This is a genomic window from Cryobacterium sp. SO2 (assembly GCF_026151165.2).
In the GTDB taxonomy this organism is placed as follows: domain Bacteria; phylum Actinomycetota; class Actinomycetes; order Actinomycetales; family Microbacteriaceae; genus Cryobacterium.
In genome coordinates, this window is sequence record NZ_CP117849.1 from 1823125 (window position 1) to 1880795 (window position 57671).

The following is a 57671-nucleotide window of genomic DNA, read 5'->3' on the forward strand; positions in this document are numbered from 1 at the left end:
CATCGGCATCGTGCTGAAGGTCGGGCTCGCCCACGCCGGCGGCTTCGGCGGCATCGAAGCCACCGTGCGCACCAAGTCCGAGATGGTCACCGACCTGGGCCCGGACGACGTCGCCATCCTGAACGTCGACGACGACCGCGTGGCCGGTATGGCCGCCGTCACCGCCGCCCGGGTGGTCTGGTTCGGTGAAGGTGACCGGGCGATGGTCCGCGCCTCCGACATCCACGGCAGCCGCACCGGCACGACGTTCACCCTGCACCTGCCCGGCGGCGAGAGCCGGCCCGTATCCTTCCGCGTACTCGGCGAGCACCACGTGATGAACGCCCTGGCCGCCGCGGCCGCCGCGGCCGAACTCGGCGTGTCGATCGACGCCATCGTCACGGGCCTGGAATCCGTCTCCATCGCCGAACGCTGGCGCATGGAGGTGATGGGCGGACGCGACGACATCACCGTGATCAACGATGCCTACAACGCCAGCCCGGACTCCATGACCGCAGCCCTCAAGACCCTCGCCCAGATTCGCAAACCCGACGGCCGCAGCATCGCCGTTCTGGGTGAGATGAGCGAACTGGGGGAGTTGGCCGGCGACGAACACGACAGAATCGGCCTCCTGGCCGTCCGCCTCAACATCTCGCAGCTCGTCGTCGTCGGCCCCGCCGCACGGCGCATGCACATCAGCACCATCAACGAGGGCTCGTGGGACGGGGAATCGGCATACGTCGAGACACCGGACGCGGCCTTCGAACTGCTGCGCGAGACCGTCAAGCCCGGCGACACTGTGCTCGTCAAATCATCAAATTCAGCCGGACTCCGATTCCTCGGAGACCGACTGGGAAAGTTGTACTCGTGGTAGCCCTCCTGCTGGCCGGGATGATGTCCCTCATCTTCACCCTCCTGCTGACCCCGCTGTTCATCCGGCTGTTCCACAAGCTGGGCTGGGGACAGTTCATCAGGGACGACGGTCCCAAGAGCCACCACGCCAAGCGCGGCACCGCCACCATGGGCGGCATCATCATCATCGTCGGTGTCCTGGTCAGCTACTTCCTCGCCATGTGGTTCCAACAGCGTCCGCTCACGGCCTCCCCGCTGCTCGTGCTGTTCATGATGGTCGGTCTCGGACTGGTCGGCTTCCTCGACGACTACCTCAAGACCCGCAACCAGCGCAGCCTCGGCCTCGGCGGCTGGCAGAAGATCGCCGGGCAGGTCGTCGTGGCCGGGGCGTTCGGCTGGATGGCGCTGCAGTTCCCCGACAAGAACGGCCAGACGCCCGCATCCACGCACATCTCCTTCATCAGGGACCTGCCGCTGGACTTCATGAAGCTCGGCACCTTCATCGGCATCGCCGCCTTCATCGTCTGGATCTGCCTGATCGTGGCGGCCACCTCCAACGGCGTCAACGTCACAGACGGCCTCGACGGCCTCGCCACCGGCTCGCTCGTCTTCGCGATCGGCTCCTACATCATCATCGGCTTCTGGCAGTCCAACCAGTCCTGCAACGCCGCCGGAGCGGCCGCGGCCGACCTCTACAAGTGTTACGCCGGCCCGGACTCGTTCGACCTGGCCATCGTGGCCGCCGCCATCGTGGGCGGGCTGATCGGATTCCTCTGGTGGAATACCTCGCCGGCCAAGATCTTCCTGGGCGACACCGGCTCCCTCGGTCTGGGCGGGGCGCTGGCCGCACTGGCCATCCTCAGCCGCACCGAACTGCTGCTCGTGCTCATCGGCGGCCTGTTCGTCATCGAGGCCGGTTCGGTCATCGTGCAGCGCGCCTACTTCAAGGTCACCCACGGCAAGCGCATCTTCCTGATGAGCCCGATCCACCACCACTTCGAGTTGAAGGGCTGGGCCGAGGTCACCGTCGTCGTGCGCTTCTGGATCATCGGCGGCCTGCTCGTCGCCGCCGGTGTCGGCACGTTCTACCTCGAATGGCTGACCCGCTAATGGGCGCCCACTCCTATGACGATGCGGCCGACACGGCCGATCACGGCCGGCTCGACCGGCTGACCAGCTGGCACTCCGACTGGTCCGGACTGCGGGTCGCCGTTCTGGGCCTGGGCATGACCGGCTTCGCCGCCGCTGACACCCTCGCCGAACTCGGCGCAGACGTTCTCGTGGTCGCCGGGCGCGCGCCCGACGACCGGGCCCGGCTGCTCGACGTCCTCGGGATTCCCCTCGTCACCGCCGACCTCGAATCCGCGCCGGCTGAGCTGGTCGCCCACCGCGCAGAGCTCGTGATCGTGTCGCCCGGCTTCCACCCCGACCATGCGCTGCTGCAGTGGGCCGCCGCCCAGCGCATCCCGGTCTGGGGCGACATCGAACTCGCCTGGCGCCTACGCGACAAGGTCGGCGACCCCGCGCCGTGGATCCTCGTGACGGGCACAAACGGCAAGACCACCACCGTGCAGCTGGCTGCCACCATGCTCGCCGCCGCCGGACACCGCGTCGCGCCCTGCGGCAACATCGGCGTGCCGGTGCTTGACGCCATTCGCGACCCGCAGGGCTGGGACGTCCTGGTCGTCGAGCTGTCCAGCTATCAGCTCCACCACCTGCCCGAGCTCGGCCCCGGCGCCCTCGCGCCGCATGCCAGCGTCTGCCTCAATGTGGCCGACGACCACCTGGACTGGCACGGCTCAGCCCAGGCGTACCGCGCGGCCAAAGCGAAGGTCTACAACAACACGGCCGTCGCCTGCGTGTACAACAAGGCCGATCTCGCCACCATGCGGATGGTCGAGGACGCCGAGGTGCAGGACGGCGCTCGCGCCATCGGCTTCGGCCTCGGCGTCCCCGGACCCAGCGACGTGGGGATCGTGGACGGAATCCTCTGCGACCGCGCATTCCTCGAGGACCGCTTCGACACCGCCATCGAGCTCAGCACAGTGGCCGATCTCGCCGGGGTGGGGTTGGCGGCGCCGCACGTGATCGCCAACATCCTCGCCGCCGCGGCTCTGGCCCGGTCCTTCGATGTCGCCCCGGAGGCGATCCGCGCCGCCCTCGCGACGTTCAGCCTCGATGCGCACCGCATCGAGGTTGTCGCCACCCACGGCGGCGTCAGCTGGATCGACGACTCGAAGGCCACCAACCCGCACGCCGCCGATGCGTCCCTCGCGGCGTTCGACTCGGTCGTGTGGCTCGTCGGCGGCCTCCTCAAGGGCGTTGACATCGACGCGCTGGTGGCCAAACACGCCGCACGGTTGCGCGGCGCCGTGGTGATCGGGGTCGAGCGGGCGGAAGTCCTGGCCTCATTCCGGCGACACGCCCCCGCCCTGCGCGTATTCGAGATCGACTCGGATGACACTGGTGAGGTCATGCCGACCGCGGTCAGCCTGGCCGCGGCCATGGCCGAGGCCGGTGACGTGGTTCTGCTGGCGCCCGCTGCGGCGTCTATGGACCAGTTCGCGAGCTACGCGGAACGCGGAGCGAAATTCGCGCAGGCTGTCCACGACTATTTGGGAGGTGGGTCGGATGACGACTCGTCCTCGTACCCGGGTGCCTGAGTCCGCTCCGAACACCGCTCCGAACAGCGCGCGGGTCGCGCTCAGCCGCATCAGTCTCGGCAAGGTCTTCAGGGCTGAGTCCACGAACTACCTGCTCCTGCTCGGCACCACCCTGTTCCTCGTGGTGTTCGGGCTCGTGATGGTGTTGTCCTCGTCCTCGGTGGACTCCTACCTGGAGAACGCCGGTTTCTTCGGCGGCATCTTCCGGCAGGGCATCTTCGCCATGATCGGCATCCCGCTGATGCTCGTGATCAGCCGTCTGCCGGTGCGCTTCTGGAAACGCATCGCCTGGCCGGCCTTGCTCGTGGCCTGTTTCTTCCAGTGCCTGGTGGTCTTCACGCCGCTCGGCGTCACGGTCGCCGGAAACACGAACTGGCTCGACATCGCCGGTGTGCAATTCCAGCCGTCCGAAGCCATCAAGGTGGCCCTGGTGATCTGGCTGGGCGTGATCCTGGCCCAGAAGAAGGACAAACTCGACGACTGGCGCCACGTCTACATCCCCGTGTTCGGCGTCGGCGGCGGCTCGGTCATGCTCGTCATGATCGGCGGCGACCTCGGCACGGTGATCATCATGGCCGGCATCCTGTTCGGCGCCATGTTCTTCGCCGGTGTGCGGCTGCGGATGCTCGCCCTCCCGCTCGTCGTCGGGGTGGTTCTCGGCGGGCTGCTCGCCATCTCCAGCGAGAATCGCCGCACCCGCCTGCTGAGCTTCGCCGTTGACTCCTGCGACACCGTCACCGGCCCGATCTCCGCGGCCTGCTGGCAGCCGCTGCACGGCACCTGGGCGCTGGCCAACGGCGGCATCTTCGGTGTCGGACTGGGCAATTCCAAGGCCAAGTGGTCCTGGCTTCCCGCGGCGGACAACGACTACATCTTCGCCATCATCGGCGAGGAGCTGGGCCTGATCGGGGCCATCGTCGTGCTCCTGATGTTCGTGCTGCTGGCCTTCGCCTTCATCCGCATCCTGCGCGGCACCTCGAGCATGCAGATCAAGGTCACGACCTCCGCCGTCATGGTGTGGATCATCGGCCAGGCACTCGTGAACATCGGTGTCGTGCTCGGCGTGCTCCCCGTGCTCGGCGTACCGCTCCCGCTCATCTCGGCCGGCGGCACGGCCCTGCTCACCACCCTGGCCGCCATCGGCGTCGTGCTGTCCTTCGCACGGAGTGATCACGAGGACCGGCAGGAGACACCCGCCCCGGTCGAGGCCGTTGCGCAGACGAGCCCGCGACCCGCACCGAGACGAGGATCCACCCGATGACGACCTACCTGCTGGCAGGCGGCGGCACCGCCGGCCACGTCAACCCATTGCTCGCTGTGGCGGACGCTCTCATGCTGCGCGACCCCGGCGCCACCGTGCTCGTACTGGGCACCGCTGAGGGCCTGGAAGCCCGTCTGGTTCCTGCACGCGGCTACGAGCTGCTGGTCGTGCCCCGGCTGCCCTTCCCGCGCCGGCCCAACCGGGCCGCGCTCGGATTCCTGCCCCGGATGAACCGGGCCATCAACGACGTGGCCACCATGCTGCGTGAGCGTTCGGTGGATGTCGTCGTCGGCTTCGGCGGGTATGTCGCCAGCCCCGCCTACCTGGCCGCCCGCCGCGCCGGAGTGCCCATCGCGATCCACGAGGCCAACGCCAAACCCGGCCTGGCCAACCGGCTCGGCTCCCGGATGTCCCGGAGCGTCGGGGTGGCGTTCGCCGGAACCCGGCTTCCGCACGCCAGCGTCGTCGGCATGCCGCTCCGCCGGGAGATCGTTCAACTGGACCGGCCCGCCGTGCGGGGGACCGCCCTGGAGTTCTTCGGACTCGACCCCGAACGGCCCACCCTGCTGGTCACCGGCGGGTCCCTCGGCGCCCGCCGGATCAACCGCACCATCGTGGATTCCGCCAGGGCGGTAACCGAAGCAGGCTGGCAGGTGCTGCACATCACCGGTTCGAAGGCTGAGGTCACCGACCCGGGCGTGCCTGGCTACCACATGGTCGCCTACTGCGACCGGATGGACCTCGCTCTCTCCGTCGCCGATGCCGCCGTCTCCAGGGCCGGAGCCGCCACGGTGAGCGAACTGAGCGCCCTGGGCATCCCCGCCGTCTACGTGCCGTACCCGGTGGGCAACGGTGAGCAGCGTTTCAACGCCGCCGACGTCGTCAGGGCCGGCGGCGGCATCCTCGTCGATGACGCCGCCTTCCTGCCCGACTGGGTCGTGTCGACGCTGCTTCCCGTGCTCGCCGATCCCCGCCGCATCCACACCATGGGCGAAGCCGCCCGTTCGGTGGGGGTGCTCGACGGCACCGAACGCATGATCGAACTCATCGACAGGGCCGGCCAACCGCCGCCCGCCGGTCGCTGACCGGTTCCGCAGCGCCCGGCTCGGCACCTGTCCCATTCGACGCCGAGACTGCCGCCGCGTAACGTTGAAGTCACCTGGGCCCTCCAGGCACCGAGCCCTCCAGACACCGAGCCCTCCAGACACCGAGCCATACAGGCACCACCCGCGCTCCGCCAGCAAGAAAGACCGTCACGTGATCAAGCCAGACCTGACTCTCATCGTTCCCGAAGACCTCGGTACCGTGCACTTCGTGGGTATCGGCGGCTCGGGGATGAGCGGAATCGCCCGCCTCTTCCTGGCCGCAGGCCACACCGTGACCGGCTCGGATTCCCGTGACTCCGACAACGTCGAAGCCCTCCGCGCGCTCGGCGCGACGATCACCATCGGGCACGACGCCGCCAATGTCGGCGACGCCGACAGCCTCGTCGTCACCGGTGCCCTCTGGCAGGACAACCCCGAGTATGTGCTTGCCACCGAGCGCGGCCTTCCGGTGCTGCACCGTTCCCAGGCCCTCGCCTGGTTGATCCGTTCCCATCGCCTGGTCTCCGTCGCCGGGGCGCACGGAAAAACGACCTCCACGGGAATGATCGTCACCGGCCTGCTCGGCCTCGGCCAGGACCCGAACTTCGTCAACGGCGGGGTCATCGAATCCCTCGGCGTGAGCGCCGGCAGCGGCGCAGACGACCTCTTCGTCGTCGAGGCCGATGAGTCGGACGGCTCCTTCCTGCTCTACAACACCGGCATCGCCCTCATCACGAACGTGGACCCCGACCACCTCGACCACTACGGCTCACTCGAGGCCTTCGAGGCTGCTTTCGTCGAGTTCGCCCAGAACGCCGACGAACTCGTGGTGATCTCCTCCGACGACCCCGGTGCCGTGCGCGTCACCGGTCGCCTCACCGGGGCGAACATCGTCACCTTCGGGGAAGCCGAGGATGCCGCCGTGCGGGTGCACTCCATCGGCACCTCCGGCCCGGTCAGCTTCAGTGTCAGCTGGAAGGGTGTGGACTACTCGGCCACCCTGCGCGTCCCCGGCCGGCACAACGCCATCAACGCCGCCGGTGCATTCGCCGTTCTCGTCGGACTCGGCCTCGACCCAGCAGACTCCCTCGCCGCTATCGCCGCCTTCGGCGGAACCCAGCGCCGCTTCGAACTGCACGGCACCGTACGCGGCGTGAGCGTCTACGACGACTACGCGCACCACCCCACCGAGGTCGCCGCCGCGCTGTCGGCCGTGCGCACCGTGGTGGGCTCAGGACGCATCATCGCCGTGCACCAGCCGCACCTGTACAGCCGCACCCGCCTGTTCGCCCAGGAGTTCGCCGACACCCTGGAGAAGTACGCCGACGAGACCATCGTGCTCGCGGTCTACGGCGCCAGGGAAGACCCCGTACCCGGTGTGACCGGCGCCCTGGTCTCCGAGCGATTCGCGGACCCGTCCCACGTGGCCTTCATCCCCGAATGGCAGGATGCCGCGGACTACCTGGGCACCATCGCCAGGGAGGGTGACTTCGTCGTGACCCTCGGCTGCGGTGACGTGTATCGCATCGTGCCCCAGCTGCTGGAATCGCTGGAGCGCGGATGAGGCTCGTCCTGGGCTCGCGCGCATGAAGCGTCCCCCCGGCGTCCCTCAGGCGCCCCGGTCGCCCTCGGCGCGTGAACCCGAGCGGGCTGGCGAGAAGCCGACAGGGCGGACCGCCCCGGCGCGGAAGAAGCCCGAGCAGGCACGGTCAGAACCCGATGCGACGACCGAGCCGATCAGCCTGCCGGTAACGAAGAAACAGGCGTCCCCGCAGTCCACCTCATCTGCACCCAGCTCGCCTGCACCCAGCTCGCCTGCACCGCGTTCGCCTGCACCGCGTTCGCCTGCACTCACCCCGCGTGCCGACAAGCCCGCTGCCGCCGGTCTCGTGGCACGGCTGGCCGCACGACGGGCTGCATCGACTGCACCTGCAGCCGCAGCGGACACCGAGGCGCCTGCCGCACCCCTCACCGCCCGCGCGGCCCGCGCGCGGCTCCGTGCCGCCCGGCGCGCCCGCAAGCAGTACGAACGCAGCGAGGTGCGCCGGTTCACGTCCAGGTCGCGCCGTCGACGCAACATCTGGATCGCGGCCGGCGCCACCGTGGCAGTCCTGGTGGCCTTCGTGCTCGTGGGGGTGTACTCGCCGCTGATGGCCCTGCGCACCATCGAGGTCACCGGCACCGAGCGCATCCCGGCCGACGACATCACCGCGGCCCTCGACGGCCAGCTCGGTACCCCGCTGCCGCTCGTGGACCTCGCCGAGGTCAAGCGCGAACTGAGCGAGTTCAGCCTGATCCGCAGCTACGTCACCGAGAGTCGTCCGCCGGACACCCTGGTCGTGCGCATCGTCGAACGCGAGCCGGTTGGAGCCGTGGCCTCTGCCGCCGGATTCGACCTGGTGGACGCGGCCGGCGTCGTCATCACCAGCGGTGCAGACCGACCAGCGGACTATCCCGTCATCGACGCGGCCAATGGTGCCAGCGGTGCCGGTTTCCAGGCTGCGGTGGCCGTGATCGCGGCCCTCCCCGAGGGCATCCGCGGCCAGCTCGATACCGTCACCGCGGCCACGAAGGATGACGTCACCCTCACCCTGGGTGGGGGAGCGCGGGTGGTCTGGGGCAACTCGGAACGCGCGGAGTACAAGGCGATCGTGCTGGCGGCCCTGCTCGTCAGCCATCCGGTGGGAAGCGTCACCGAATACGACGTGTCCTCGCCGGACAGCGCCGTGGTTCGCTAGGGCCGTCGTTCGCCAGGGCCGTCGTTCGCCAGGGCCGTCGTTCGCAGGGACGTCGTCCGGTGAGTTCCACCTGAGTTTTCGCGACACGCGGGCGCGCCTCCCCACCACTATGGGTGTGGCACCTAACTTCGAATTTAGGAATTGCATACTCAGCATAACTTTAAGCCTCGACTAGAGGTTTAGGGTTCCACCGGAGGCCGGACGTGTCAACTAATCAGAACTACCTAGCAGTCATCAAGGTTGTTGGAATTGGCGGCGGCGGCGTGAACGCCGTCAACCGCATGATCGAGCTCGGCCTCCGAGGGGTCGAATTCATCGCCATCAATACGGATGCCCAGGCACTCCTGATGAGCGATGCAGACGTCAAGCTCGACGTCGGCCGCGACCTCACCCGAGGTCTCGGCGCCGGAGCGGACCCCGAGGTCGGCCGTCGCGCCGCCGAGGACCACGCCGAGGAAATCGAAGAGGCGCTGGCCGGAGCCGACATGGTCTTCGTCACCGCCGGCGAGGGTGGTGGCACCGGAACCGGTGGCGCTCCCGTCGTCGCCCGCATCGCCAAGTCCATCGGCGCCCTCACCATCGGTGTCGTCACCAAGCCGTTCGGCTTCGAGGGCAAGCGTCGCCAGGCCCAGGCCGAGACCGGCGTCGCCTCGCTCAAGAACGAGGTCGACACCCTCATCGTCGTGCCGAACGACCGCCTGCTGGAGATCAGCGACCGCGGCATCAGCATGCTCGAGGCGTTCGCCACCGCAGACCAGGTGCTCCTCGCCGGTGTGCAGGGCATCACCGACCTGATCACCACCCCCGGCCTGATCAACCTCGACTTCGCCGACGTCAAGTCGGTCATGCAGGGTGCCGGTTCCGCCCTGATGGGTATCGGTTCCTCCCGCGGAGCCGACCGTGCCATCAAGGCCGCCGAACTCGCTGTGGCGTCCCCGCTGCTCGAGGCGTCGATCGACGGCGCCCACGGCGTACTGCTGTCCATCCAGGGTGGCTCCAACCTCGGCATCTTCGAGATCAACGATGCGGCCCGCCTGGTGCAGGAAGCCGTGCACCCCGAAGCCAACATCATCTTCGGTGCGGTCATCGACGACACCCTCGGCGACGAGGTCCGCGTCACCGTCATCGCCGCAGGTTTCGACGGCGGTGAGCCCGGCGCCAAGGTGGCCGAGGTTCGCCGCTCCGACCTGGTCGCCGCGGGTGTGGCTGCCGGGGTCTCCGGTGCTGCCGCCGCGACCGGCACGGATGCCTCGAGCGCGTACACGGTGGAAGACCCGGCCGCTTCGGTCTGGTCCACCGTGGACTCCGCCGCGAGCACTCCCGTCGCCGACCCGGCGTTCGAGGACGAGTCCGACGATCTGGACATCCCCGACTTCCTCAAGTAATGGCTGAGAATCAGTGAGCGCCACGTAATGGGTGAAGCAGACCTCTCCCAGCGGTTGGCGACCGTGCAGGGCGGCATAGCCGACGCTGCACGGTCCGCCGGCCGGCCGGTGACCGACATCACGACAGTTGTCGTGACGAAGTTCCAGCCGGTGTCGCTGGTGCGTGAGCTCCTCGAGCTCGGCGTGCGCGATTTCGGCGAGAGCCGGCACCAGGAAGCCCAGGCGAAAGCCGCGGAGCTGTCCGGATCCGGCATCACCTGGCACTTCGTCGGCCAGGTGCAGGGCAAGAAGGCCCGGCAGGTGCGCGCGTACTCGTCGGTGATCCACTCCGTCGACCGCGAATCGCTCGTCGACGCCCTCGGCAGCCCTGTCGAGGCATCCGCTGGTGACGCCGTCGGGGTGGACTGCTTCGTGCAGGTCAACCTCACCGACGACCCGGCCAGGGGTGGCGTGTCCATCCCCAACCTCGCTCCGCTGGTGGAGCGGGTGCTCACGACGCCAGGGCTCACCCTGTTGGGCCTGATGGCCGTCGCACCCCTCGGGGCGGACCCACGGCGATCCTTCGCCCTGGTGTCCGAGCTGGGCGCCCAGATGCGGGGCATCGCGCCAGACGCGCGGTACCTGTCGATGGGAATGTCCCAGGACTACGCGGCCGCCATCGCGGAGGGCGCGACACACCTGCGAATTGGCACCGCAATCACCGGGAATCGCCCGGCACCGGTTAATCTGAAAACGTCGTAAAACCAACACGGAGGTCGAGATGTCCAACCCGCTCAAGAAAACCATGGTCTACCTGGGTCTGGCAGACGAAGAGCTGGAATATGAGGAACCCGCCGCGGCTCCCGTCTCCACTCTCCCCACCCAGTCCGCGCACGCCGCGAGCTCCCACGCGGCCGCGCCCGTGAACGGGTCGCACTCCTCGGGCCGAGCACCGGTCACGCCGTTGCACAAGACCTCCACCCCCAAGAATGTTGTCGTGTCTGAAATGAACGAGATCCTCACCGTCCACCCCCGCCAGTACCGCGACGCCCAGGTCATCGCCGAGTCCTTCCGTGAGGGCATCCCGGTCATCATCAACCTGTCCCAGATGAGCGACGCCGACGCGCGCCGCCTGATCGACTTCGCCAGTGGCCTGTCGCAGGGGCTGTACGGCAAGATCGAGCGTGTCACGGCCAAGGTCTTCCTCCTGTCGCCGTCGCACGTCGTGATCTCGGGCGACAACGCCGCCGAGGAAGGGGACGCCGATTCCTCCTTCTTCGCCCAGTCGTAACCCAGCGTGTTCCTTCTCTCGCTGATCGGTTCGATCGCTTACTTCGTCTTCCTGCTGTACTTCTTCGTAATGTGGGGACGCTTCATCGTGGACCTGGTGCGCGGAGTGAACCGGGCCTGGCGGCCGCAGGGCTTCGTGCTCGTGCTCATCGAGCTCGTGTACACGCTGACCGACCCGCCAATCAACTTCTTCCGCCGGATCTTTCCGCCGCTGCGACTCGGTCCGATCGCCTTCGACTTCGGCTGGAGCCTGACTATGCTGTGTTGCATCATCGGGATGTCGATTGCAGGGTTTCTGCGCTGACCCGCAGCCCCGCCGGTGCCCCGGCATGTATTCTTGATCGATGACGGCCTACCGGCCCGGTCTTGCACCGAGAGCCAGTCGGTCCCACGCACGTGTTCGTAACAACTGTTCTTACAATGAGTTTTGAGGTGGAAAGCCATGGCGCTAACTCCGGAAGATGTAGTCAACAAGCGGTTCCAGTCGACCAAGTTCCGTGAGGGATATGACCAGGACGAGGTTGACGACTTCCTCGACGAGGTCGTTGTCGAGCTGCGACGCCTGACCCAGGAGAACGAGGAGCTCAAGGCTCGTCTCTCCGGTGGGGAAACCCCTGCTCCCGTCAGCGCGGCGCCGGCCCAGGCCGCTGAGCCCGTCAACACCCCCGAGCCCGTCGCAGAGCCCGTTGCGGCCGTCGTGCCCGAGCCCGTCGCCGCAGCGCCAGTGGCCGAGCCGATCGACGAGACCGCCGGCACGACGAACCTTCTGCAGCTGGCCCGCCGCCTGCACGAGGAGCACGTCAAGGAAGGCGCCGAGAAGCGCGACGCCCTGATCGCCGAGGGCCACGCCACGGCAGCCCGCGTGATCGCGGAGTCCGAAGCCAAGCAGCGCGCCCAGATCAACGTCCTCGAGCAGGAGCGTTCGGTCCTCGAGAACAAGATCGAGGAACTGCGCACCTTCGAGCGCGAGTACCGCCAGAAGCTGAAGAGCTACATCGAGGGTCAGCTCCGCGACCTCGACTCCGCCTCGCCCGTCGGCGCAGGCGCCGGCAAGGACTCGGGAAACTCGCCGAAGGCGAGCTTCCAGGGCTTTGGCGCGTAGCACCAGCGCGAAGGTCAGTTACCGCGCACTCCTCGTCCTGGCCCTGGTGGCTTGCGGCGGGTATGCGTTCGATCAGCTCAGCAAGGCCCTCGTCGTCCGCACGATGACCGAGGGCGAAACCGCTCGGGTTCTGGGTGATGTGCTCCAACTGCACTTCATCCGGAACCCGGGCGCTGCATTTTCCTTCGCCACCGGCCTCACCTGGGTGTTCTCACTCATTGCGGCCGGTGTCGTCGTGTTCATCGTGGTGTTCGCGCGGCGCATCCGCTCCACCCGGTGGGCCCTCGTCTTCGGACTCCTGCTCGGCGGGGTACTCGGCAATCTGACCGACCGCCTGTTCCGTGAGCCAAGCTTCGGAATGGGCCACGTGGTCGACTTCATCTACACGCCCTGGATGATGCCGGCGATCTACAACATCGCCGACTCCTGCATCGTCGTGAGCATGGTTCTCTTCATGCTGCTCACCCTGCGTGGCATCGGCCTCGACGGCCGCCGCACATCCGCAGCGGAGGCCCCCGCCGCAGCGGACGCCCCCGCCTCACTCGTCACCCCCAACTGAACGGCATCATGGAAAACCGAGCACTTCCCCTGCCAGACGGCCTGGACGGTGTGCGCGTCGACGCGGGCATCGCCAAGCTGTTCGGCTTCTCCCGCAGCTTCGCGGCAGAGATCGCCGAAGCCGACGGGGTCACCCAAGACGGCGTGGTCGTCGGCAAGTCCGACAAACTCCGCGCAGGGGCCTGGCTCGACGTGAGCTGGGCGCCCAAGCAGGACCTGGTCATCGTTCCCATCGCGGTTCCAGACCTCACCATCGTGCACGACGACGACGACATCGTCGTGGTCAACAAGCCGTCCGGCGTCGCCGCCCACCCGAGCGTGGGCTGGACCGGTCCGACGGTGCTCGGCGCCCTCGCGGCCGCCGGCTACCGTATCGCCACCAGCGGCGCATCCGAACGCGCGGGGATCGTGCACCGCCTCGACGTCGGCACCAGCGGCCTCATGGTGGTTGCCAAGTCCGAGCACGCCTACACGCACCTCAAGCGCGCGTTCCACGACCGTGAGGTCCAGAAGATCTACCATGCCGTCGTTCAGGGCCACCCAGACCCGTCCAGCGGCACCATCGACGCGCCGATCGGGCGCCACCCGCGATCGGACTGGAAGTTCGCCGTCATCGCCGGCGGCAAGGATTCCATCACCCACTACGAGACGCTCGAGGCGTTCCCCTCCGCGTCCCTGCTCGAGGTGCACCTGGAGACCGGCCGCACCCACCAGATCCGCGTGCACATGGCCGCCCAGCGGCATCCCTGCGTCGGCGACGCCATGTACGGCGCCGAAGCGAAGATCACCGCACGGCTCGGCCTCACCCGGCAGTGGCTGGTTGCCAAACAGCTCTCCTTCGAGCACCCGTCCAGCCGGGAATGGGTGACGTTCAACGCCGAATATCCCGAGGACCTGGCCAACGCCCTGCGCATCCTGCGCGCCGATTAGTATCGTCCTCACTAATACATCACCAGAGCAGCTGGAGCAGTCGTGTCGCCGCAGAATGATTCGTTCGTCCACCTCCACGTGCACAGCGAGTACTCAATGCTCGACGGTGCCGCGCGCGTCAAACCGCTGATCGCGGCCGCCGCCGAACAGAAGATGCCCGCCATCGCGGTCACCGACCACGGTAACGTCTTCGGGGCGTTCGACTTCTGGAAGACCGCCACCGACGCGGGCATCAAGCCCATCATCGGCACCGAGGCCTACATCACGCCGGGAACCGACCGCCGCGACAAGACCCGCGTGCGCTGGGGCACCAACGCCCAGAACCGCGACGACGTCGGTGGTAGCGGCGCGTACACGCACATGACCCTGCTCTCGGAGAACACCGAGGGTATGCACAACCTCTTCAGGCTGTCCTCGCTCGCCTCCCTCGAGGGTTACTACTTCAAGCCGCGCATGGACCGGGAGCTGCTCAGCACCTACTCCAAAGGCCTGATCGGCACGACCGGATGCGTCGGTGGCGAGGTACAGACCCGGCTGCGGCTGGGCCAGTACGACGAGGCCAGGCAGGCGGCGGGGGAGCTGCGGGACATCTTCGGCAAGGACAACTTCTTCTGCGAGATCATGGACCACGGCATCGACATCGAGCGCCGCACCATGACCGATCTGCTCAAGCTGGCCAAGGAACTCGACCTGCCGCTGGTAGCCACGAACGACCTGCATTACACCCACGCGCACGACGCCACGGCGCACGCCGCGCTGCTCTGCGTGCAGTCCGCCTCCACCCTCGACGACCCCAACCGGTTCAAGTTCGACTCCAACGAGTTCTACCTCAAGACCGCCGCCGAGATGCGGCACCTCTTCAGGGACAACCCGGAGGCCTGCGACAACACGCTGCTCATCGCCGAGCGGTGCGAGGTGAAGTTCAACACCCAGGCCAACTACATGCCCCGTTTCCCCACCCCGGAGGGCGAGAACGAGGAGAGCTGGTTCATCAAGGAGACCGAGCTCGGCCTGATCCGCCGCTACCCGAATGGCATCTCCGCGGCCGTCCGCAAGCAGGCCGACTACGAGGTCGGCGTCATCACCCAGATGGGCTTCCCCGGCTACTTCCTCGTCGTCGCCGACTTCATCAACTGGTCCAAGGACAACGGCATCAGGGTCGGCCCCGGCCGTGGCTCCGGTGCAGGGTCGATGGTGGCATACGCCATGGGCATCACCGACCTCGACCCGCTCGTGCACGGCCTGATCTTCGAGCGCTTCCTCAACCCCGACCGCGTCTCCATGCCCGACTTCGACGTCGACTTCGACGATCGTCGCCGCGGCGAGGTCATCCACTACGTCACCGAGAAGTACGGCGCCGAGCGCGTAGCCCAGATCGTCACCTACGGCACCATCAAGGCCAAGCAGGCCCTCAAGGACTCCAGCCGGGTACTCGGCTTCCCGTTCGGCATGGGTGACAAGCTCACCAAGGCGATGCCGCAGCCCATCATGGGCAAGGACATGCCGCTCACCGGCATGTTCGACAAGGACCACCCCCGTTACCGCGAGGCCGGTGACTTCCGCGCCGTCATCGAGACGGACGCAGAGGCCCGAACGGTCTTCGACACCGCGCTCGGCATCGAGAACCTCAAGCGCCAGTGGGGCGTGCACGCGGCCGGCGTCATCATGTCCAGCGACCCGCTCATCGACATCATCCCGATCATGCGCCGCGAGGCCGACGGCCAGATCGTCACGCAGTTCGACTACCCGGCCTGCGAGTCCCTCGGGCTGATCAAGATGGACTTCCTGGGTCTGCGCAACCTCACCATCATCGACGACACCCTCGACAACATCGAGGCCAACCGCGGTCACCGCCCGGTGCTCGAAGACCTCGGCCTCGACGACCCGCTGGCCTATGAGCTGCTCGCCCGCGGGGACACCCTCGGGGTGTTCCAGCTCGACGGCGGGCCCATGCGGGCGCTGCTGCGCAGCATGAAGCCCGACAACTTCGAAGACATCTCGGCCGTCATCGCTCTCTACCGGCCCGGTCCCATGGGTGCGAACTCGCACACCAACTACGCGCTGCGCAAGACCGGCCAGCAGGAGATCGTCCCGATCCACAAGGAGCTCGAGGAGCCCCTCAAGGACATCATCGGCGGCACCTACGGACTCATCGTGTACCAGGAGCAGGTGATGTCGATCGCGCAGAAGCTGGCCGGCTTCTCGCTCGGCCAGGCCGACCTGCTGCGACGCGCGATGGGCAAGAAGAAGAAGTCCGAGCTGGACAAGCAGTTCGAGGGCTTCTCCGGCGGAATGATGGCCAACGGCTACTCGATGGAAGCCGTTACCACCGTGTGGAACATCCTTCTACCGTTCTCCGATTACGCCTTCAACAAGGCCCACTCGGCCGCCTACGGCGTGCTCTCCTACTGGACGGCCTACCTCAAGGCGCACTACCCGGCCGAGTACATGGCGGCCCTGCTCACGAGCGTCGGCGACGCCCGCGACAAGCTCGCGCTCTACCTCAACGAGTGCCGGCGTATGGGCATCCAGGTGCTCCCGCCGGATGTGAACGAGTCGATCGGCTTCTTCGCCGCCGTCGGCACCGACATCCGCTTCGGCCTGGGCGCCGTGCGCAACGTCGGTTTCAATGTCGTCGAGTCCATCAGGGCAGCCCGCACCGAGAAGGGCGACTTCGAGTCGTTCCACGACTTCCTGCGCAAGGTTCCGCTGCAGGTCACGAACAAGCGCACCGTCGAATCCCTGATCAAGTCCGGCGCGTTCGATTCCCTCGGCGCCACCCGCCGGGCCATGTTCGAGATCCACGAGGGCGCGGTCGACTCCGCCGTCAAGATCAAGCGCGACGAGTCGCACGGCATGGTCGGTTTCGACTTCGACAGCCTCTTCGACGATCCGCAGGAGACCGACCAGGTGCCGGACCGGCCGGAGTGGAGCAAGAAGGAGAAGCTGGCGCTCGAGCGCGACATGCTCGGCCTCTACGTCTCCGACCATCCGCTGGCCGGACTCGAGATCCCGCTCGCGAAGCACGCCAGCACCACCATCACCGACCTGATCAGCTCTGAACACACCCAGGACGCCGACACCGTCACTGTCGCCGGTCTGATCACGAACGTGCAGCATCGCATCGCGAAGAAGTCCGGCAATCAGTACGGCATCATCTCCGTCGAGGACTTCGGCGGCGAGATCGACGTGATGTTCATGGGCAAGGCCTACCAGGAGTTCTCGCTCGACCTGATCAGCGACTCCGTCGTGGTCGTGCGCGGGCGGGTGAGCATGCGCGATGACGGCATGAACCTGCACGCCTACAGCATCTTCGCTCCCGAACTCGGGCAGGCATCCGACCACGGCACCCTGTCGATCACCCTGTTCGAGGCCAGGGCCACCACCGACACCGTCACCCAGCTGGGTGAGGTGCTCAAACGGCACGGCGGCACCTCCGAGGTGCGGCTGAAGCTGATCAAGGGTGACACCGCCCGGGTCTTCGAACTGCCGTCCCGCGTGACGGTGACGGCCGACCTCTTCGGCGAACTGAAGAGTCTCCTCGGCCCCTACTGCCTCACCTGATCCGCGTTCCCGCCACAGTCCGCCCTGCCGGCTAGGTGCGCCCTCGCCGGTCGAGCTTGTCGAGACCTGGTCAGCCGACGGGTCATCGCGGGTCAGAACGGCGGGTTCTCGGGCACCGGAGCCGACGGGCGCCGCTTCGGCCGGTGCCGAGGCATCAGATAGGTGTTGTCGGCGGGGCGCTTCCGGGTCTTCGGGCCCGTCGCCGGCGGCAGCGGCCGGGGTGGTCCCATCGGGTTGGCCGGGTCGGTGCGGTAGCTGCGGTTGCCGGGTGAGGTCCAGAGCAGGATCCCGCCGGGTTCCTGGGTAACCCGCCACTGGGAGAGGTGTTTGAGTCGGTGGTGGGGCTCGCAGAGGTGGGCGAGGTTGTCGCTGTCGGTTCCGCCGCCGTCTGCCCAACCCTGGGTGTGGTCGACGTCGCTCCTGACGGCGGGGCGGGAGCAGCCCGGGAATCGGCAGGTTTCGTCGCGTATCCGGAGCCATTTCTTCATGGCCTTGGTGTTCTTGTACTGGGTTGTGCCGAGGGAGAGCACCACCCCGGTCTCGGGGTGGGTGAGCAGCCGGGTGAAGGTGGGAGCGTGCGCGGCGATCTCCCGTGCGGCCTCGGGTGAGATCGGCCCGTAGCCCTCGAGGGAAGCGGGCTCCTCGTCCAGGCCCAGCAGGGTGAACACCGATACTGTCACCATCACGGTGCCGCGAATCCCGGCGCCCAAGCCGTCGGGCGTGATGCCGTCCAGCAGGAGAGCGCGGGTGAGGTCGGCTCGAAGCTGGTCGCGAGAGCGCTTCTTCTGCTCCTCATCCGCGTCGGCGGCCGGCGCTGTGCTCGAGGACGCCGGTTCGCCGGCCTTTTTCAGGTTCACGGCCATCGAGTCGATGCGGTCGTAGGCGGCTGTGGTGTCGTGGGCGGTGCCGTACCAGTGCAACCAGCCCATCCCATCCGGTGCGGCCTCCCAGTATGTGCGGCGTTCGGCGAAAGCGTTCGTGGTGCGGGTCACGATCGATTCCGGATGCTGCCTCTCCCGCAGCCGGCGGGCCTTGTCGGTGAACCGTCCCAGCGGCATCGTCTTCGCGGCTGGGAGGACGGCTTCTTCGAATGCGGCCTGGTCTTCGTCCGGCAGGGTGCGCATCTGGTCGACGAGCGCCAGGGCGTGCCGGTGGCTGATCTCCCCGGCGGAGAGGGCCTCGAAGGTGGCCGGGGCGCACATCAGCCAGAGCGACTGGTCCAGCATTCGTTCCACCGTGCGCTCGGCCACGCGCAGGAGGCAGGCGGTCTCGCTCACGATGGTGCGGCGGGCCACGTCCCGGTCGTCCCAGCGGCTGTAGGCGGCGGCGCGGGCCTGGTCCTCGGTCATGCTGGCCGCGTCCAGGTCGGACTGCCGGATGCTCTCCGGGTTGCCGTGCAGCCGGGAGGAGACTTGCGGGTCTTCGCTCCAGCACTGCAAATCGACGAGGAGTTCGGCCTGCCGGGCCTGCGCCTGGGCGATGGCGCGGGCTTCGGCCGCGATCAGTTCGGTGCGGCGGACCAGCTCCGTGCGAACGAGTTCGTCCAGGGCTGGGGTGGATCCAGGTGGAGCGGACTCCGGAGAGTGATGGTCATCATCCGGAGCGGGCGGTGGTGCCTGGTCGGGGTTACTCATAGTGAGATCGTCTCACCTACCACCGACACTCAACCCGCCCGTCGGGGCACCCGGGAGCACGCATCCGCGAGCCGTGAGAAGAGCCCCAAAACCCGCGCGATTATGGGGCTTAACTCACGGCTCGCGGAACTGGAGCGAGGGGGTCAGCGGAGGATTTCCACCATCAGGACCCAGGCGTCGAGCATCGAGCCGATCACGGTCAGGAGAACGCCGGCAGCCACCAGGAAGAGGCCGACCGACCCGCCGGCGACGACGAGCAGCAGGCCGCCCAGCACGAACGGGAACAGCTGGAGGGCTGCGGCGGTGAGGTAGAGGGAGAGGGAGAGCCGCGGAGCCTGGGCGTGACGCATCCGGTGGTTCAGCGAGACCGTGTGCAGGGCGATCGCCGGAACGAGCGCGACCAGTATCTCGAAGCCGAGCACCGGCGCGGGCTGGCCGGGGACCAGCAGGAGCCCGCCCGTGACCACCACGAGCACGAGAGAGCCGACCGCCGCCGCTGCCCGGGCCGGCAGCCCGGGGAGCGCGAGGATCTCCTTGATATTCACCGAGAGCGCCACCATGACGAGGCCGGCCAGCGCCGCGGCCGCGCCCGCCATCGCCACGGCGAAGTCAGTCCAGCCTGTCGTCAGGGTGGCGTCCATGCGCATCCTCGAACCTTCTCGATCGGATGCGCACACGATAGCGCGGAGACCAGATCGGCCCCATCGCCGGGTGCGTTCGCCGAGAATCAGGACGAACGGCCTGCATCCGGCCAGCCCGTTGACAGCCTGGGGCCATACGCTGGAGCCATGAGAGCACCAGCCAGGGAACCGATCTACAGCACGGCCATCACGGCCGGACGAGCCGTCTTCGGCCTGTTCCGGCTGCGACCCTCCGTGACCGGTCTGACGAACCTGCCGGATGCCGGGGGAGCCGTGCTCGCGATCACCCACTTCGGGTACGCGGACTTCGCCCTGGTGGAATGGATGACGTGGCGCAAGAACCGTCGGCACATTCGCTTCATGGCCAAGAAGGGCGCCTTCGACAAGCCTCTCGTCGGTTGGCTGCTGCGCGGGATGCGGCATATCAACGTGGACATGACCGCCGGCGCGCAGGCCTATGCCGACGCCGTGCGGGCGCTGAGCCTCGGCGAACTCGTCGGCGTCTTCCCCGAGGGCGGCGTCAACGCGTCATTCACCGTGCGCGACCTGAAGACCGGGGCCGCCCGGATGGCCCAGGAGGCCAACGTGCCCATCATCCCCATTGCCGTGTGGGGCGGTCACCGGCTGCTGACCAAGAACCACAAGCCGTCCCTGCGGGAGGCCTACGGCGCCCCGATCGGCTTCGCGGTCGGCACCCCGATCCAGGTGGGCGCCACCGACGACCCGCAGGCCGTGACGCTGGCCCTGCACGGCACCCTGCAGACCCTGGTCGACGGACTGCAGGCACGCTACCCGGTGCCGGGTGCCGGCCGCTGGTGGCAGCCTGCGCACCTGGGCGGCACCGCGCCGACCCCGGCCGAGGCCGCCGCCACGGAAGCGGAGCGTCAGCTGCGCAAGGCCGCCGCCCGGGCCGCTGCCGGTTAGGACCTCGCTAGAGCGTCTCGCCCAGCGCCCGATAGCGACGCTCATGGTAGATCAACGCCTCGTCGTCCTCGCCGAGGCCGCCTTCCTCGATCTGCACCACGACGACGGCCGCATTGTGCACGCTCACCCGCTCCACGATCCGGCCGACCATCCAGGAGGTCACGTCGTTAAGCACGGGTAGCCCGTGCGGGCCGACCCGCCAGTGCTCTCCCACGAACCGTTCGGTGTTGGGCCCGGCGAGCTTTTCGGCCAAGGCGCGATTACGCAGGCCGAGCAGGTGGATGACCACCCTCTCGGTCTCGTTCACGGCCGGCCAGGAGCTGGCCGACTTCGCCATGTTGAAGGTGGCCAGCGGCGGCACCGCCGACATCGACGCGAGGGACGTGGCCGTGAAGCCCACTGGCATCCCGTGCGCATCCAGGGCGGTCACAACGGCGACGCCGGCCGCGTGCCGGCGGAACGCGTTCTTGAACGCGGCCAGGTCGGCCGGAGCGTTCGGATCGGTGTCGAGCGACGACGCGCGGGGAAGTTCGGCCGGTGCGGTGGAACGTTCGTTCATAGTGGTGCCAATCGTCTCAGCTACCAGCCTATTCCCGTGTGCTCCCGGTTCTTGGATAGGCTGGAGCGACATGATCCAGACGATTGACCTTCGAGGAACGCGGCCTGCTCCGGCCGATCTTTTGGCCGCAGTGCCCCGGGCGCTCACCAGCGTCACCGTCGCCAGCGACGTCGCAGCCGAGCTGATCGACGACGTGCGTGCGCGTGGCGAACTGGCCCTGCTCGACCAGGCCGAACGCCTCGACAGAGTGCGTCCTGAGCACGTTCGCGTTCCGGCCGCCCATGTCGAGGAGGCCCTCGCTGCCCTCGACCCCGCGGTGCGCACGGCCATCGAGGAGACCATCCGCCGGGTGCGCCTCGCCAGTGCGGCGCAGGTGCCGCCCCTGGTGACCACCACCATCGCCGACGGCGCGGAGATCGTGCAGCGCTGGCGCCCGGTGCAGCGGGTCGGCCTGTACGTGCCGGGCGGAAAGGCCGTCTACCCGTCCAGCGTCGTGATGAACGTCGTGCCCGCCCAGGTGGCCGGGGTCACCTCCATCGCGCTCGCGTCACCGCCGCAGAGCCACTTCGACGGACGCGTGCACCCCACCATCCTCGCCGTGGCCGGTCTGCTCGGCGTCGACGAGATCTACGCCATGGGCGGCGCCGGTGCCGTCGGCGCCTTCGCCTACGGCGTGCCCGGGCTCGGCCTGGACCCCGTCCAGCTCGTCACCGGCCCCGGCAACGTCTACGTCGCCGCCGCGAAGCGCCTCGTACGCGGCGTCACCGGGATCGACTCCGAAGCCGGCCCCACCGACATCCTGGTGATCGCGGATGCCGCAGCCGACCCCGCCTTCGTCGCCGCCGACCTGGTCAGCCAGGCCGAGCACGACGAACTCGCCGCCGCCGTGCTCGTCACCGACTCCGCCGACCTCGCCGCGGCCGTCGAAGCCCTCCTCGACACCCTCGCCGTGACCACCACCCACTCCGAACGGGTGACGGCGTCGCTGAGCGGTTCCCAGTCCGCCATCGTGCTCGTCGACGACCTCGAGCAGGCCGCCGCGTTCAGCAACGCCTTCGGCCCCGAGCACCTCGAGATCCAGACCAGCGACCCCGACGCCGTGCTCGCCCACATCGACAACGCCGGCGCCATCTTCCTGGGCCCGTACGCGCCGGTGAGCCTGGGCGACTACGCGGCCGGCTCCAACCACGTTCTCCCCACCGGGGGACAGGCCAGGTTCTCCGCCGCGCTCGGCGCTTACACCTTCCTGCGCCCGCAGCAGGTCGTGCGTTACAGCCGAGACGGCCTCGCCGGCGTAGCCGACCACATCCTGGCGCTGTCCGCCGCTGAGGCGCTGCCCGCGCACGGCGACGCGGTCAGCGCCCGCTTCAGCACCCCCGCGGAACGGTAGGCTCGACCCACAATGTATTGCCCGTTCTGTCGTCACCCCGACTCCCGTGTCATCGACTCGCGCACCAGCGACGACGGGTTGTCGATCCGCCGCCGCCGGCAGTGCCCGGAGTGCGGTCGCCGCTTCAGCACCACCGAGACCGCCAGCCTGAACATCATCAAGCGCAGCGGCGTCGTTGAGCCCTTCAGCCGGGAGAAGATCGTGTCCGGCGTGCGCAAGGCCTGCCAGGGTCGACCGGTCACCGACTCCGACCTGGCGATGCTCGCGCAGAAGGTCGAAGAGACCATCCGGCAGACCGGCGCGTCGCAGATCGAGGCGAACGACATCGGCCTGGCAATCCTCGCCCCGCTGCGGGAGCTCGACGAGGTGGCCTACCTGCGATTCGCCAGCGTCTACCAGGCTTTCGATTCCCTCGAGGACTTCGAGAGCGCCATCTTCCAGCTCCGCACCGAGCACGCCGCGGCCGCCGCGGTGGATGCCGACGCTGAGCCCGATCTCTAGGCTCCCGTGTACCCCACCCTCTTCAAGCTCGTCCTCACCCGCATCGACCCTGAGCAGGCCCACCACCTGGCCTTCGAGGTCATCCGCTGGCTGCCACGTCTGGGCCTCGGACCGCTCGCGCACAGTTTCACCCGGCCGCGCACCGACATCGGTGTCGACACCCTCGGATTGCACTTCGACTCTCCGTTCGGTGTGGCCGCGGGCTTCGACAAAGACGGCCACGCCGTCATCGGGCTCGGTCGGCTCGGCTTCGGCCACGTCGAGGTGGGAACCCTCACCGCCATCGCCCAGCCGGGCAACCCCAAGCCACGCCTGTTCCGCCTCATCCCCGACCGTGCCGTGATCAACCGCATGGGCTTCAACAACGCGGGCGCCGCGGCCGCCGTGGACAGGCTCACCCGGGTGCGCGCCACCCGGTCCCGGCCCGTGCTGGGCATCAACATCGGCAAGAGCCGGGTCACGGCCGTCGAGGACGCCACCGACGACTACCTGGTGAGCGCCGCCGCGCTCGCGCCCATCGCCGACTACCTGGTGGTCAACGTGAGTTCGCCCAACACGCCGGGGCTGCGCGGTCTGCAGGAACTCGACCAGCTCGCCCCGCTGCTGCGCGCCGTGCAGGCCACAGCCGGCGGCACACCGCTCCTGGTCAAGATCGCCCCCGACCTCACCGACGACGAGGTCACCCGCATCGCGGGGCTCGTGGTGGAGCTGGGCCTGGACGGCATCATCGCCACGAACACCACCATCAGCCGTGATGGCCTCCGCACTCCCGCGGCCGTCGTGGACGCCGCCGGCGCCGGCGGACTCTCCGGCGCTCCACTGAACGCCAGGTCGCTCGCGATCCTGCGGCTGATCCGTGCCACCGTGCCCGCCGAACTCTGCGTCATCTCGGTGGGCGGCGTTGAAACGGCCGAGCAGGTCGCCGAACGTCTCGCCGCCGGCGCCACCCTCGTGCAGGGTTACACGGGGTTCCTGTACCGCGGTCCGCTCTGGGCCAGGCAGATCAACCGCGGCCTCGACCGGTTGCTCGCCGGTCGCCCGACGCGCTAGTCGGTCGGTCCGGGCAGCCCAGGGTCGGTGATCAGGCCGAGCTCTGCCAGCTGCTCGGCGAGGCTCGCCCCATCCGGGCCGTAGACCCAGAGCGAGTCTGGCTTGGCCGGCGCGGTGTCCTTGGCCCGGCGCCCCGCCAGCACGGCCTCACTGGGTGAGAGCCGGCGGATGGCGACGGCCGCGACGCTCTGCGGGAACTCTTGCTGGAATTCGCTGTAAATGGCCTCGTCGTGCTGGCCGTCGTCGCCGACCAGGATCCACTGCATGTCGGGGAACTCCTGGGCGAGCCGGCGCAGGTTCTCGCGCTTGTGTTCGCGACCGCTGCGGAACAGCCTGTCGTGGGTGGGGCCCCAGTCGGTGAGCAGGAGCGCCCCGGCCGGGTAGAGGTTGCGGGAGAGGAACCGGCTCAGCGTCGGCGCGACGTTCCAGGCGCCAGTGGACAGGTAGATCACCGGTGACCCCGGGGTGGCGTCGGCGAGGCGGTCCAGCAGCACGGCCATGCCGGGCGTGGGTACGCGGGCATGCTCGTCGAGAACGAAGGTGTTCCAGGCGGCGAGCAGGGGGCGGGGGAGAGTGGTGACCATCACGGTGTCATCTACGTCGGAGATGATCCCGCGACGCACCTCGGGGGCCACCACGAAGACGGGAGCCTCGACGGCCCCAGACGCCTCGGTGTGCAGGTGCGCCGTGTGCCAGCCCGGCTCCAGGCTCACCTGCATGACGGTGTCCACGACTCCGCCGCGGTCGGCCTGCACCCGGTGCGCGGTACCGCCGATGTCGATCGTGACGGTGACGTCGTTGACCGGCACGCTGGTGAAGCTGCGCCAGCCCCTGATGCTCGCATCCCGCCCGATGAGGCGTCGTTTCGTGCGGGCGCCGGCCTTCACGGGCTTGGCCAGCAGTACCCGGCAGAGGATCCGCACCCGCTCGGGAGTGCCGTAACCGGTGTAGGGGATGATCACGGGCAAGTGTCCGCGTCGTCTGGCGAACTTCTCCCGTTTCTCGTGCAGCCAGTCCTCGATGCGGGCAGCCCGATGCATCATCCGTGCAGGATTCAGCGGGGCGGCGGCCGAGGCGGGGAACTTTGACACACCTCAGTCTCTCATGCGTCCGCGCCGCCTCCGCGCTGTGTGCAGCCGAATGCGACCCGCCCGGGTCGGCAGGGCCTGCTCCGTTTGGGGGGTGTCTTCTGTGCGTGTCGCCCGGCCGGGGCCTCTAGGATTGTGACTTATATTCAAGGAGGACACGTGGCGCTGATCGACCTATTCGGTGAAGACTCCGGTGCACAGGGCCGGCAGGTCCGCACCGAGCCCATCCAGCAGCGCAGCGCCGCCCGATTGAGCGCTCTGCTCGATGCCGCCGCCGAGGTTGTCGACGAGGTGGGTTTCGACCGCATCACCACGGCGATGGTGGCCGAACGCGCCGGCGCCTCCATCGGCACCGTCTACCGCTACTACCCCGACCGCGTCGCCGTCCTCGAGGGACTGCGGGAGCGCGCTGTGCTGCGTTTCCGCCAGCGAGTGGCCGACAACCTCAAGGCCACCCAGCCCGCCACCTGGTGGGAAGCCGTCGACTGCGGCATCACCGCGTTCGTCGACCTGTACCGGGCCGAGCCCGGCTTCCGCATCCTGCACTTCGCCGACAGGGAACGCGCCCAGTCGAGCACGCCCGACCAGCTGGACACCGGTTTCTTCGCGCACCAGATCGCCGCCGTGCTGTCGGAGGAATTCGGGCTCTCCGGCGGGCCGGACCTCATCTTCCGCCTCGAAGTGGCCGTGGAGATGGCGGACTCGCTGCTGTCGCGGGCGTTCACCTGGAACACCCAGGGCGACGAGCGTTTCATCGCCGAGTGCCGCCGCATCATGCACGACTACCTCGTGGGCTACTACGGCCCGGACGCCGGCTGAACTTTTTCGGTCATGTAGCGGCAATCCGCTTTGGTTCTGGCTCCGAAGAATGATTGGCTGGTCATCCGTACTTGCCGACCCAGCAGGTGCCGACCCCGCACTCACTGAAACCCGGTGAGCCGGGCGTCTAGCCCGCTTCGAGGAATGAGCCCAGCGATGATCGAGTTCCGTTCCGTCAGCAAACGATTCCCCGACGGCACCCTCGCTGTCGAGGACTTCAGCCTCGTGCTGCCCTCGCACAAGACCACGGTGCTGGTCGGCTCCTCAGGCTCCGGCAAGACAACCCTGCTGCGCATGATCAACCGTATGGTCGACCCCTCCAGCGGTTCGGTCGAGATCGACGGTGAAGACATCGCCACGCTGCCCCCGGTGAAGCTGCGCCGCGGCATCGGCTACGTGATGCAGAATTCCGGACTCCTGCCGCACCGCACCGTGGTGGACAACGTCGCCACCGTGCCGCTGCTGCGCGGCACGCCCAAGCGCCAGGCCAGAGCGGATGCGTTGACCATGCTCGACACCGTCGGCCTGGACCGCAGCCTCGCCGACCGTTACCCGAGCCAGTTGTCCGGCGGCCAGCAGCAGCGTGTGGGCGTGGCGCGCGGCCTGGCTGTGAACCCGAACATCCTACTGATGGACGAGCCCTTCGGCGCGGTCGACCCGATCGTGCGGGCCGAACTCCAGCAGGAGCTGGTGCGCCTGCAGAAAGACCTCGACAAGACCGTGGTCTTCGTCACCCACGACATCGAAGAGGCCTTCCTGCTCGGCGACCAGATCGTCATCCTGCGGGAGGGCGGCCACATCGCCCAGGTCGGGTCGCCCGCCGACATCCTGGCCCAGCCGGCCGACGACTTCGTGGCGATCTTCGTCGGCGCCGACCGCGGTCGCCGTGCCCTGCACATTGAGCGGCACGGCGACGAGGACGTCGTCGTGGACAGCGACGGCCGCCTCGCGGGCGTCCTGAACGACCGCGCTGCGGCCGAAGCCCGCCCTGAAGGCGCTCGATGACCTGGGTCCTGGCGAACCTTGGCCTGATCTGGGCGCGCACACTCGACCATGTCGTGTTGAGCCTGCCCCCGATTCTGCTCTGCTTCGTCATCGCCGTGCCACTGGGCTGGCTGGCCCGCCGCTACCGGATCAGCCGGGGCGTCATCCTCACCGGCGCCGGCCTGCTCTACGCCGTGCCATCGCTGCCGCTGATCCTGTCGCTGCCTGCTGTCATCGGCACGGCCCTGCGGTCTCCGCTTAACGTGATCATCGCCCTCACTCTCTACGGCGTCGCATTGATGGTTCGGGTGGTGTCCGATGGCCTCGACTCGGTGGATGCCGACGTGCGCCAGTCCGCGTCCGCGGTGGGCTATTCGGCCTGGTCGCGGTTCTGGCAGGTGGAGCTACCCCTGTCCGGCCCCGTCCTGCTGGCGGGAATGCGCGTCGTGGCGGTGAGCACAGTGAGCCTGGTCACGGTCGGTGCTGTCATCGGCGTGCAGAGCCTCGGCAGCCTCTTCACCGACGGATTCCAGCGCGGGATCCAGGCCGAGATCATCGCCGGGCTCGTTGCGACCGTGCTCCTGGCGCTGGTCTTCGACGGTGCCCTGGTGCTGCTCGGGCGCATCCTGATGCCCTGGACGCGCAAGGCGCCTCCCGCCCGGGTGAGCGCACCGATCGAGGTGAGTGCCGCGTGAACCTCTTCGCCAGCGCCATCGCGTGGATCCTCGACCCGGCCAACTACGTCGGCATCAACGCCATCCCGCTCCGCCTCGGGCAGCACATAGTCTTCTCCCTCGTCACTGTGGTGATAGCGTCGGCCATCGCGATCCCGCTGGGGTACCTGATCGGGCACACCGGCCGCGGCCGCGGTCTCGCCGTGACCACATCCGGCGGCCTCCGTGCCATCCCGACACTGGGCCTGCTCACCCTCGTCGCCCTGTGGGTGGGGATCGGGGTGGTCGCCCCGTACGTGGCCCTCACCGTTCTCGCGATCCCGCCGATCCTGGCCGGCGCCTACACGGGGTTCGAGGCGATCGACCGGCGCACCATCGACGCGGCCCGCGCCGTGGGAATGAGCGAGCTGCAGATCGTGCGCAAGGTGGAGGTTCCGCTCGGCCTGCCCCTGCTGATCGGTGGGCTGCGTTCTGCGACCCTCCAGGTGATCGCCACGGCGACGCTGGCGGCCTACGTGGCAGACCTGGGCCTGGGCCGGTACCTGTTCGCAGGGTTGAAAACCCGCGATTACGCGGAGATGCTGGGCGGGTCGATACTCGTCATCCTGTTGGCATTGGCACTCGAGGGAATCTTTGCGCTGATCCAGAGGTTTGTCGTACCACGGGGTGTCTCCGGGCGCCTCGGCACCAGAACCACCCCCACGCTTCGCACCGGCGGCCGCACAGCCGCACGGTGACACATCTACCGAACCATCGGTACCTGAGGAAGGACAACAGCATGTTCACAATCACACGAGGCCGGCTCGCGCTTGTCAGCGCGGTCGCGGTTGGGGCAGTCGTAGCCCTTGCAGGGTGCGCGTCCGGAGATCCGCTGGACGAGGGAAGTAGCAGCTCCCAGGGATCCGACACGCTCGTCGTCGGATCGCAGGATTACTACTCCAACGAGATCATCGCGGAGATCTACGCGCAGGCGCTGGAGAACGGCGGCTTCACGGTCGACCGCCAGTTCCGCATCGGACAGCGTGAGGCCTACCTGCCCGAGATCGAGTCCGGCTCGATCGACGTGTTCCCCGAGTACACCGGCAGCCTGCTGCAGGCACTGCAGGCCGACGCCGCCGGCGGAACGGCCGACGAGACCTACACCGAACTGGAAGCGGCCCTGCCGGACGGCCTGAGCGTTCTGGACATGGCTGACGCGACGGACCAGAACTCCTGGACCGTGACACAGGCCTTCGCCGACACGTACAACCTCACCGACATCGCGTCGCTCACCCAGGTCACGGAGCCGATCACCGTCGGCGGCAACTCCGAGCTGGAGACCCGTCCGTACGGACCCACCGCGCTCAAGGAGAAGTACGGCATCAATATCGCCGGCTTCACGCCCGTCGAAGACAGCGGCGGACCGCTGACGGTCAAGGCACTTGTCGACAACAAGATCCAGCTCGCCAACATCTACACGGCGGATCCCAACATCGCGTCGAACGACCTCGTGGCCCTCGATGACCCCGACGGCCTGTTCTTCCCCGACAACGTCGTGCCCGTCGTCTCCGACAAGGTCGACGACTCGGCCGCCGAGATCATCAACGCGGTCAGCGCGGCCCTGGATGCCGACACCCTCGTCGCCCTGAACGCCCAGAGCGTGAACGAGCAGGCCGCGGCCGACACCATCGCGACGGACTGGCTCACCGAACAGGGCCTGATCTAAGCAGCTCCGCACCTCGCATCACCGCACCTCGCATCACCGCATGCCGAATGGCCCCGTCACCACGACGGGGCCATTCGTGTCTGCGGCTACCGGGTCGTGACCAGCAGGGCCAGCGGGAGCAGGAGCAGCACGGCTGTGGCCGAGAGGGCCAGCGCGCGCGCAGCAGGGCCCAGCGCGGGAACGTCGCCGAGCAAGCGGTTCACGCGCGGACCCACCAGATCAGCGGATGACGTGTCGTCGAGCACGCCGGCGGCCGCCCGCGGCGACTGGGTGCCGGAGACCTCGTCCAGATGCGCGGTGCCCACCAGTGCGATCGCTTCGGCCAGCGTGCGGTCATCCACTTCCAGCCTGGCCTGGTCGTCCGCCATCATCTCCACCAGGAGCGCCACCGCGTTCTCCGCCCGGTTGGCGATGGGGAACCAGCGCAGTGCACTGTGCCAGGACTTGAACGCCAACAACACCAGGTGGTGCTGTTGGCGCAGGTGGGCGCGCTCGTGAGCGACGACGCCGCGCAGCTGACCGGCATCCAGCAGGCTCAGCAGGCCCCTCGACAACACTGTGGCCGAGCGGGTGCCGCCGGGCAGGCAGTAAGCGATCGGTGCGGCATGGTCGATCACCCTCGTGCCCTCGTGGTCGTTCGGCAGCGGGTCGCTGAGCAGACCGATCAGGGTGTGGTGCCGCCGGCGCTGACGCTCGGCGCGGATGAACGTGGCGCTGAGGTTGAGCAGCAGGTGCGCCGCGAGGATCACGGCCAGACAGAGCGCCATCATCCCGGCCAGAGTGGCGCCGGTCGGCAGGGTGCCCGCCGCGACATGCCCGGCCACAGCCACCAACGCGGTCACGGGCGTGGCGCCGAACGGGATCAGGCCGAACACCAGCAACGAGCCGATCATCGAGATTCCGCCGGCCAGGGCGATCGACTGCCACAGCGCCAGCGCGAGGCCGGGGGCGCGGGGCGGCCACGCCGCGCCGGCGAGCAGGATGGGGACGGGCCAGGCCAGGACGATGGCCAGCACCATCAGGCCGAGGGCCGTGGTGAGCACGCGGATCTACGGTCTGGCGCCGGCGCTAGACGGGCCGGTAGTGGCCGGCGCGACGCTCTCCAGCAGGGCACGCAGGGTCTGCGCTTCCTGGGGGCTGACGTTGCCGATGAACCGGGCCAGGGTGGCGGTGCGGTCGCTCGTCGTGCCCAGAACCTCGTGCATGAGCTCTGCGGTGTGCTGGGCCCTGGAGCTCACGGCCGTGTACCCGTGCGGCCGGCTCTCCCGGTCGCGGGTGACGAAGCCCTTGTTCTCCAGACGAGACAACACCGTGAGCACGGTTGTCGTGGCGAGCGGCTTCGCGCCGGTCGCAGTGGGATCCAGCAGTGCGTCGCGCAACTCGTTTGCGGTCAACGGGCGCTCTGCCGACCAGAGCAGGTCCATCAACAGTCTCTCGAGCACGCCCAAACTTCCCATGGGAAAACTTTATCAAGCGAAACTGCTGTTTCTACCGAACGTAGAATAGTAGTCTTCTACGACACGTAGAAAACTCAGGTCCTGGAGGGCATATGAACGAGTGGCTTGATCCGTTACTCCTGTCGCGTTGGCAGTTCGGTTTGACGACGGTCTACCACTTCCTGTTCGTGCCCCTCACCATCGGCCTTGTCACCACCGTGGCGATCTTCCAGACCGCCTGGTACCGCACGAACAAGGCCAAGTACCTGCAGCTCACCCACTTCTTCGGCAAGATCTTCCTGATCAACTTCGCTATGGGCGTCGTGACCGGAATCGTGCAGGAGTTCCAGTTCGGCATGAACTGGTCGGACTACTCCCGGTTCGTCGGCGACGTCTTCGGGGCACCGCTGGCGTTCGAGGGGATCACGGCGTTCTTCCTCGAGGCCACCTTCATAGGCCTGTGGATCTTCGGCTGGGACAAACTCCCCAAGGGCTTGCACCTGGCGACCATCTGGCTCACCACAGTGGGCAGCATCGCGTCGGCGTACTTCATCATCGCGGCCAACGCCTTCATGCAGAACCCCGTCGCGTATCAGATCAACGAGGTGAAGGGGCGGGCGGAGCTCACCAGCATCGGCGAGCTGCTCACCAACCCGATCGCCCTGGCCGCGTTCCCGCACACGATCTTCGCTTGTTTCATGGTCTCGGCCGGCCTGATCATCTCGGTCGCGGCCTGGCACCTGAGCCGCAACCAGCACCTCGAGACCATGCGCCCCGCGCTCAAGTTCGGCCTGTGGATGATGGTCATCGCCGGCGCCCTCACCACCCTGATGGGCGACCAGCTGAGCCTGGCCATGGTGCAGGCGCAGCCGATGAAGATGGCGGCGGCCGAGGCCATGTACCACACGGCCACCGGAGCCAACGCCTCGTTCTCGATCTTCACCCTCGGCACCCCTGACGGCGTCAGCGAACTCTTCTCCATCCGCATCCCGTACCTGCTGTCGTTCCTGTCCACGCACACCTTCGACGGCACCGTCGAGGGCATCAACAACCTCCAGGAGCAGTACGTCCAGCTCTACGGCCCCGGCGACTACTCGCCGATCATCTGGGTCACCTACTGGTCGTTCCGCTGGATGATCGGGCTCGGCATCGCGCACATCCTCGTGGCCGTCGGCGGCCTGTGGGTGACCCGCAAGGGTCGCAGCCCCAAGACCTGGATCTGGAAGATCGCGATCTGGTCGTTCCCGCTGTCGCTGCTGGCCATGAGCGTCGGCTGGGTGTTCACCGAGATGGGCCGCCAGCCCTGGTTGGTCTTCGGCCTGCTGAAGACGGCGGACGGCGTTTCGCCGAACGTCAGCGGCCTCGAGATCCTGATCTCCCTCATCGCATTCACCCTTCTCTACGGCGCCCTGGCCGTGGTGGAATTCCGCCTCATCCTCAAGGCCGTGCAGAAGGGGCCGGACGACGCTCCTGTGCCCGATCCGGTGTCCGGGGAAATCAAGCAAACGACCACGGTCTACTAGGAGCTCACGATGGAACTCAATATCCTTTGGTTCTGGATCATCGCGGCGATGTTCATCGGGTACTTCGTACTCGACGGCTTCGACTTCGGGGTGGGCATGTCCCTGCCCTTCCTCGGTAAGGACGACACCGACCGCCGCGTCCTCATCAACACCATCGGCCCGGTCTGGGACCTGAACGAGACCTGGGTCATCGTGGCCGGCGCGTCGCTCTTCGCGGCGTTCCCGGAGTGGTACGCCACGATGTTCAGCGGCTTCTACCTCGCGCTGCTGCTGATCCTGCTCGCGCTCATCGCCAGGGGAGTGTCGTTCGAATACCGGCACCAGCGGCCGGAGCTGAAGTGGAAGAAGTCATTCGACACCATGATCGTGGTCGGTTCCGCGGTTCCCGCGCTGCTGTGGGGCGTGGCCTTCGGCAACGTCGTGCGCGGTGTTCCGCTCGATGAGAACTTCAACTACATCGGCACCTTCTTTGACCTGCTCAACCCGTACTCGCTGCTGGCCGGCCTCACCACCCTGCTGCTCTTCTTCACCCACGGCGTGATCTTCGTCTCCACCAAGACCGAGGGCGACATCAGGGTGCGTGCCAGGGCGCTGGCCATCCGCTCCGGTCTGCTGACCATCGTCGTCGCGGCGTCCTTCCTGGTCTGGACCACCCTCGCCTACGGCACCCTCGCCTCCGGCATCCTCGCCGCCGTCGCGGCCGTGATGCTCATCGGCGCCTACCTGGCCAACCTGCGCGGAAACGAGCGCACGGCGTTCGGCCTGATGGCCGTCACCATCGGTTTCGCCGTGCTGACCCTGTTCGCGTCGCTCTTCCCCGACGTGATGCCGGCCAGCAACGACGTGGCCAACAGCCTGACCATCGAGAACGCCTCGTCGACCCCGTACACCCTGCAGGTGATGAGCTGGACGGCTCTGATCGCGGCTCCCGTGATCATCGGCTACCAGGGCTGGACCTACTGGGTGTTCCGCAAGCGGATCGGCCGGTCGCACATCGAAGCCGCCGTACACTGAACGGGATGCGTCCCCTCGATCCACGGCTTCTGAAGCACGCCACCGCCGCGCGCTGGTTCCTCCTCGTCGGCGCGGTCCTCGGCCTGGCCCAGACCCTCGCCGTCGTCGCGTTCGCGTGGCTGCTGAGCCAGAGCATCACCCTCGCCGTCGCCGGTGAGTCCCTGGACTCCCTGCGCACCACCGTGGCCGCGCTGGCCGCGGTGGTGGTGGTGCGTGCGGTGATCGTCTGGCTGCTCGAGGTGGCCGCCACGCGCGGCGCCGCCGCCGTGAAGAGCCAACTGCGCACCGCGGTCCTGGACCGGCTCGCCGAACGCGGGCCGGACTGGCTGGCCGGCCAGCAGGACGCCAGGGTGGCCACGGTGGTCACCAGCGGACTGGACGCCCTGGACAACTACTTCGCCCGGTACCTGCCGCAGCTGCTGCTGACGGCCATCGCCACGCCCATCCTGGTGCTGGTGATGCTCTGGCAGGACCCGGCGAGCGGCATCACCGTGATCATCGTGCTGCCGTTCATCCCGATCTTCATGATCCTGATCGGACAGGCGACGCAGACCGTGCAACGCCAGCAGTGGGACGCCCTGCAGCGACTCTCTGCCGGGTTCCTCGACGTGGTCGGCGGGCTCGCCACCCTCAAGATCTTCGGCAGGGACCGCCGCCAGGCGGCCCGCCTGACCGACCTCACCGACGAATACCGTGGCCGCACCATGACGGTGCTGCGGGTCTCGTTCCTCAGCGGATTCGTCCTCGAGCTGGCCGCCAGCCTCTCCGTGGCGCTGATCGCGGTGTCGATCGGTCTGCGGCTCGTTGACGGTTCCCTCCTACTGGGCGTTGGCCTGTTCGTGCTGTTGCTGGCCCCTGAGGCATTCCTGCCGCTGCGCCAGGTAGGCGCCCAGTTCCACGCGGCCGCCGACGGCCTCGCCGCCGCCGAAGAGGTCTTCGCGATCCTCGACGACGACGTCGCCCCGGTGCCCGCATCTGTCGTGGCCGCGCAACGACCGGCCGCGCTTCGACCGGCCGGGCGTCGACCTGAGCAGTTGAGTTTCGACGACGTCACCGTGCGGCGGGGAGACTCCACCACCATCGAAAGGTTCAGCCAGGACTTCCCGGCCGCACGGCTGAGCGTTCTCAGCGGCCCCAGCGGAGTGGGCAAATCCACCCTGATCGGCGCGCTGCAGGGCTTCGTGCCTTTCGACGGCACCCTCAGGCTCGGCACGGAGGCAGTGGCATCCGGAGACCGCCGCGACTGGCTGGCCTGGGCCGGACAACGACCGGGCCTCTTCGCGGGCACGGTGTCGGGCAACGTCGCCCTGGGCGCCACGGTCACCGACGACGCGCTGGTCACAACGGCCCTGCACTGGGCCGGTGCCGGCGACCTCGACCCTGGATTGCACCTCGGCGTCAACGGCGCCGGGCTCTCCGGCGGCCAGGCTCAGCGGGTCGCCGCCGCCAGGGCCATCTACCGGTGCCTGGCCCTGGACTGCCCGGTCCTCGTTCTCGACGAACCCAGTTCTGCCCTGGACAGCGCGGCCGAGAGCGACCTCATCGAGGGCCTCCGCACGTTGGCCGGCCAGGGCCGCATCGTGATCGTCGTCAGCCACCGGCCGGCCTTCGTGGAGGCTGCCGACCTCGTCGTGCGCCTGGAAGAGGTATCGCATGTCTGAGACCCGGACTCCCCGAACGACCCGAATGCCCCGCTCGACCTGGCTGCCCGTCATGGCCTCACGGTCCGTGCTCAGGCTGGCCCAGCCACCGGCTCGCCGCAGCCTGCCCGGCTTGGCCGCCGGTGTCGCGAGCGCGGCCAGCGCCGTGGCCCTCCTGGCCTGCTCGGCCTGGCTCATCACCCGTGCTGCAGAGATGCCGCCGATCATGTTCCTGGGAACGGCCGTCGTCGGCGTGCGGGCCTTCGCCCTCTCCCGCTCGGCCTTCAGATACCTCGAGCGGCTCCTCAGCCACGACGCGGCGTTCCGCCAGCTCGGCGCGTTGCGGCTGGGCATCTTCGCCAGGTTGCTGCCGCTGGCGCCGGCCGGCCTGTCCGAGACCCGGCGCGGTGATCTGCTCACCCGCCTGGTGCGGGATGTCGATGATCTGCAGGACCTTCCGCTGCGGGTGGTGCAGCCGCTGGCGACCTCCGGCCTGGTGGCCCTCTTCAGCGTGATCGGGGTCTGGCTGGTGCTGCCGGCGGCCGGCGTGACCCTCGCCCTGTGCCTCGTCGTCGCCGGTGTCGTGGGAACCCTCGCGTCTGCGGCGCTGTCCGCCCGCTCTGAGCGCGCCCTGGCCCCGCTGCGCGGTGCCCTGGCCGACGAGGTGCTCGAGGTCGTCGAGAACCTCGACGTGCTCACGGCTTTCGGCGCTCTCGACGCCCGCCTGAACAGGCTCAGGATCGTCGAGGACAGCTTGCGCAGGGCCGCCCTGCGGCGCTCTGTCGGCGCCGGGGTGCAGGCCGCGGTGATCTCGCTGAGCGCGGGTGCCGCAACAGTGCTCGCCCTCATCGCGGCCATCCCCGCCCTGGGCACCGGCGGCTTCTCCGGCCCGGCCCTCGCCGTGGTCGTTCTGGTGCCGATGGCCGTATTCGAGGTCTTCGCCATGATCCCGACCGCCCTCAGCGCCTGGCGCCAGGTGCGCTCGAGCGCCGAGCGCGTGGCCACGGCGGTACCCGAGCAGGTTCCCGCCGAGATTCCCGCCGAGATTTCCACCGAGTTTTCCACCGAGGGCGCGATGGCGAGCGTCCCCGCTGTCGTGGAGACCGGTGCCCCGCTTATCGAGCTCACCGGGCTCGGCGCCAGCTGGCCCGGTGCCGGGCAGCCGGCCGTTGCCGGCGTGACACTGCGGCTCGCCGCCGGTGATCGTGTGCACCTGGCCGGGGCCAGCGGGGCGGGCAAGACCACCCTCGCGCAGACCCTCGTGCGCTTCCTCGACTACACGGGCTCCTACCGGGTCAACGGGGTCGAGGCGCGGGACCTGGCACCGTCAGATGTGCGCCGCGTCGTGGGGCTCTGCGAACAGCGCCCCTGGCTCTTCGACGACACCATTCGGCAGAACCTGCTCTTCGCCAGGGACACGGCCTCTGACGACGACCTTCTCGACGTCCTCGACCGGGTCGGGCTCTCCGACTGGATGCTCCGGCGCGGCGGCCTGGATGCCAGGGTCGGCGAACGCGGAGCCCTCGTCTCCGGCGGCCAGGCACAGCGGATCGCCCTCGCCAGGGCCCTGCTCGCCGACTTCCCCGTGCTGATCGTGGACGAGCCGACGGCCAACGTCGACACCGGGCTGGGCGACAGGCTCGTGCGCGACATCCTGTCGGCATCTGCAGGCGCCGGCCGGGCCGTACTGCTCATCTCGCACACCCCGGTCCCGGCCGGGCTGATCAGCCGCACGGTCACCCTCAGGGCCAACGCCGGCCTGAGCCAGGGCGTCACCCCGTAGTCCTCTACTCCGGGGGAAGTTCCCGATCCATGAACCTGGCCTCACGGCGCTTCAGCCAGCGCTTGACGAGCACCACCACCACCCCGAACAGGGCGATCACGGCGACGAAAAGATACCCGGCGAAGTGCAGCCGGTCGGAAATATTGCGATAGCCCTCTGCGGCAGCCGCACCGACCGACACGTAGGCGAGCGTCCAGACCACACAGGCCGGCACCGTCCAGGCCAGGAAGGTGCGGTAGCGCATGGTGCTCATACCCACCGTGAGCGGGATCACGGAGTGCAGCACCGGCAGGAACCTGGAGAGGAACACCGCGATGCCGCCGCGCCTGGCGAGGTAGGACTCGGCGCCGGCCCAGTTCTTCTCACCGATGCGCCGACCCAGCCAGCTGCGCCGGATCCAGGGGCCGAACCGTCGGCCCAGGTAGAAGCCGATGCTCTCGCCGGCCAACGCTCCCAGGATCACCGCGACAATCAGACCGAAGTACTCCACCGGACCGTCCACAACCGTGCTGGCAACGATCACGATGGTGTCGCCGGGGACGACCAAACCGATCAGTACCGAGGTCTCCAGCAGCATGCCCACACCCGCGAGGATGGTGCGCAGCACGGGGTCGACGGCGCCCACGGCGCCCAGGATCCAGTTGAGTACGTCGTTCACCTCGCCAGCCTAGGCCGCAGCAGGAAATCCCGTTGAGCCGCGCACCGGGTACCTGCCACGGCTCCTGACGTGGCGGCCCCTAGGCTTGACGGGTGCCGTCGACACCCCTACCCCCGAGCCAGGCCGGTCCGGCGCTGCGCCGGTTCGTGCTGCCGCGCTGGATCGACCCCGCTGTCGTCTTCGATGAGCTGTTTGCCGGATCCGGATACTCCATCTGGCTCGACGCCGGCGCAGAGGCGACCAGCGGGATGAGCTATCTCGCCGGCGCACATGCCGGCTCCCGGTTCGTCACGGCGTCGGCGCGCGCCGGAACCGTGACAAGTTCACGCCCGCTGAGCGGCGCCGATTCCCCCGTCACGACAACCGAGACCGTGTTCGACTTCCTCCGCGCCGTGGCCGGCCCGGTGACCGGAGCCGAGGACGCCGGTGGCATCGGGTTCACGCTCGGCTGGGTGGGCTGGCTCGGCTACGGACTCTGGCCGGCTGCCACGACCGACGCCTCGGCCGGATCCCGCTCCGAGCCCGATGCCGCCCTGCTCTTCATCGATCGTGCCATCGCCTTCGACCATGCGGCGCGCACGGTGACCCTGCTGGCCCGCGCCGCGGCGGGGGAGGCAGAGGATGACGTTTCCGCCTGGCTGCTGGACGTGTCCCGTCGCCTCGACGGGGTGCCGGACCGCGGCCGACCTGCCCCGGCGAGACCCGCGCCGGCCCACCTCTCCGACGCACCCCCTGCCGCACCCCCTGCCGCGCCGCCGGTCGTGCGCTGGCGGCACAACGCCGAGCACTACGCCCAGCTCATCCACGCCTGCCAGGAGCGCATCCGGGCCGGCGACGCCTACCAGCTCTGCCTCACGAACGAGGTCACGGTGGCCGGGCGCTTCGACCCGCTCGAGGTGTACCGGCAGCTGCGCGCCTCCAGCCCGAGCCACCACGGCGGGCTGCTGAGATTCGGCGCACACGCCCTCCTGAGCGCGTCCCCGGAGGAGTTCCTCTCGGTGAGCCCCGACGGCCGGTTGCGCACCAAACCCATCAAGGGCACCAGGCCACGCTCCACCGATCCGGCACTGGACGGGCGGCTCCGCGAGGAGCTCCTCGCCAGCGACAAGGAGCGCGCGGAGAACCTCATGATCGTCGACCTCATGCGCAACGACCTCGGCCGGGTCGCCGCGCTCGGTTCGGTCGCCGTCACCGCGCTGCTCCAGGTGGAGAGCTACCCGCACGTGCATCAGCTGGTCAGCACTGTCGAGGCCCGACTGGCTGCCGGACTGAGCGCCATCGACGCCGTCGAGTCCTGTTTTCCGGCCGGGTCGATGACCGGGGCTCCCAAAGCCAGCGCCATGCGCATCCTGCACGCCCTCGAAGGCGGCGACCGCGGTGTCTACGCCGGAGCGTTCGGCTACCTCGGCGAGGACGGCAATGTCGACCTGGCCATGGTGATCCGCAGCATCGTGCTCGGCCCGGCGGGTGCGTCGATCGGCACCGGCGGCGGCATCACAGCGCTGTCGGTGGCCGAGGAGGAAATCGAGGAAACCCAGGTCAAGGCGCGGGCCCTGATCCGGGCGGTCCTGGCCTGCTCCCCGGCGCCGGACCCGGCGCAGGGCCAGGATTTAGTAACCTAGGAGCTTGGGCGTCGCCACCGGGCTTGATCCGTTGCGTTGAACGCCACCTCACCACAATGAATGAGAGTCACGTGGCACACGAGCACGACACCATGTCCAACGGCCCCGAGGACGAAGACGGCTACGACTTCGCCGCCATCCAGGCGAAGTGGGCGCCGATCTGGGACGAACTCGAGCCGTTCCGCACGAGCGACCCCGCAGACACCCGCCCGCGCAAGTACGTGCTCGACATGTTCCCGTACCCGTCCGGCGACCTGCACATGGGCCACGCCGAGGTGTACGCCCTGGGCGACATCGTCGCGCGCTACTGGCGCCAACAGGGCTTCAACGTGCTGCACCCGATCGGCTGGGACTCCTTCGGCCTGCCGGCCGAGAACGCCGCCATCAAGCGGGGCATCGACCCGCGCGGCTGGACCTACGACAACATCGCGCAGCAGAAGAAGAGCATGAAGCTCTACGCGGCCTCCTTCGACTGGTCCCGCGAACTGCACACCAGTGATCCCGAGTACTACAAGTGGAACCAGTGGCTGTTCCTGCAGCTGTACAAGAAGGGCCTGGCCTACCGTAAGGACAGCTGGGTCAATTGGGACCCGGTAGACCAGACCGTTCTCGCCAACGAGCAGGTGCTCGCCGACGGCACCAGCGAGCGCAGCGGCGCCGTCGTGGTGAAGAAGAAGCTCACCCAGTGGTACTTCAAGATCACCGACTACGCCGACCGGCTGCTCGACGACCTCAACCAGCTCGAGGGCACCTGGCCGGCCAAGGTCCTCAACATGCAGCGCAACTGGATCGGCCGCTCCATCGGCGCCGACGTCGACTTCGCCATCGAGGGCCGGGATGCGCCGGTCAGCGTGTTCACCACCCGCCCGGACACCCTCTTCGGCGCCACCTTCATGGTCGTCGCCCCTGACGCCGACCTGGCTGCAGAGCTCGTCGCGGACGCCTCCCCAGAGGTGCGTGAGCGCTTCGCGGCCTACCTGGTGCAGGTGCAGAACAGCACCGAGATCGAACGCCAGGCCACCGACCGGGAGAAGACCGGCGTCTTCCTCGAACGTTTCGCCATCAACCCCGCCAACGGCGACCGGCTGCCGATCTGGGCCGCCGACTACGTGCTGGCCGACTACGGCCACGGCGCCGTCATGGCCGTGCCCGCCCACGACCAGCGCGACCTCGACTTCGCCCTACGTTTCGACCTGCCCGTGCGCGTGGTCGTCGACACCACGGCTCCGGTCACCGGGGTCATCCCCGTGATCACGCCCGGCATGCTCGACGGCACCGAGGAGCTCCCGGCGCAGGACTCCGACGCTCTCGACCCGGCCCAGTCCGGCACCGCCCTCACCGGCGAAGGCCGCCTGATCAACTCCGGCGCCCTCAACGGGCTCACGAAGGCCAACGCCATCAAGCGGATGATCGACCAGCTCGTCGCCGACGGCACCGGCCGCGCCACCAAGAACTACCGGCTGCGCGACTGGCTGATCTCCCGCCAGCGCTACTGGGGCACCCCGATCCCCATCATCCACGGCGCTGACGGCACCGAGATCCCGGTGCCGGAGGACCAGCTGCCCGTGCTGCTGCCGCCGACCGACGGCCTCGACCTCAAGCCCAAGGGCACCTCGCCGCTGGGCGGCGCCACCGACTGGGTGAACGTCACCAACCCGATCGACGGCACCCCGGCCAAGCGCGACGCCGACACCATGGACACCTTCGTGGACAGCTCCTGGTACTTCCTGCGCTTCCTGAACCCGACGGACGACACCAAGGCCTTCGACCCGAAGGAAGCCGACAAGTGGGCTCCCGTCGACCAGTACGTCGGCGGCGTCGAGCACGCCATCCTGCACCTGCTCTACGCCCGCTTCATCACCAAGGTGCTCTTCGACCTCGGCTACGTCACCTTCACCGAACCGTTCACGGCGCTGCTCAACCAGGGCATGGTGATCCTCGACGGCGCCAAGATGAGCAAGAGCAAGGGCAACCTGGTCTACTTCACCGAGGAAGTCGACAAGTTCGGCGTCGACGCGGTGCGCCTGACCATGGCGTTCGCCGGCCCGCCGGAGGACGACATCGACTGGGCCGACGTATCCCCGGTCGGCTCGGCGAAGTTTCTGGCCCGCGCCTGGCGCGTCGCCCGCGACGTCACGAGCGCTCCCGACATCGAGTGGAAGACCGGCGACGCCGCGCTCCGCCGGGTCACCCACCGGTTCCTCGCCGACGCCCCGTCGCTGATCGAGTCGTTCAAGTTCAACGTCGTCGTTGCGCGCATGATGGAGCTCGTCAACGCCACCCGCAAGGTGATCGACACCGGCGCGGGCGCGGGGGACGCCGCCGTGCGCGAGGCGGCGGAGGTCACGGCCATGGCCCTGAACCTGTTCGCCCCGTACACGGCCGAAGACATGTGGGAGCGCCTCGGCTACGAGCCGTGCGTCGCGCTTGCCCTGTGGCGCAAGCCTGACCGCAGCCTGCTGGTCGCCGAGTCCGTCACCGCAGTGGTGCAGGTGGACGGCAAGGTCCGTGACCGCCTGGAGGTGTCGCCCAAGATCTCCACGGACGATCTCGAGGCTCTCGCGCGTGCCTCGGCCGCCGCGATCCGATCGATCGGCGACCGCGAGATCATCAAGGTGATCGTTCGGGCGCCGCGCATGGTGAGCATCGTCACCAAGCCGGCCGGCTAAGCCGCACGCCCCGCCTCCACAGGCGGTCAGGCGCCGCCCCGTGCACAGGTACCCCTCGTGGGCCCGGTGAGCGGGGCGGCGCTGCTTAACCTGCCCGCATGGCTTCCGACCCGTTCACCAGTCTCAGCCCCTCCTCTCGTGCGCCGTCCGCACGTGCACATTCACGTGCGCCCTCGTCCCCGCCGCGGACACGGCTGCGGGTCGGGGTCGGCGCCGCCGTCGTGCTGCTGCTCGCCGCCCTGGGGGTCACGGTCGCGGTGACCGCGATCGGTCAGGTCGGGCACAGCGTCGAGGTTGCGGCCAACTCGGGCACCGGCGTCTCTCCCGGAGACGGGACAGCCGCGCCGCCCGTCGAGCCCACCACCTCTGCCCAGCCGACGGCGGGGCAGAACCCGGTCATCTTCGTGCACGTGCTGGGCGCCGTGGCGCACCCCGGCCTCTTCGAGGTCAACGAGGGAGCCAGGGTCGTGGATGTCGTCGCCGCCGCCGGCGGGCTGCTGCCCACGGCCGACCAGACCGGGGTCAACCTGGCCAGGCTGGTGTCCGACGGCGAACAGCTCTACGTCCCCGTGCAGGGCGAGGTTGTGCCCGCCGCCGGAGCGCAGGGCGGCTCAGGTGCCGGCACAGCATCCGGCGCGAACGGTTCCGCTTCCGGAGCGACCACCACGGTGAACCTGAATACGGCGACGGCCGCCGACCTGGACACGCTGCCGCGGATCGGACCGGCAATGGCGCAACGCATCCTGGACTATCGAGAGGCGGAAGGACGGTTCGCCAGCGTCGAGGACCTGCGGAATGTGACCGGAATCGGCGAGAAGACCTTCGCGGCACTCAAAGACCTCGTCAGTGTCTAGCGGCGGCTTCGACCTGCGCCTGGTCTGGCCGGCCGCCGCGGCCTGGGCCCTGGCCGCGGTGCTCGTCGCACTGCCGTCCATAGCCGCCGTCGCGGCCGGCGTTCTCTGGGGAGTCGCCGTCGCGCTTCTGCTCGGTGCAGTGCTCGCCGTGCGGCGCTCTGATCGGCCGTCGGCTCGTGGCGGCGTGCTGACGCGCCTGGGCGGAATTCTGGCGCTCTGCTGCGTGGCGGCGGCGCTGGCGGGCACCTCCGTCGCAATCCAGGCGCCGGGCCGGATGCCTGAGGCCGCGCGCACCGCGGTCGAGGAGCACAGTGAGGTGACGGCGCGCCTGACTGTCTGGTCGGCGCCCGTCGCCGGCAGCACCACGGCCATCGGGGGCCGGGCGCAAGTGCGCTTCCGCGCCACGCTCACCTCCCTGGGGGACTCGGTGCTGTCGGCGCCCGTTGTCGTGTTCTCCACGACGTCGGGCACGGCCCCGGCCATCGGCGACGAGATCCGGCTGACCGGAACGCTGGTCGCCACCGAACCCGGCGACGCCGCATCCGCGCTGTTCTTCGGCCGCGGCCAGGCCGACGTCATGCGGCCGGCGCCGTGGTGGCTGGACTGGGCCAACCGGCTGCGTCAGGGCTTCGCCTCGGCCGCCGACAAGCTGCCCGGTGAGGGCGCCGGACTCCTGCCCGGCCTCGCTATCGGCGACACCACGGCGGTGGGCGATGACCTGGACAATGCCATGAAGGCCAGCTCTCTGAGCCACCTCACCGCGGTCTCCGGCGCCAATTGTGCCATCGTGCTCGCGCTGGTGCTGCTGCTCACGGCCGCGTGCGGGCTGGGCCGGCGCTGGCGGGTGGCGGCCGGGCTTGTCGTCCTGGCCGGGTTCGTGGTGCTGGTGACCCCGGAGCCGAGCGTGGTACGGGCCGCCGGCATGGCCACGATTGTGCTGCTCTCCGGCGCCGTGGGACGACCGGGCCGGGGACTGCCGGCACTCGTCCTGGCCGCCCTGGGCCTGCTCTGCACCGATCCCTGGCTGTCCCGCAATTACGGATTCGCGCTCTCGGTGCTGGCCACCCTCGGCCTGTTGGTGCTCGCCAGGCCCCTCACCCGCCGGCTGCGGCGCTGGTTGCCCGCCCCCGTCGCTGCGGTGCTGGCGATCCCGTTCGCCGCACAGCTGGCCTGTCAGCCGGTGCTCGTCCTGCTGAGCCCCACGCTGCCGGCCTACGGCGTGCCGGCCAATCTGCTCGCGGCGCCGGCCGCGCCCGTCGCCACGATCGTGGGCCTGGCCGCCTGCCTGCTGATGCCCTGGCTTCCGGGTGTGGCCACGCCGCTGCTCTGGGTGGCCTGGCTGCCGGCAACCTGGATCGCCGCGGTGGCGCAGACGACCGCCGGCTTGCCGGGCAGCAGCCTGCCCTGGCTGGGCGGGCCGCTCGGGGTGCTGCTCACCCTGGCCTGCACCGCGGCCGTGCTGATCCTGCTGATCACGCGCCCGCCGGCGCGATCCCTGACCCTGGTGCGCGTGGGCAGCGGCGCCCTGCTCTGCCTCGCGGCGGGCGGCACCGTCGGTATCCTCGTCGGCACCGGTGTCGGCCGAGCGGCGGTGTTCCCGGCGGACTGGCAGATCGCCGCCTGCGACATCGGCCAGGGCGACGCCGTGGTGGTGCGCGGCGCAGACCAGGTCGCGCTCGTGGACGTCGGCCCGGACCCGGCCCTGCTCAGCGCGTGCCTGGACACCCTGGGCATCGACCGGGTGGACCTGCTCGTGCTCACCCATTACGACCTCGATCACGTCGGCGGGCTTGACGCCGTGCTGGGCCGGGTGGACACGGCCCTCGTCGGCCCGCCGGAGAATGCCGAGGATGCCCGGCTGCACACCGAGTTGGCCGAGGGCGGAGCAACGGTCACCCAGGCCGGCAGGGGAGATCACGGCACCCTCGGCGCTCTGGCCTGGCAGGTGCTCTGGCCGATCCGGGGATCACCCCTGTTCCAGACCGGAAATCCCGGCAGCGTCACGGTCCTGTTCGAGGGTGGCGGCATCCGCTCCCTGTTCCTCGGCGACCTGGGCGAGGAGGCCCAGGACGCCCTCATGGCGGCGGGGCCGATCGGCCCCGTGGACGTGGTCAAGGTGGCCCACCACGGCTCGCGCGATCAGAGCGCCGCCCTGTACGCCGAACTCCGCGCCAGCGTGGGTCTGATCTCGGTGGGCGTGGACAACGGCTACGGACATCCGACCCGGTCGCTGCTGGACACTCTCGGCTCGGTGGGCACCGCCGTGGTGCGCACCGACCTGGCGGGACTGTCGGTCGTCGCTCCCGTGGCCGGTGCGGTGGGCGGTGCCTCGGTGAGTGGCGACTCGGGCAGCGCGGCCACCGTGAACGGGGGAGCGCTCCGGGTCTGGACCGAGAACGTCACAGGTGCCGGTTAGGCTGGAGCCGAAGCGAAGGGAGCCGCGTGGCCGCACGTACAACAGCCTCTGGCCGGACGGGGAAACCGGCCGCGAAAAGCGCTGCCAAGATCCCCCAGCTCGCCTCGCACCAGGTGCGACCTGCCCCGGTGATCCTGGTCTCCGGCACCGAGGATTTCCTGGCCGACCGGGCCATCCGGTCCCTGAGGGACTTCCTGAAACTCGAAGATCCCAGCCTCGAGGTCAGCGATATCCAGGCCGACAGTTATGCCCCGGGGGAGCTGCTCACCCTGGCGAGCCCGTCGCTCTTCGGTGAGCCGCGGTTGATCAGGGTCAGCTCGGTCGAGAAGTGCAGCGACACCTTCCTCAGCGAGGCTATCGACTACCTGCAGAACCCCGCAGACGACACCTACGTCATCCTGCGCCATGGCGGGGGAGTGCGCGGCAAGAAGCTGCTCGACACCATCCGCAGCGGCGTCGGCGGCGCGATCGAGGTCGTCTGTGCCGAACTGAAGAAGGATGCGGAGAAGCACGACTTCGCCACGGCCGAATTCCGCGCGGCGGGCAAACGCGTCACCCCGAGTGCGCTGCGCTCCCTCGTGGCGGCCTTCTCCGACGACCTGGCCGAACTCTCCGCGGCCTGCCAACAGCTCATCGCCGACACCGGCGCGGAGGTCACCGAGACCACCGTTGACCGGTACTACGGCGGCCGGGTGGAGACCAACGCCTTCAAGGTCGCTGACTCCGCCATCGCCGGCCGCCTCGGCGAGGCACTCGTCACCCTGCGGCACGCGCTGGCCTCCGGGGCCGATCCCGTTCCTATCGTGGCCGCGTTCGCGAGCAAGATCCGCACGATGGCCAAGCTCTTCGGTGCGCGCGGCGGGTCCGCGCAGCTGGCCTCGACGTTCAGCCTGGCCCCCTGGCAGGTGGAACGCGCCCAACGCGACCTGCGTGGCTGGTCCGACGAGGGTCTGGCGCGGTGCATCGTCATGCTCGCCGAGACGGATGCCGCGGTGAAGGGCGCCGGACGGGATCCCGTCTTCGCCCTCGAGCGCCTCGTCACCGTGATCGCCAAACGCGGCGAGTAGTCCCGGCACGCCCAGGCTCAGGGGCGGTCGGAGACCGTGATGGACGCGCGGTTGAGGTACAGCCAGACGCCGTCGGTGTAGTCAGGGTTGCCGCAGGTCTCGGCGCTCACCTTGACCGGCAGGATCGTGGAGGAGGCGACCAGGTCGTCGTGCGACGCCGTCGCGGCGAACGACCCGGGCAGGGTCGGGCAGTATTCCAGCTGTACCCTCCCGTAGAGGTCGGTGAACTGCACCATGATCGACTCCGTCGGTGTGGGCAGGAGCACGGCGATGGCCACAGCGAGAGTGGCGAGGGCCAGGCCCGCCGCGGCGAGCAGTGCGCCGAGGATGGTGAGGCTGCGCCCAGCCGTCGGCGAGTCGCCGGGGCCGGCGGCGGCCTGTGCTTGCGCGGCTGATGCCTCGTTGGCCGGTGCGATGCCCGGTATCGGGCTGTACGGGGGCGATGACGGTGCAGTCGGAGCTGTGCCGGCCGGAGATGTTCCGTCAGGGTACGAGCCGTCCGGGAACGAACCGTCGGGGAACGAACCGTCGGGGAACGCTCCTGGGGCGGGCGGGGGCTGCTCTGGACCGGGATACGGAGCGCTCGGCTGCTGAACGGGCCGGGCCGGGCGGGGTGGCGCGGCGGGGAACGACGCTGCGAACAGCACGCACGCGCCGCCCAGGACCAGCACGAAGCCCAGGAGTCCGGAGAACACCCACGGACTGAGGCCGGAATACGCCGACGCCTGCGGGGCGAATCTGAGCCCGGCCGCGATGACGGCGGCTGCCACCGCGAAGGCCGCACCGAGGAAGCCGGCCTGCCTGCGCCAGGGCGACCGCTCCGGCTGTGGGGGCACAGGGCCGGACGGTGTGCCCTGCTCGTTGTTTTCGCTCGTCACGCCGACAACATAGCCTCGGCCGTGCGCACGCGGAAGGCCCAGCCGTCACGCAGAAAACCCCCGCCTCAGGAGGCGGGGGTTTTTCTGTGCGGTTGTCTACCTGCGGTTGTTTGCCTGCGGTTGTTTGCCTAGAGGGCGTTGACCGACTTGGAGATAGCGGACTTCTTGTTCGCTGCCTGGTTCTTGTGGATGACGCCCTTGCTGACGGCCTTGTCGAGCTTCTTGGAAGCAACGGCGAGGGTAGCAACAGCCTTGTCCTTGTCACCGGCGGCGACGGCGAGGCGGGTTGCCCGGATGGCCGTCTTGAACTCGCTCTTGACCGCCTTGTTGCGCTCCTGCGACTTCTTGTTCGTGAGGATCCGCTTGATCTGCGACTTGATATTTGCCACGTTTTTTACGCTTTCGTTAGATTCTTGTTCGGATGGGCCGCCCGGTGATAGAGGGCACCGTGCGGCGAAAATCGTGTGGGGTGGGACCCAACACGCAAGCCAACAGGCAACGATACCAGCTATCGACCTGGGCTGGTGACCGAATCAGGGTGATCCCGGTGAAGCTCCGCCTCGACCTCGGAAATGATCCTGCCGAGAATTCTATCGAAGGCGTGCGGGCGGTGCAGGCTCACCAGGTGGCCGGCGCCCGGAACCGTCACCAGGGTGCCGTGCCTGGCCGCGCTCAGGAAGCGCTGCTGGTGCACCCTGAACTGGTCCCAGACCCCGTTGACCAACCAGACCCTGCCCGGGTAGGCCCTGAGGTCGGCCAGCGGCGTTAGCGTGCCCGTGGCCAGGAGGCCCGCGTCCATGACCTCCAGGGCCACGCCTCCGGCGAGCGCATCGGCGGCGCCGGCCGGCGGGAGCATCCGCCGCACGAGGAAGGTGTGCAGGGCGAGGCCCCGGTCGGGCAGCCGGTGGATGAGCCGGGCCAGCAGGCGGTAGCCGGCCAGCCCTGGCCCGTTCGGCTCGGCCGCTGACCCCGCGGCAACGAGCGCGAGAACCCGGTCCGGGTGCCTGGCGGCGTAGGCGATGGCCCAGTAGCCGCCGAGCGAGAGCCCCACGAGCAGTACCCGGCCGCCCAGGGCCCTCACACCGGCGTCGATGGCAGCGAGGGCGCGAGCCGCGGTGAACTCCTCGCCGAGCCGCGTCCCGTGGCCGGGCAGGTCGATCGCGAGAACCGGGTGCCCCGCCAGGGCCAGCTGCTCCCGCTGGTGGCGCCACATGCCGGCCGAGCTGCGGATGCCGTGCACCAGCAGCACCGGGACTCGTCCGTCGGCGGCGCCAGGCATATCAGGATCCCCGGATGGTGCCGGACGCCCGCGCGCTGGCGACCGCTGAGGTGCGCGAACTCACCCCGAGCTTGCCGAAGATGTGCACCAGATGCGACTTGACCGTCGCCTCGCTGAGGAAGAGGTCCTGGCCGATCTGTCGATTGGATCGGCCGGCCGCGACGAGGCCGAGCACCTCCACCTCGCGTGGGGACAGCCGGCCCTCTGGGATCCGGGACCGGTCGGCCAACCGGGTGACGATGGCGGGCGCCAGGGCGCTCTGCCCCGCGGCGGCGGCCCGCACGGCAGCGATCAGTTCCGCGGGCGGGGCATCTTTGAGCAGATACCCGCTCGCGCCCGCCTCGATGGCGCCGAGGATGTCCGCATCCGTGTCGTAGTTGGTGAGGATCAGCACGCGCGGGGCGCCGGCGGCCGCGCGCACCCGCCGAGTGGCCTCCGCCCCCTGCATGGCCTCTGCCCCGGGCACACCGGTGCCGGCCGCGGCGCCGCCGAACTGCAGGTCCATCAGCACCACATCCACCCGGCCGGATGCCGCCATCTGCACGGCGTCCTCCGCCGTGCCCGCTTCGAGTTGGACCACCAGGTCGGGCTCAGCGCCGAGCAGCGCACGCAGCCCCGCCCGCACCACGGGATGGTCGTCGGCGAGCAGCACCCGGATCACGACGCTGCCCCAGCGGTGGGGAAGGTGACGGTGGGAAAGGTCACGGCGACGGCCGTGCCCTGCCCCGGCGCCGATTCGAGCACAAAACTGCCGCCGAGCTGTTCGACGCGCTGCCGGATCGCCACGAGGCCGAAGGAGTCTGGCCGGCTCGCGCCGGCAGCACTGACGGTGAAGCCGCAGCCGTCGTCGACGATGTCGAGGGCCACCTCGTCGGTCATATAGCTGAGGGTCACCTCGGCGCGACCGGCCGCGGCGTGCTGGGCCACATTGGCGAGCGACCCCTGGGCGATCCGCAGCAGTGTCGTCTCCAGCGGCATCGACAGCGGCACCGCGTCTCCCGTGATGTGCACGCTCACCTGGGTGGCGCGGTCGCCGCCCGACGCCGTGCGCTCCATCGACGCGGCCAGCCTGGCGAGGGCGCCGGGCAGGCTCTGCGCATCCAGGGCCGGCGGGGTCAGCTCGCGGATGAACCGGCGGGTCTCCTGCAGGTTGGCCGCCGCCGTGTCCCTGGCCAGGCGTAGATGCTCGAGGGCCTTCGGGTCGGTGACGGTGCGTTCGGCCGCGTGCAGCAGCAACTGGATGCTGGACAGGCCCTGCGCCACGGTGTCGTGGATCTCCCTGGCCAGGCGTTCCCGCTCGGCGAGGGTGCCGGCGTCCCTGGCCGTCGCGGCCAGTTCCGCGCGGGTGGCGAGCAGGTCCTGGATCAGGTTCTGGCGTTCGGCGGCCTCGCGCAGCAGCGCCCGGTAGCCGAGCCCGACGGCCACCGCCACTCCCGCGCCCACGAGCGGGCCGAGGGTGGCGCCGAGGCTGAGGCCCAGATGGAAGCTCATCGCCCAGATGGTCAGGAACACACTGAGCAGCACCAGCGGGATGCCGGCGCGTAGCGGCAACACGTGCAGCTGCAGGAAGAACAGCGGAAAGACGATGAAAGCGGCATCCGGTGCAAGCAGGGTGAGGGCGAGCCACTCGAGCAGCAGCAGGGCCATCCACACCGGAACGATGCCGCGCCAGTGCCGGCGCCGGACCAATTCGCTGCCGCCCACGTAGCTCGCCAGGAAGACCAGCGCCAACGTCACCACGGCGACAGGGTTGTCTGCCGCACCGAGCAGGGTCCGCACGATCACGAGGCCTGTGAGCGCAATGATCAGCACGTGCAGGCCGATCCGGAGCCCCGAGAAGACCGGGGTCAGCGCCGAGTGTGGCAGGCCGTCGCCGATGCTGGCGGGCGGCATGGGATCCCGGGGGAGTGGACTGGCGCGTACGGCGAGGCTGGACATGGTGCGCCCAGCCTAATCAGGCCCGCCGGAAGCGTCATCAGTCGAATGGATGAACGGCCCGGCCGAACCGGAGGGATGAACCGCGCGGAGCGGCCGGGTCACCCCGATGCTGCCGGACATGGGAGAATTGGGCCCATCATGTCACCGAGAGCTCTCAAGGCGCTGGAACCGGCCGCCACCGCCCCCGCGTTCATCCGTAACTTCTGCATCATCGCGCACATCGACCACGGCAAGTCCACGCTGGCCGACCGGATGCTGCAGATCACCGGCGTCGTCGACGACCGTTCCATGCGCGCCCAGTACCTGGACCGCATGGACATCGAACGCGAGCGCGGCATCACCATCAAGAGCCAGGCCGTGCGGATGCCGTGGGAGATGGACGGCCAGACCTACGCGCTGAATATGATCGACACCCCCGGGCACGTCGACTTCACCTACGAGGTCTCCCGCAGCCTGGCCGCCTGTGAGGGCGCCATCCTGCTCGTGGACGCCGCGCAGGGCATCGAAGCCCAGACCCTCGCGAACCTGTACCTGGCGCTGGAGAACGACCTCACCATCATCCCGGTGCTCAACAAGATCGACCTGCCGGCCGCAGACCCCGACAAGTACGCCAAGGAACTCGCGAGCCTCATCGGCGGCAGCCCCGACGACGTGCTGCGGGTCTCCGGCAAGACCGGCGTCGGCGTGTCCGAACTGCTCGACCGCGCCACCAGCCTCATCCCCGCCCCGGTCGGCGACCCCAACGCGCCGGCCCGCGCCATGATCTTCGACTCGGTCTACGACAGCTACCGAGGCGTCGTCACCTACGTGCGGATGATCGACGGGCAACTGAGCCCCCGAGAGAAGATCCAGATGATGTCGACGCGGGCCACCCACGACATCCTCGAGATCGGCGTCACCAGCCCAGAGCCCACACCCAGCAAGGGCCTGGGCGTCGGCGAGGTCGGCTACCTGATCACCGGCGTGAAGGACGTGCGCCAGTCCAAGGTCGGCGACACCGTCACCACCGCCGCCAAGCCCGCCACCGTGGCGCTGCCCGGCTACACCGAGCCGAAGCCCATGGTGTTCTCCGGCCTGTACCCGATCGACGGCAGCGACTACCCGGCCCTTCGTGAGGCCCTCGACAAGCTCAAGCTCTCGGATGCCTCGCTGGTCTACGAACCGGAGACCTCCGTGGCCCTCGGCTTCGGCTTCCGCTGCGGCTTCCTGGGCCTCCTGCACCTCGAGATCATCACCGAGCGCATCGACCGCGAATTCAACCTCGACCTGATCACGACAGCGCCCAGTGTGATCTACGAGGTCACCACAGACGACAAGAAGACCGTCACTGTCACCAACCCGAGCGAGTTCCCCAACGGCAAGATCGCCGTCGTGGAGGAGCCCATCGTGAAGGCGGCCATCCTCGCGCCCAAGGACTACGTCGGCGTGATCATGGAACTCTGCCAGGGCCGCCGCGGCACCCTGCTCGGCATGGAGTACCTCGGTGAAGACCGGGTCGAGATCCGGTACACGATGCCGCTCGGCGAGATCGTGTTCGACTTCTTCGACCAGCTCAAGAGCAAGACCGCCGGCTACGCGTCGCTGGACTACGAGCCGATCGGCTCGCAGGAGGCCGACCTGGTCAAGGTCGACATCCTGCTGCAGGGCGAGCAGGTGGACGCGTTCAGCGCCATCGTGCACCGTGACAAGGCCTACGACTACGGTGTGCTCATGACCGGGCGCCTGCGCAAGCTCATCCCGCGCCAGCAGTTCGACGTGCCGATCCAGGCCGCCATCGGCGCCCGCATCATCGCCCGCGAATCGATCAGCGCCATCCGCAAGGACGTTCTGGCCAAGTGCTATGGCGGTGACATCTCCCGTAAGCGCAAGCTGCTCGAAAAGCAGAAGGAGGGCAAGAAGCGCATGAAGATGGTCGGCCGGGTCGAGGTTCCGCAGGAGGCGTTCATCGCGGCGCTCTCCGGCGACGAGCCGCCCAAGAAGGAAAAGAAGTAGCCGCATGCGCCGTTCGACCTTCACCGACGCCGCCGTCACCTACGCGGCCATCGGCGGCACGCTCGCGCCCGACCTGATGCGCTACCCGCCCAAGGGCCACCGCCCGCTCGAGCGCACAGTGCGCCTGGGCAGCGGAGAGGAGCGCTTCAGGGTGGCGACGACCTCGCTGATGACCTGGGGCGTCCAGCGCGGCAGCGGTATCGAGGTCACCGACCTCGACGCCGGCACCGGTGTGCAGTACACCGGCATCGTCTTCACCGACGAGGGCACCCCGGCGCCCAACCAGGAGCACCCGGTGAACGAGGCCACCTTCGCCGAGGACGGCACCCCGTTCATCAGCAACGGCATGACCGCCGTGCTCAAGATCCCGAACGGACCGTTCACCGTTGAGGCGCCCGTGCGGGTCGTCTACGTCATCGACGAGACCGACAAGATCGGTTTCGCCTACGGCACCATGCGCGGCCACCCGCAGAACGGCGAGGAATGCTTCATCGTCGACCGCCGCGCCGACGACTCGGTCTGGCTCACCATCCGGTCGTTCTCCCGACCGAGCACCTGGTACTACCGGCTGGCCTGGCCGGTCCTGCGCTTCCAGCAGGAGCGGTACACCCGCAGATACCTGCTCGCCCTGCACCCCGTCGGAATGGGCTGACCGGATGGCTGGACCGCATCCGGTCGGCGACCCCGCACCACTGGACGGCCTGATCCCGGCGTCGGCCGCGATCGGTGCGGACACCCGCGACTTCGGCGTCTACCTGCACGTGCCCTTCTGCCGGGTGCGCTGCGGCTACTGCGACTTCAACACCTACACGGCCACCGAGCTGCGCGGTGTGAAGCAGAGCGACTACGCCGATCAGGCGATCCTCGAGGTCGAGGCCGCCGCCCGTATCCTGGCCGCCTCCGGCGTGCCCGCCAGACCCGCCACCACGGTCTTCTTCGGCGGCGGCACGCCCACGCTGCTGCCGGCCGACCACCTGGTGCGGATGCTGCACTCCGTGCGGGACACCTTCGGCATCGTGCCGGGCGCCGAGGTCACCACGGAGGCCAACCCGGACTCCGTCGACCTGGCCTACCTGCTCCAGCTCAAGCAGGCCGGTTTCACCCGGGTGTCCTTCGGTATGCAGTCCGCCGTTCCCCGCGTGCTCGCCACCCTCGAGCGCACCCACGACCCCGAACGCGTCCCGCTCGTGGTGCAGTGGGCCCGCGAGGCCGGCCTCGACGTGAGCCTTGACCTCATCTACGGCACACCGGGGGAGACCATCGACGACTGGCGGGCCAGTCTCGACCAAGCGATCGGGCAGCATCCGGACCACATCAGCGCATACTCGCTGATCGTGGAGGATGGCACCAAGCTGGCCAGGCAGATCCGCCGGGGCGAACTCGTGCAGCCTGACGAGGACCTGCAGGCCGACTTCTATGAGCTCGCCGACCAGCGCCTCGCCGAGGCCGGCTACGGCTGGTACGAAGTGAGCAACTGGGCCACGGACACCGAGCACCGCTCCCGGCACAACCTGTCCTATTGGCGGAGCGCCGACTGGTGGGGCATCGGCCCCGGCGCCCACAGCCACATCGGCGGGGTGCGCTGGTGGAACGTGAAGCACCCGGCGGCGTACGCCGACCGTGTGCTCGCCGGCCATTCGCCGGCCGCGGGCCGGGAGACCCTCGACGAGACCACCCGCGAAACCGAGCGGGTGCTGCTGCTCACCCGCATCCGGGAGGGCATTCCCGTGGCGACGCTCTCGGAGCTGGGCCGTCGCGAGGTGGCCGGGCTGATCAACGACGGCCTCATCGACGGGCGCGCAGCCATCGGCGGCACCATCGAGCTCACCCTGCGGGGCCGGCTCCTGGCCGACGCCGTGGTGCGCCGCCTCCTCACCGATTAAAAAACCCGCGAACCGTGAGATCAGCCCCCAAACGCGCGCGTTTTGGGTGCTCACCTCACGGTTCGCGGGTTGGGGTGACTCGTGACTAGCTGACGAATTTGATCGTCAGCGGGTAGGTGTACCACTCGCCCTTGTTCGCCGCGATCGCGGCCATGATGCTGAAGACGATGCTGAGGATCCAGGCGGCGGCCAGGATGAGGAAGCCGACGAGGATCACGGTGAGGATCGATCCCACCAGGTAGGCGATGGCCAGGGTGATCTGGAAGTTCAGGGCCGTCGCGGTGTGCGCGCGGATGAACGGGCCGCGGTCCTTGAGCACGATGTAGCCGATCAGCGCGGGCAGGAAGCCGAAGATGATGCCGCCGATGTGGATCAGGGTGGCCCACAGCTTCTCGTCGGCGGGGCTCAGCTGACTCGGTGCCTGGTACGGGGTGGCGGGGGGAGGGGTTGCCTCAGACATTGGATCTCCTTCGTGGACACTCGGGGGGAACAGGGATTATGCGGGTGTCGCTGTCACCAGAATAGCGCCGCTCGCCCCCGCCGGCAGTGTGCAAACTAGCTGATCAGACGCAGGGCGAACGGGTAGCGGTACGGCCGCCCGGTGCGCGCGCTGAGGAAGCCGAGAACAGAGAAGATCGAGCCGACCAGCCAAAGCACCCAGGTCAGCGAGCCGAGCCCGGACAACAGGCCGAAGGTGATCAGGCCCAGGATCGTGGAGACGATATTGATGGCGACATAGCCGATCAGGAGTGTGATCTGGAAGTTCAGGGCCTCCTTGGCCTCCCCGTCAGTGAACTGCCCCCTGGCGCGGAAGACCAACCAGATGATGAGGGAGGGCAGGAACGAGAGGATGCCGCCCAGGTGGGCGAGGGACGCCCAGGTGCGGTCCTGCTCCGCCGTCAGCGGAGCCCCGGTGGCGGGGCCGTTCGGTTGCCCAGGACCGTTGGGATAGCTCATGACAATGCCCTTCCACGTGCGGTGATTGCGTGCGGTGATGATGCGTGTGACCCCACGGTACTGCGCGAATTCGTCCGCGGGCAACGGGTATCCCAGGTGCCCGCGTTATGATTGGCAGTCATACGAAGAGAGTGCCAGCCGTCGGCGGCACAACCGGGAGAGGGAGGCGATCGTCTAGTGGTGTCAGATCGCAGCCTCGAAGTGCTCCGCGTCATCGTGCAGGACTACGTGGCGTCCCGCGAGCCCGTCGGCTCCAAGTCGATCGTCGACCGCCATGCATTCGGCGTGTCGGCCGCCACGATCCGCAACGACATGGCCTTGCTCGAAGAGGAAGAACTCATCGTCGCGCCGCACACGTCGTCCGGGCGTATCCCCACCGACAAGGGCTACAGATTGTTCGTCGACCACCTGGCCGACCTGCGCCCCCTCACGGGCGCGCAGCGGCAGGCGATCGAGGTCTTCCTCGGCCAGTCGGCCGACCTCGACGAGGTCCTCGCCCGCAGCGTGCGGCTGCTCTCCCAGCTCACCCACCAGGTGGCCCTCGTTCAGTACCCCTCACTGTCGCGCGCCACTGTGCGCCACATCGAACTGGTGCCGCTCAGCGACACCCGCGTGCTGTCGGTGCTGATCACCGACTCCGGCCGGGTGGAACAGCGCGTAGTGGAATTGCCCCGCCCGATCGCTGAGGCGGCCCTGGCCGAACTGCGTTCCCGGCTCAACGCCGTCGTCGGCGGCCTCGGCATGGCCGCGGCCGCGACGGCGCTGAGCGGGCCGACCGGCCTCGGCGCGCCGGAGCAGACCGACCTCGTCGACCTCATCACCGGCACCCTGCGCGATCAGGTCGGGGCCAACCGCCAGGACCGATTGGTCATGGCCGGGGCGGCGAACCTCGTGCGCACGGAGGAAGACTTCACCGGCAGCATCTACCCGGTGCTCGAGGCCATCGAGGAGCAGGTCGTGCTGTTGCGCCTGTTCGGCGAGATGGCCACGGACCAGCACGGCGTCTCTGTGAGCATCGGCCGCGAGAACGCGCCGTTCGGCCTGGGTGAAACCTCCGTGCTGACCAGCGGCTATACCTCGCGCGGAGACGCCGCCCGCCTGGGCGTTCTCGGCCCGACCCGCATGGACTATTCCAACAACATGGCGGCCGTGCGCGCCGTCGCCCGGTACCTCTCCCGCCTGCTCGGCGAGAACTGACCGCTCCAGCTCACTTTCGACACGAATTCCCAACCCCAGAACCCCGAGGAGAGCCAGCTTTGGCTGACCACTACGAAGCACTCGGCGTCGCGCGCGACGCCACCACAGACGAGATCAAGAAGGCCTACCGCCGGCTTGCCCGTCAGCTGCACCCCGATGTGAACCCCGGCGCTGAGGCGTCGGAGCGGTTCAAGACCGTCACGCACGCCTATGACGTACTCTCGGACCCGAAGCAGCGCCAGAACTACGACCGCGGCGGCGACGGCCGCTCCAACCAGGGTGGCGGCTTCGATGCCGGCAACTTCGGCGACATCTTCGAGACCTTCTTCGGCGGCGGAGGCGGCGGCTCTCGCGGTCCCCGGTCCCGTCGCGAACGCGGGCAGGACGCCCTCATCCGGGTCGAACTCGACCTCGACGAGGTCATCTTCGGCACCCACCGCGACATCGAGGTGGACACCGCGATCGTCTGCGCCACCTGCTCCGGCACCTGTTGCCAGCCCGGCACCTCCCCGGTCACCTGCGATATCTGCCACGGCACCGGCAGCATCCAGCGCGCCGTGCGGTCGCTGCTCGGCAACGTCATGACCTCCAGCCCCTGCGGTTCGTGCCGTGGCTACGGCACCATCATCGCCACCCCGTGCATCACCTGCCAGGGCCAGGGGCGCGTGCGTGCGCGCCGCACGGTTCCCGTCGACATCCCCGCCGGCGTCGACACTGGCCTACGCCTGCAGATGCCCGGCAGCGGCGAAGCCGGACCTGCCGGCGGACCCAACGGCGACCTGTACCTCGAAATGAAGGTGCGCCACCACGACGTCTTCAGCCGCGACGGCGACGACCTGCTCTGCACCCTGTCGGTGCCGATGACCGACGCGATCCTCGGGGCCACGGCCACGGTCGCGGCTCTGGACGGCGACATCGAGGTCGAGTTGCGCCCCGGCGTTCAGGCCGGCGAGATCCTCACCGTCAAGGACCGCGGCGTCACGCGCCTGCGCGGCAACGGCCGCGGCGACCTGCGGGTCGGCGTGCAGGTACTCACCCCCACCAAGCTCGACCACAAGGAACGCGAACTCATCGAAGCGTTCGCGGCCAGGCACAAGGTGCCAGCGCCGGCGCTCAGCCACTTCCAGCAGGGCCTGTTCGCGAAGCTCCGCGACCGGTTCCTGGGCTGATCCGGCCCACCTCCATGGCGCATTTCTTCCTGTCCGAAACCCTCGGCACGCTGGGCGACCCCGCCGTTGGCGCCATGGTGAGCGTCACCGGCGCCGAGGCCAAGCACGCTGTCACGGTCAGTCGGGTGCGGCCGGGGGAGACCCTGCTGCTTGGCGACGGCGCCGGCCTCATGCTCGACGTCACGGTGCTCACGGCAGCTCCGGCCGAACTCACCGTGCGGGTCGACGGGGTCCGGCGCAGCTCTCCCGCCGCGCCACGGATCGTCCTCGTGCAGGCCCTGGCCAAGGGCGACCGCGACGAACTCGCCGTGCAGGCTGCCACCGAGCTGGGTATCGACGGG

At 68.8% G+C, this 57671-nt stretch carries 53 protein-coding genes (2 of these 53 only partly in view); 39 read left to right on the forward strand and 14 right to left on the reverse strand.

The genetic code is table 11. The features are described from left to right. The 15 genes from murF to dnaE form a co-directional block, all read left to right on the forward strand. On the forward strand, positions 1–853 hold the 3' portion of the coding sequence (murF, locus tag BJQ94_RS08390) for a UDP-N-acetylmuramoyl-tripeptide--D-alanyl-D-alanine ligase (RefSeq protein ID WP_265399944.1). The gene continues 560 nt to the left of window position 1, outside the view; the window shows 853 of its 1413 coding nt (coding positions 561–1413); its start codon lies beyond the left edge, outside the window; the stop codon is at positions 851–853. Then, positions 847–1941 carry a phospho-N-acetylmuramoyl-pentapeptide-transferase gene (gene mraY, locus BJQ94_RS08395; protein WP_265399943.1) on the forward strand — a complete coding sequence of 365 codons (1095 nt, stop codon included), beginning with the start codon at positions 847–849 and terminating at the stop codon, positions 1939–1941. The genes murF and mraY overlap by 7 nt, the downstream gene beginning before the upstream one ends. Beyond that, positions 1941–3494 carry a UDP-N-acetylmuramoyl-L-alanine--D-glutamate ligase gene (gene murD / locus BJQ94_RS08400; RefSeq protein ID WP_265400042.1) on the forward strand — a complete coding sequence of 518 codons (1554 nt, stop codon included), beginning with the start codon at positions 1941–1943 and terminating at the stop codon, positions 3492–3494. The genes mraY and murD overlap by 1 nt, the downstream gene beginning before the upstream one ends. Continuing rightward, a complete protein-coding gene (gene ftsW / locus BJQ94_RS08405) occupies positions 3463–4755 on the forward strand; it encodes a putative lipid II flippase FtsW (protein ID WP_265399942.1) in 1293 nt (430 codons plus the stop codon). Before murD ends, ftsW begins: the two co-directional genes overlap by 32 nt. After that, positions 4752–5840: an undecaprenyldiphospho-muramoylpentapeptide beta-N-acetylglucosaminyltransferase gene (gene murG / locus BJQ94_RS08410; RefSeq protein ID WP_265399941.1), complete on the forward strand. Its 1089-nt coding sequence runs from the start codon at positions 4752–4754 to the stop codon at positions 5838–5840. The genes ftsW and murG overlap by 4 nt, the downstream gene beginning before the upstream one ends. A gap of 172 nt (positions 5841–6012) precedes the next feature. Further along, complete coding sequence (gene murC, locus BJQ94_RS08415) at positions 6013–7404, forward strand: UDP-N-acetylmuramate--L-alanine ligase (RefSeq protein WP_265399940.1); 1392 nt, start codon at positions 6013–6015, stop codon at positions 7402–7404. A 325-nt stretch (positions 7405–7729) separates the two neighbouring features. After that, entirely contained in the window at positions 7730–8578 is an 849-nt protein-coding gene (locus tag BJQ94_RS08420) for an FtsQ-type POTRA domain-containing protein (protein ID WP_265399939.1), read from the forward strand. A gap of 203 nt (positions 8579–8781) precedes the next feature. Next, positions 8782–9963 carry a cell division protein FtsZ gene (gene ftsZ / locus BJQ94_RS08425; RefSeq protein ID WP_265399938.1) on the forward strand — a complete coding sequence of 394 codons (1182 nt, stop codon included), beginning with the start codon at positions 8782–8784 and terminating at the stop codon, positions 9961–9963. 27 nt (positions 9964–9990) lie between these two features. Further along, on the forward strand, positions 9991–10704 hold the full coding sequence (locus BJQ94_RS08430; RefSeq protein ID WP_265399937.1) for a YggS family pyridoxal phosphate-dependent enzyme: 714 nt from the start codon (positions 9991–9993) through the stop codon (positions 10702–10704). 19 nt (positions 10705–10723) lie between these two features. Beyond that, the gene (gene sepF, locus BJQ94_RS08435) at positions 10724–11233 is read left to right on the forward strand and encodes a cell division protein SepF (protein WP_265399936.1); all 510 of its coding nucleotides are present in this window, start codon (positions 10724–10726) and stop codon (positions 11231–11233) included. A 6-nt stretch (positions 11234–11239) separates the two neighbouring features. Beyond that, positions 11240–11536 (forward strand): YggT family protein, encoded by a 297-nt coding sequence (locus tag BJQ94_RS08440; RefSeq protein ID WP_265399935.1) that lies wholly within the window; start codon positions 11240–11242, stop codon positions 11534–11536. 138 nt (positions 11537–11674) lie between these two features. Further along, the gene (locus tag BJQ94_RS08445) at positions 11675–12334 is read left to right on the forward strand and encodes a DivIVA domain-containing protein (protein WP_265399934.1); all 660 of its coding nucleotides are present in this window, start codon (positions 11675–11677) and stop codon (positions 12332–12334) included. Then, positions 12324–12893, forward strand: a complete 570-nt coding sequence (gene lspA, locus BJQ94_RS08450; protein WP_265399933.1) for a signal peptidase II — start codon at positions 12324–12326, stop codon at positions 12891–12893. The genes BJQ94_RS08445 and lspA overlap by 11 nt, the downstream gene beginning before the upstream one ends. Before the next feature lie 8 nt (positions 12894–12901). Continuing rightward, a complete protein-coding gene (locus tag BJQ94_RS08455; protein WP_265399932.1) occupies positions 12902–13822 on the forward strand; it encodes an RluA family pseudouridine synthase in 921 nt (306 codons plus the stop codon). Between the two features lie 42 nt (positions 13823–13864). Then, positions 13865–17386 (forward strand): DNA polymerase III subunit alpha, encoded by a 3522-nt coding sequence (gene dnaE / locus BJQ94_RS08460; protein WP_265399931.1) that lies wholly within the window; start codon positions 13865–13867, stop codon positions 17384–17386. A 92-nt stretch (positions 17387–17478) separates the two neighbouring features. Here dnaE and BJQ94_RS08465 read toward each other — a convergent pair whose 3' ends face one another. Next, positions 17479–19020 carry an HNH endonuclease signature motif containing protein gene (locus BJQ94_RS08465; protein WP_275875587.1) on the reverse strand — a complete coding sequence of 514 codons (1542 nt, stop codon included), beginning with the start codon at positions 19018–19020 and terminating at the stop codon, positions 17479–17481. A 143-nt stretch (positions 19021–19163) separates the two neighbouring features. Beyond that, on the reverse strand, positions 19164–19661 hold the full coding sequence (locus BJQ94_RS08470; protein WP_265398247.1) for a hypothetical protein: 498 nt from the start codon (positions 19659–19661) through the stop codon (positions 19164–19166). Positions 19662–19808: 147 nt separating this feature from the next. Between BJQ94_RS08470 and BJQ94_RS08475 the strand changes: the two genes are divergently transcribed. After that, positions 19809–20585, forward strand: a complete 777-nt coding sequence (locus BJQ94_RS08475; protein WP_265398248.1) for a lysophospholipid acyltransferase family protein — start codon at positions 19809–19811, stop codon at positions 20583–20585. Positions 20586–20592: 7 nt separating this feature from the next. Here the strand turns inward: BJQ94_RS08475 and BJQ94_RS08480 are convergent, their stop codons facing one another. Continuing rightward, a complete protein-coding gene (locus BJQ94_RS08480; RefSeq protein ID WP_265398249.1) occupies positions 20593–21144 on the reverse strand; it encodes a flavin reductase family protein in 552 nt (183 codons plus the stop codon). A 70-nt stretch (positions 21145–21214) separates the two neighbouring features. On the opposite strand from BJQ94_RS08480, the gene hisD reads away from it, so the two are divergent. From hisD to BJQ94_RS08495, 3 genes are read left to right on the forward strand one after another with little or no spacing between them, the layout of a single operon-like run. Further along, positions 21215–22534: a histidinol dehydrogenase gene (gene hisD, locus BJQ94_RS08485; protein ID WP_265398250.1), complete on the forward strand. Its 1320-nt coding sequence runs from the start codon at positions 21215–21217 to the stop codon at positions 22532–22534. Positions 22535–22546: 12 nt separating this feature from the next. Continuing rightward, entirely contained in the window at positions 22547–23035 is a 489-nt protein-coding gene (gene nrdR, locus BJQ94_RS08490) for a transcriptional regulator NrdR (RefSeq protein ID WP_265398251.1), read from the forward strand. Between the two features lie 6 nt (positions 23036–23041). Next, entirely contained in the window at positions 23042–24085 is a 1044-nt protein-coding gene (locus tag BJQ94_RS08495) for a quinone-dependent dihydroorotate dehydrogenase (RefSeq protein WP_265398252.1), read from the forward strand. Here BJQ94_RS08495 and BJQ94_RS08500 read toward each other — a convergent pair. After that, entirely contained in the window at positions 24082–25128 is a 1047-nt protein-coding gene (locus tag BJQ94_RS08500) for a phosphatase domain-containing protein (protein WP_265398253.1), read from the reverse strand. The two genes, BJQ94_RS08495 and BJQ94_RS08500, sit on opposite strands and share 4 nt — an antisense overlap. A 204-nt stretch (positions 25129–25332) precedes the next feature. Here BJQ94_RS08500 and BJQ94_RS08505 point away from each other — a divergent pair, with 204 nt between their 5' ends. From BJQ94_RS08505 to BJQ94_RS08525, 5 genes are all read left to right on the forward strand, one after another. Continuing rightward, a complete protein-coding gene (locus BJQ94_RS08505) occupies positions 25333–25992 on the forward strand; it encodes a TetR/AcrR family transcriptional regulator (RefSeq protein ID WP_265398254.1) in 660 nt (219 codons plus the stop codon). 156 nt (positions 25993–26148) lie between these two features. Beyond that, positions 26149–26997, forward strand: a complete 849-nt coding sequence (locus BJQ94_RS08510) for an ATP-binding cassette domain-containing protein (protein ID WP_265398255.1) — start codon at positions 26149–26151, stop codon at positions 26995–26997. Further along, entirely contained in the window at positions 26994–27671 is a 678-nt protein-coding gene (locus BJQ94_RS08515; protein ID WP_265398256.1) for an ABC transporter permease, read from the forward strand. Before BJQ94_RS08510 ends, BJQ94_RS08515 begins: the two co-directional genes overlap by 4 nt. Next, a complete protein-coding gene (locus tag BJQ94_RS08520) occupies positions 27668–28387 on the forward strand; it encodes an ABC transporter permease subunit (RefSeq protein ID WP_265398257.1) in 720 nt (239 codons plus the stop codon). Before BJQ94_RS08515 ends, BJQ94_RS08520 begins: the two co-directional genes overlap by 4 nt. 41 nt (positions 28388–28428) lie before the next feature. After that, positions 28429–29355: an ABC transporter substrate-binding protein gene (locus tag BJQ94_RS08525; protein WP_265398258.1), complete on the forward strand. Its 927-nt coding sequence runs from the start codon at positions 28429–28431 to the stop codon at positions 29353–29355. An 86-nt stretch (positions 29356–29441) separates the two neighbouring features. On the opposite strand, the gene BJQ94_RS08530 is transcribed toward BJQ94_RS08525, so the two are convergent. Then, the gene (locus tag BJQ94_RS08530) at positions 29442–30398 is read right to left on the reverse strand and encodes a M56 family metallopeptidase (RefSeq protein ID WP_265398259.1); all 957 of its coding nucleotides are present in this window, start codon (positions 30396–30398) and stop codon (positions 29442–29444) included. A gap of 6 nt (positions 30399–30404) precedes the next feature. Continuing rightward, positions 30405–30812 carry a BlaI/MecI/CopY family transcriptional regulator gene (locus tag BJQ94_RS08535; RefSeq protein ID WP_265398260.1) on the reverse strand — a complete coding sequence of 136 codons (408 nt, stop codon included), beginning with the start codon at positions 30810–30812 and terminating at the stop codon, positions 30405–30407. Positions 30813–30904: 92 nt separating this feature from the next. On the opposite strand from BJQ94_RS08535, the gene BJQ94_RS08540 reads away from it, so the two are divergent. From BJQ94_RS08540 to cydC, 4 genes are read left to right on the forward strand one after another with little or no spacing between them, the layout of a single operon-like run. After that, positions 30905–32314 (forward strand): cytochrome ubiquinol oxidase subunit I, encoded by a 1410-nt coding sequence (locus BJQ94_RS08540; RefSeq protein WP_265398261.1) that lies wholly within the window; start codon positions 30905–30907, stop codon positions 32312–32314. Positions 32315–32323: 9 nt separating this feature from the next. Beyond that, positions 32324–33328 carry a cytochrome d ubiquinol oxidase subunit II gene (gene cydB, locus BJQ94_RS08545; protein WP_265398262.1) on the forward strand — a complete coding sequence of 335 codons (1005 nt, stop codon included), beginning with the start codon at positions 32324–32326 and terminating at the stop codon, positions 33326–33328. A gap of 5 nt (positions 33329–33333) precedes the next feature. Beyond that, positions 33334–34989, forward strand: coding sequence for a thiol reductant ABC exporter subunit CydD (gene cydD, locus BJQ94_RS08550; protein ID WP_265398263.1), 1656 nt, complete (start codon positions 33334–33336; stop codon positions 34987–34989). Further along, a complete protein-coding gene (gene cydC / locus BJQ94_RS08555; protein WP_345893492.1) occupies positions 34982–36751 on the forward strand; it encodes a thiol reductant ABC exporter subunit CydC in 1770 nt (589 codons plus the stop codon). Before cydD ends, cydC begins: the two co-directional genes overlap by 8 nt. Before the next feature lie 4 nt (positions 36752–36755). Here cydC and BJQ94_RS08560 read toward each other — a convergent pair whose 3' ends face one another. After that, entirely contained in the window at positions 36756–37409 is a 654-nt protein-coding gene (locus tag BJQ94_RS08560; protein ID WP_265398264.1) for a DedA family protein, read from the reverse strand. Between the two features lie 92 nt (positions 37410–37501). Between BJQ94_RS08560 and BJQ94_RS08565 the strand changes: the two genes are divergently transcribed. The 5 genes from BJQ94_RS08565 (at position 37502) to holA (ending at position 46037) form a co-directional block, all read left to right on the forward strand. Beyond that, entirely contained in the window at positions 37502–39031 is a 1530-nt protein-coding gene (locus BJQ94_RS08565) for an anthranilate synthase component I family protein (protein ID WP_265398265.1), read from the forward strand. Between the two features lie 92 nt (positions 39032–39123). After that, on the forward strand, positions 39124–41700 hold the full coding sequence (leuS, locus tag BJQ94_RS08570; protein WP_265398270.1) for a leucine--tRNA ligase: 2577 nt from the start codon (positions 39124–39126) through the stop codon (positions 41698–41700). A gap of 98 nt (positions 41701–41798) precedes the next feature. Continuing rightward, the gene (locus BJQ94_RS08575) at positions 41799–42554 is read left to right on the forward strand and encodes a helix-hairpin-helix domain-containing protein (RefSeq protein WP_265398266.1); all 756 of its coding nucleotides are present in this window, start codon (positions 41799–41801) and stop codon (positions 42552–42554) included. Then, positions 42547–44970 (forward strand): ComEC/Rec2 family competence protein, encoded by a 2424-nt coding sequence (locus BJQ94_RS08580; protein ID WP_265398267.1) that lies wholly within the window; start codon positions 42547–42549, stop codon positions 44968–44970. The genes BJQ94_RS08575 and BJQ94_RS08580 overlap by 8 nt, the downstream gene beginning before the upstream one ends. A gap of 26 nt (positions 44971–44996) precedes the next feature. Continuing rightward, complete coding sequence (gene holA / locus BJQ94_RS08585; RefSeq protein WP_265398268.1) at positions 44997–46037, forward strand: DNA polymerase III subunit delta; 1041 nt, start codon at positions 44997–44999, stop codon at positions 46035–46037. A 17-nt stretch (positions 46038–46054) separates the two neighbouring features. On the opposite strand, the gene BJQ94_RS08590 is transcribed toward holA, so the two are convergent. The 5 genes from BJQ94_RS08590 to BJQ94_RS08610 form a co-directional block, all read right to left on the reverse strand. Continuing rightward, complete coding sequence (locus tag BJQ94_RS08590; protein WP_275875588.1) at positions 46055–46915, reverse strand: hypothetical protein; 861 nt, start codon at positions 46913–46915, stop codon at positions 46055–46057. A 128-nt stretch (positions 46916–47043) separates the two neighbouring features. Further along, the gene (gene rpsT, locus BJQ94_RS08595) at positions 47044–47304 is read right to left on the reverse strand and encodes a 30S ribosomal protein S20 (RefSeq protein ID WP_265398601.1); all 261 of its coding nucleotides are present in this window, start codon (positions 47302–47304) and stop codon (positions 47044–47046) included. A 119-nt stretch (positions 47305–47423) separates the two neighbouring features. Beyond that, positions 47424–48194, reverse strand: a complete 771-nt coding sequence (locus BJQ94_RS08600; protein ID WP_265398602.1) for an alpha/beta hydrolase — start codon at positions 48192–48194, stop codon at positions 47424–47426. Position 48195: 1 nt separating this feature from the next. Further along, positions 48196–48855 (reverse strand): response regulator transcription factor, encoded by a 660-nt coding sequence (locus BJQ94_RS08605; RefSeq protein ID WP_265398603.1) that lies wholly within the window; start codon positions 48853–48855, stop codon positions 48196–48198. After that, positions 48852–50132 (reverse strand): sensor histidine kinase, encoded by a 1281-nt coding sequence (locus BJQ94_RS08610; protein WP_345893493.1) that lies wholly within the window; start codon positions 50130–50132, stop codon positions 48852–48854. The genes BJQ94_RS08605 and BJQ94_RS08610 overlap by 4 nt, the downstream gene beginning before the upstream one ends. Positions 50133–50270: 138 nt before the next feature. Here BJQ94_RS08610 and lepA point away from each other — a divergent pair, with 138 nt between their 5' ends. Genes lepA through hemW form a run of 3 tightly spaced genes read left to right on the forward strand, consistent with a single transcriptional unit; the run spans position 50271 to position 54007 of the window. After that, on the forward strand, positions 50271–52124 hold the full coding sequence (gene lepA / locus BJQ94_RS08615; protein ID WP_265398604.1) for a translation elongation factor 4: 1854 nt from the start codon (positions 50271–50273) through the stop codon (positions 52122–52124). Between the two features lie 4 nt (positions 52125–52128). Next, complete coding sequence (locus BJQ94_RS08620) at positions 52129–52776, forward strand: DUF1990 domain-containing protein (RefSeq protein ID WP_265398605.1); 648 nt, start codon at positions 52129–52131, stop codon at positions 52774–52776. A gap of 4 nt (positions 52777–52780) precedes the next feature. Continuing rightward, complete coding sequence (hemW, locus tag BJQ94_RS08625) at positions 52781–54007, forward strand: radical SAM family heme chaperone HemW (protein ID WP_265398606.1); 1227 nt, start codon at positions 52781–52783, stop codon at positions 54005–54007. A gap of 85 nt (positions 54008–54092) precedes the next feature. Here hemW and BJQ94_RS08630 read toward each other — a convergent pair whose 3' ends face one another. Further along, the gene (locus BJQ94_RS08630) at positions 54093–54467 is read right to left on the reverse strand and encodes a DUF4870 domain-containing protein (RefSeq protein WP_265398607.1); all 375 of its coding nucleotides are present in this window, start codon (positions 54465–54467) and stop codon (positions 54093–54095) included. Between the two features lie 95 nt (positions 54468–54562). Next, a complete protein-coding gene (locus BJQ94_RS08635; protein WP_265398608.1) occupies positions 54563–54964 on the reverse strand; it encodes a DUF4870 domain-containing protein in 402 nt (133 codons plus the stop codon). Positions 54965–55141: 177 nt separating this feature from the next. Here BJQ94_RS08635 and hrcA point away from each other — a divergent pair, with 177 nt between their 5' ends. The 3 genes in view from hrcA to BJQ94_RS08650 are tightly spaced (at most 59 nt apart) and all read left to right on the forward strand, a layout consistent with a single transcriptional unit that may run on beyond the window. Continuing rightward, a complete protein-coding gene (hrcA, locus tag BJQ94_RS08640) occupies positions 55142–56161 on the forward strand; it encodes a heat-inducible transcriptional repressor HrcA (RefSeq protein WP_265398609.1) in 1020 nt (339 codons plus the stop codon). 59 nt (positions 56162–56220) lie between these two features. Next, positions 56221–57330 (forward strand): molecular chaperone DnaJ, encoded by a 1110-nt coding sequence (gene dnaJ / locus BJQ94_RS08645; protein WP_265398610.1) that lies wholly within the window; start codon positions 56221–56223, stop codon positions 57328–57330. A 14-nt stretch (positions 57331–57344) separates the two neighbouring features. Continuing rightward, on the forward strand, positions 57345–57671 hold the start of the coding sequence (locus BJQ94_RS08650; protein WP_265398611.1) for a 16S rRNA (uracil(1498)-N(3))-methyltransferase. It continues 417 nt past the right edge of the window; the window shows 327 of its 744 coding nt (coding positions 1–327); the start codon lies at positions 57345–57347; the stop codon falls past the right edge of the window.

Bases quoted from the DNA above. Each gene is read 5' to 3' on its own strand.
- BJQ94_RS08470 (WP_265398247.1), bottom strand. From the start codon at position 19,661: ATGGACGCCACCCTGACGACAGGCTGGACTGACTTCGCCGTGGCGATG.
- BJQ94_RS08525 (WP_265398258.1), top strand. From the start codon at position 28,429: ATGTTCACAATCACACGAGGCCGGCTCGCGCTTGTCAGCGCGGTCGCG.
- sepF (WP_265399936.1), top strand. From the start codon at position 10,724: ATGTCCAACCCGCTCAAGAAAACCATGGTCTACCTGGGTCTGGCAGAC.
- BJQ94_RS08635 (WP_265398608.1), bottom strand. From the start codon at position 54,964: ATGAGCTATCCCAACGGTCCTGGGCAACCGAACGGCCCCGCCACCGGG.
- BJQ94_RS08480 (WP_265398249.1), bottom strand. From the start codon at position 21,144: ATGAACGAACGTTCCACCGCACCGGCCGAACTTCCCCGCGCGTCGTCG.
- BJQ94_RS08465 (WP_275875587.1), bottom strand. From the start codon at position 19,020: ATGAGTAACCCCGACCAGGCACCACCGCCCGCTCCGGATGATGACCAT.
- BJQ94_RS08600 (WP_265398602.1), bottom strand. From the start codon at position 48,194: ATGCCTGGCGCCGCCGACGGACGAGTCCCGGTGCTGCTGGTGCACGGC.
- hisD (WP_265398250.1), top strand. From the start codon at position 21,215: ATGATCCAGACGATTGACCTTCGAGGAACGCGGCCTGCTCCGGCCGAT.
- BJQ94_RS08620 (WP_265398605.1), top strand. From the start codon at position 52,129: ATGCGCCGTTCGACCTTCACCGACGCCGCCGTCACCTACGCGGCCATC.
- BJQ94_RS08500 (WP_265398253.1), bottom strand. From the start codon at position 25,128: ATGATGCATCGGGCTGCCCGCATCGAGGACTGGCTGCACGAGAAACGG.
- BJQ94_RS08475 (WP_265398248.1), top strand. From the start codon at position 19,809: ATGAGAGCACCAGCCAGGGAACCGATCTACAGCACGGCCATCACGGCC.
- BJQ94_RS08455 (WP_265399932.1), top strand. From the start codon at position 12,902: ATGGAAAACCGAGCACTTCCCCTGCCAGACGGCCTGGACGGTGTGCGC.
- cydC (WP_345893492.1), top strand. From the start codon at position 34,982: ATGTCTGAGACCCGGACTCCCCGAACGACCCGAATGCCCCGCTCGACC.
- BJQ94_RS08445 (WP_265399934.1), top strand. From the start codon at position 11,675: ATGGCGCTAACTCCGGAAGATGTAGTCAACAAGCGGTTCCAGTCGACC.
- BJQ94_RS08540 (WP_265398261.1), top strand. From the start codon at position 30,905: ATGAACGAGTGGCTTGATCCGTTACTCCTGTCGCGTTGGCAGTTCGGT.
- BJQ94_RS08575 (WP_265398266.1), top strand. From the start codon at position 41,799: ATGGCTTCCGACCCGTTCACCAGTCTCAGCCCCTCCTCTCGTGCGCCG.
- BJQ94_RS08510 (WP_265398255.1), top strand. From the start codon at position 26,149: ATGATCGAGTTCCGTTCCGTCAGCAAACGATTCCCCGACGGCACCCTC.
- nrdR (WP_265398251.1), top strand. From the start codon at position 22,547: ATGTATTGCCCGTTCTGTCGTCACCCCGACTCCCGTGTCATCGACTCG.
- murG (WP_265399941.1), top strand. From the start codon at position 4,752: ATGACGACCTACCTGCTGGCAGGCGGCGGCACCGCCGGCCACGTCAAC.
- BJQ94_RS08610 (WP_345893493.1), bottom strand. From the start codon at position 50,132: ATGTCCAGCCTCGCCGTACGCGCCAGTCCACTCCCCCGGGATCCCATG.
- hemW (WP_265398606.1), top strand. From the start codon at position 52,781: ATGGCTGGACCGCATCCGGTCGGCGACCCCGCACCACTGGACGGCCTG.
- leuS (WP_265398270.1), top strand. From the start codon at position 39,124: ATGTCCAACGGCCCCGAGGACGAAGACGGCTACGACTTCGCCGCCATC.
- ftsW (WP_265399942.1), top strand. From the start codon at position 3,463: ATGACGACTCGTCCTCGTACCCGGGTGCCTGAGTCCGCTCCGAACACC.
- lepA (WP_265398604.1), top strand. From the start codon at position 50,271: ATGTCACCGAGAGCTCTCAAGGCGCTGGAACCGGCCGCCACCGCCCCC.
- BJQ94_RS08630 (WP_265398607.1), bottom strand. From the start codon at position 54,467: ATGTCTGAGGCAACCCCTCCCCCCGCCACCCCGTACCAGGCACCGAGT.
- cydB (WP_265398262.1), top strand. From the start codon at position 32,324: ATGGAACTCAATATCCTTTGGTTCTGGATCATCGCGGCGATGTTCATC.
- BJQ94_RS08430 (WP_265399937.1), top strand. From the start codon at position 9,991: ATGGGTGAAGCAGACCTCTCCCAGCGGTTGGCGACCGTGCAGGGCGGC.
- murD (WP_265400042.1), top strand. From the start codon at position 1,941: ATGGGCGCCCACTCCTATGACGATGCGGCCGACACGGCCGATCACGGC.
- cydD (WP_265398263.1), top strand. From the start codon at position 33,334: ATGCGTCCCCTCGATCCACGGCTTCTGAAGCACGCCACCGCCGCGCGC.
- BJQ94_RS08535 (WP_265398260.1), bottom strand. From the start codon at position 30,812: ATGGGAAGTTTGGGCGTGCTCGAGAGACTGTTGATGGACCTGCTCTGG.
- BJQ94_RS08515 (WP_265398256.1), top strand. From the start codon at position 26,994: ATGACCTGGGTCCTGGCGAACCTTGGCCTGATCTGGGCGCGCACACTC.